Origin of the sequence: Massilia sp. CT11-137 (genome assembly GCF_047302885.1) — a bacterium.
Lineage (GTDB): Bacteria > Pseudomonadota > Gammaproteobacteria > Burkholderiales > Burkholderiaceae_D > Telluria > Telluria orientalis.
Genome location: NZ_JBKYMP010000001.1, coordinates 341,355 through 396,069 on the forward strand (window position 1 = coordinate 341,355; position 54,715 = coordinate 396,069).

The 54,715-nt window shown below is 67.7% G+C and carries 54 protein-coding genes (2 of these 54 only partly in view); 30 read left to right on the forward strand and 24 right to left on the reverse strand.

Features of this window, described 5'->3' with window-relative positions; translation table 11 throughout:
- On the reverse strand, positions 1–863 hold the 5' portion of the coding sequence (locus ACEN98_RS01575; RefSeq protein WP_413380875.1) for a formylglycine-generating enzyme family protein. Its footprint begins 304 nt before the window's first position; only the first 863 of its 1,167 coding nucleotides appear in the window; it begins with the start codon at positions 861–863; its stop codon lies off the left edge, out of view.
- A gap of 154 nt (positions 864–1,017) precedes the next feature.
- Between ACEN98_RS01575 and ACEN98_RS01580 the strand changes: the two genes are divergently transcribed.
- Genes ACEN98_RS01580 through ACEN98_RS01605 form a run of 6 tightly spaced genes read left to right on the forward strand, consistent with a single transcriptional unit; the run spans position 1,018 to position 8,214 of the window.
- A complete protein-coding gene (locus ACEN98_RS01580) occupies positions 1,018–1,437 on the forward strand; it encodes a DUF4399 domain-containing protein (RefSeq protein WP_413380877.1) in 420 nt (139 codons plus the stop codon).
- A gap of 13 nt (positions 1,438–1,450) precedes the next feature.
- A complete protein-coding gene (locus tag ACEN98_RS01585; protein ID WP_413380879.1) occupies positions 1,451–1,870 on the forward strand; it encodes a DUF4399 domain-containing protein in 420 nt (139 codons plus the stop codon).
- A gap of 54 nt (positions 1,871–1,924) precedes the next feature.
- Entirely contained in the window at positions 1,925–3,874 is a 1,950-nt protein-coding gene (locus tag ACEN98_RS01590; protein WP_413380881.1) for an HD domain-containing phosphohydrolase, read from the forward strand.
- Entirely contained in the window at positions 3,871–5,268 is a 1,398-nt protein-coding gene (locus ACEN98_RS01595; RefSeq protein ID WP_413380883.1) for an efflux transporter outer membrane subunit, read from the forward strand. The genes ACEN98_RS01590 and ACEN98_RS01595 overlap by 4 nt, the downstream gene beginning before the upstream one ends.
- A gap of 11 nt (positions 5,269–5,279) precedes the next feature.
- Complete coding sequence (locus ACEN98_RS01600) at positions 5,280–6,851, forward strand: FHA domain-containing protein (protein ID WP_413380885.1); 1,572 nt, start codon at positions 5,280–5,282, stop codon at positions 6,849–6,851.
- Positions 6,838–8,214 (forward strand): HlyD family efflux transporter periplasmic adaptor subunit, encoded by a 1,377-nt coding sequence (locus ACEN98_RS01605; protein ID WP_413380887.1) that lies wholly within the window; start codon positions 6,838–6,840, stop codon positions 8,212–8,214. The genes ACEN98_RS01600 and ACEN98_RS01605 overlap by 14 nt, the downstream gene beginning before the upstream one ends.
- A gap of 3 nt (positions 8,215–8,217) precedes the next feature.
- Here ACEN98_RS01605 and ACEN98_RS01610 read toward each other — a convergent pair whose 3' ends face one another.
- Both ACEN98_RS01610 and ACEN98_RS01615 read right to left on the reverse strand, forming a co-directional pair.
- Complete coding sequence (locus tag ACEN98_RS01610; RefSeq protein ID WP_413380889.1) at positions 8,218–8,838, reverse strand: hypothetical protein; 621 nt, start codon at positions 8,836–8,838, stop codon at positions 8,218–8,220.
- Position 8,839: 1 nt separating this feature from the next.
- Positions 8,840–9,427 carry a papain-like cysteine protease family protein gene (locus tag ACEN98_RS01615; protein ID WP_413380891.1) on the reverse strand — a complete coding sequence of 196 codons (588 nt, stop codon included), beginning with the start codon at positions 9,425–9,427 and terminating at the stop codon, positions 8,840–8,842.
- Between the two features lie 155 nt (positions 9,428–9,582).
- Between ACEN98_RS01615 and ACEN98_RS01620 the strand changes: the two genes are divergently transcribed.
- The 5 genes from ACEN98_RS01620 to ACEN98_RS01640 all read left to right on the forward strand — a co-directional run bounded on the left by ACEN98_RS01620 (position 9,583) and on the right by ACEN98_RS01640 (position 16,513).
- Entirely contained in the window at positions 9,583–9,945 is a 363-nt protein-coding gene (locus ACEN98_RS01620) for a hypothetical protein (RefSeq protein ID WP_413380893.1), read from the forward strand.
- 188 nt (positions 9,946–10,133) lie between these two features.
- Positions 10,134–11,366: a TolC family protein gene (locus ACEN98_RS01625; protein WP_413380895.1), complete on the forward strand. Its 1,233-nt coding sequence runs from the start codon at positions 10,134–10,136 to the stop codon at positions 11,364–11,366.
- 10 nt (positions 11,367–11,376) lie between these two features.
- Complete coding sequence (locus ACEN98_RS01630) at positions 11,377–12,567, forward strand: efflux RND transporter periplasmic adaptor subunit (RefSeq protein WP_413380897.1); 1,191 nt, start codon at positions 11,377–11,379, stop codon at positions 12,565–12,567.
- 10 nt (positions 12,568–12,577) lie between these two features.
- Positions 12,578–15,712, forward strand: coding sequence for an efflux RND transporter permease subunit (locus ACEN98_RS01635; protein WP_413380899.1), 3,135 nt, complete (start codon positions 12,578–12,580; stop codon positions 15,710–15,712).
- A gap of 93 nt (positions 15,713–15,805) precedes the next feature.
- Positions 15,806–16,513, forward strand: a complete 708-nt coding sequence (locus ACEN98_RS01640; protein WP_413380901.1) for an MOSC domain-containing protein — start codon at positions 15,806–15,808, stop codon at positions 16,511–16,513.
- A gap of 9 nt (positions 16,514–16,522) precedes the next feature.
- On the opposite strand, the gene tssG is transcribed toward ACEN98_RS01640, so the two are convergent.
- The 3 genes from tssG to tssE are packed head-to-tail and all read right to left on the reverse strand — an operon-like array spanning position 16,523 to position 19,943.
- Positions 16,523–17,617 carry a type VI secretion system baseplate subunit TssG gene (gene tssG, locus ACEN98_RS01645; protein WP_413380903.1) on the reverse strand — a complete coding sequence of 365 codons (1,095 nt, stop codon included), beginning with the start codon at positions 17,615–17,617 and terminating at the stop codon, positions 16,523–16,525.
- Positions 17,581–19,437: a type VI secretion system baseplate subunit TssF gene (gene tssF, locus ACEN98_RS01650; protein ID WP_413380905.1), complete on the reverse strand. Its 1,857-nt coding sequence runs from the start codon at positions 19,435–19,437 to the stop codon at positions 17,581–17,583. The genes tssG and tssF overlap by 37 nt, the downstream gene beginning before the upstream one ends.
- Positions 19,438–19,439: 2 nt before the next feature.
- Entirely contained in the window at positions 19,440–19,943 is a 504-nt protein-coding gene (gene tssE, locus ACEN98_RS01655) for a type VI secretion system baseplate subunit TssE (RefSeq protein ID WP_413380907.1), read from the reverse strand.
- Positions 19,944–20,153: 210 nt separating this feature from the next.
- Between tssE and tssK the strand changes: the two genes are divergently transcribed.
- Positions 20,154–21,494, forward strand: coding sequence for a type VI secretion system baseplate subunit TssK (tssK, locus tag ACEN98_RS01660; protein WP_413385935.1), 1,341 nt, complete (start codon positions 20,154–20,156; stop codon positions 21,492–21,494).
- 77 nt (positions 21,495–21,571) lie between these two features.
- Positions 21,572–22,963 carry a hypothetical protein gene (locus ACEN98_RS01665; RefSeq protein ID WP_413380909.1) on the forward strand — a complete coding sequence of 464 codons (1,392 nt, stop codon included), beginning with the start codon at positions 21,572–21,574 and terminating at the stop codon, positions 22,961–22,963.
- A gap of 4 nt (positions 22,964–22,967) precedes the next feature.
- Here ACEN98_RS01665 and ACEN98_RS01670 read toward each other — a convergent pair whose 3' ends face one another.
- Positions 22,968–23,336, reverse strand: a complete 369-nt coding sequence (locus tag ACEN98_RS01670) for a hypothetical protein (RefSeq protein ID WP_413380911.1) — start codon at positions 23,334–23,336, stop codon at positions 22,968–22,970.
- Between the two features lie 154 nt (positions 23,337–23,490).
- Here ACEN98_RS01670 and ACEN98_RS01675 point away from each other — a divergent pair, with 154 nt between their 5' ends.
- Complete coding sequence (locus ACEN98_RS01675; protein ID WP_413339002.1) at positions 23,491–23,838, forward strand: GFA family protein; 348 nt, start codon at positions 23,491–23,493, stop codon at positions 23,836–23,838.
- Positions 23,839–23,841: 3 nt separating this feature from the next.
- On the opposite strand, the gene ACEN98_RS01680 is transcribed toward ACEN98_RS01675, so the two are convergent.
- Both ACEN98_RS01680 and ACEN98_RS01685 read right to left on the reverse strand, forming a co-directional pair.
- Positions 23,842–25,686: a hypothetical protein gene (locus ACEN98_RS01680; RefSeq protein WP_413380913.1), complete on the reverse strand. Its 1,845-nt coding sequence runs from the start codon at positions 25,684–25,686 to the stop codon at positions 23,842–23,844.
- A gap of 47 nt (positions 25,687–25,733) precedes the next feature.
- Positions 25,734–26,546, reverse strand: a complete 813-nt coding sequence (locus ACEN98_RS01685) for a TOBE domain-containing protein (protein ID WP_413380915.1) — start codon at positions 26,544–26,546, stop codon at positions 25,734–25,736.
- 61 nt (positions 26,547–26,607) lie between these two features.
- Between ACEN98_RS01685 and modA the strand changes: the two genes are divergently transcribed.
- From modA to modC, 3 genes are read left to right on the forward strand one after another with little or no spacing between them, the layout of a single operon-like run.
- Positions 26,608–27,348 carry a molybdate ABC transporter substrate-binding protein gene (modA, locus tag ACEN98_RS01690; protein WP_413380917.1) on the forward strand — a complete coding sequence of 247 codons (741 nt, stop codon included), beginning with the start codon at positions 26,608–26,610 and terminating at the stop codon, positions 27,346–27,348.
- A complete protein-coding gene (modB, locus tag ACEN98_RS01695) occupies positions 27,345–28,031 on the forward strand; it encodes a molybdate ABC transporter permease subunit (RefSeq protein ID WP_413380919.1) in 687 nt (228 codons plus the stop codon). The genes modA and modB overlap by 4 nt, the downstream gene beginning before the upstream one ends.
- A complete protein-coding gene (modC, locus tag ACEN98_RS01700) occupies positions 28,028–29,107 on the forward strand; it encodes a molybdenum ABC transporter ATP-binding protein (RefSeq protein WP_413380921.1) in 1,080 nt (359 codons plus the stop codon). The genes modB and modC overlap by 4 nt, the downstream gene beginning before the upstream one ends.
- Positions 29,108–29,176: 69 nt before the next feature.
- Here modC and ACEN98_RS01705 read toward each other — a convergent pair whose 3' ends face one another.
- The 3 genes from ACEN98_RS01705 to ACEN98_RS01715 form a co-directional block, all read right to left on the reverse strand.
- Positions 29,177–29,842 (reverse strand): beta/gamma crystallin-related protein, encoded by a 666-nt coding sequence (locus ACEN98_RS01705; protein WP_413380923.1) that lies wholly within the window; start codon positions 29,840–29,842, stop codon positions 29,177–29,179.
- Positions 29,843–29,933: 91 nt separating this feature from the next.
- Positions 29,934–30,347 carry a hypothetical protein gene (locus ACEN98_RS01710; protein WP_413380925.1) on the reverse strand — a complete coding sequence of 138 codons (414 nt, stop codon included), beginning with the start codon at positions 30,345–30,347 and terminating at the stop codon, positions 29,934–29,936.
- 10 nt (positions 30,348–30,357) lie between these two features.
- Positions 30,358–30,735, reverse strand: coding sequence for a MerR family transcriptional regulator (locus tag ACEN98_RS01715; RefSeq protein ID WP_413380927.1), 378 nt, complete (start codon positions 30,733–30,735; stop codon positions 30,358–30,360).
- A gap of 79 nt (positions 30,736–30,814) precedes the next feature.
- Here ACEN98_RS01715 and ACEN98_RS01720 point away from each other — a divergent pair, with 79 nt between their 5' ends.
- Positions 30,815–31,279, forward strand: a complete 465-nt coding sequence (locus ACEN98_RS01720) for a hypothetical protein (protein WP_413380929.1) — start codon at positions 30,815–30,817, stop codon at positions 31,277–31,279.
- On the opposite strand, the gene ACEN98_RS01725 is transcribed toward ACEN98_RS01720, so the two are convergent.
- A complete protein-coding gene (locus ACEN98_RS01725) occupies positions 31,204–32,097 on the reverse strand; it encodes a LysR family transcriptional regulator ArgP (RefSeq protein ID WP_413380931.1) in 894 nt (297 codons plus the stop codon). The genes ACEN98_RS01720 and ACEN98_RS01725 overlap by 76 nt on opposite strands.
- A 98-nt stretch (positions 32,098–32,195) precedes the next feature.
- Between ACEN98_RS01725 and ACEN98_RS01730 the strand changes: the two genes are divergently transcribed.
- On the forward strand, positions 32,196–32,813 hold the full coding sequence (locus ACEN98_RS01730) for a LysE/ArgO family amino acid transporter (protein WP_413380933.1): 618 nt from the start codon (positions 32,196–32,198) through the stop codon (positions 32,811–32,813).
- On the opposite strand, the gene ACEN98_RS01735 is transcribed toward ACEN98_RS01730, so the two are convergent.
- A complete protein-coding gene (locus tag ACEN98_RS01735) occupies positions 32,810–33,799 on the reverse strand; it encodes an XdhC family protein (RefSeq protein ID WP_413380935.1) in 990 nt (329 codons plus the stop codon). The genes ACEN98_RS01730 and ACEN98_RS01735 overlap by 4 nt on opposite strands.
- Positions 33,800–33,981: 182 nt before the next feature.
- Here ACEN98_RS01735 and ACEN98_RS01740 point away from each other — a divergent pair, with 182 nt between their 5' ends.
- Entirely contained in the window at positions 33,982–35,046 is a 1,065-nt protein-coding gene (locus ACEN98_RS01740; RefSeq protein ID WP_413380937.1) for an NAD(P)H-dependent flavin oxidoreductase, read from the forward strand.
- Here the strand turns inward: ACEN98_RS01740 and ACEN98_RS01745 are convergent.
- Positions 35,031–35,462, reverse strand: a complete 432-nt coding sequence (locus ACEN98_RS01745) for a hypothetical protein (RefSeq protein WP_413380939.1) — start codon at positions 35,460–35,462, stop codon at positions 35,031–35,033. The two genes, ACEN98_RS01740 and ACEN98_RS01745, sit on opposite strands and share 16 nt — an antisense overlap.
- Positions 35,463–35,533: 71 nt before the next feature.
- Between ACEN98_RS01745 and ACEN98_RS01750 the strand changes: the two genes are divergently transcribed.
- On the forward strand, positions 35,534–36,304 hold the full coding sequence (locus ACEN98_RS01750; RefSeq protein WP_413380941.1) for a glutaminyl-peptide cyclotransferase: 771 nt from the start codon (positions 35,534–35,536) through the stop codon (positions 36,302–36,304).
- A 72-nt stretch (positions 36,305–36,376) separates the two neighbouring features.
- Here ACEN98_RS01750 and ACEN98_RS01755 read toward each other — a convergent pair whose 3' ends face one another.
- The 4 genes from ACEN98_RS01755 to ACEN98_RS01770 all read right to left on the reverse strand — a co-directional run bounded on the left by ACEN98_RS01755 (position 36,377) and on the right by ACEN98_RS01770 (position 41,055).
- Positions 36,377–37,393 carry a zinc-dependent alcohol dehydrogenase family protein gene (locus ACEN98_RS01755; RefSeq protein ID WP_413380943.1) on the reverse strand — a complete coding sequence of 339 codons (1,017 nt, stop codon included), beginning with the start codon at positions 37,391–37,393 and terminating at the stop codon, positions 36,377–36,379.
- Between the two features lie 104 nt (positions 37,394–37,497).
- On the reverse strand, positions 37,498–39,252 hold the full coding sequence (locus ACEN98_RS01760; protein ID WP_413380945.1) for a DUF885 domain-containing protein: 1,755 nt from the start codon (positions 39,250–39,252) through the stop codon (positions 37,498–37,500).
- A 37-nt stretch (positions 39,253–39,289) separates the two neighbouring features.
- Complete coding sequence (locus ACEN98_RS01765) at positions 39,290–39,754, reverse strand: DUF2269 family protein (RefSeq protein ID WP_413385936.1); 465 nt, start codon at positions 39,752–39,754, stop codon at positions 39,290–39,292.
- Entirely contained in the window at positions 39,754–41,055 is a 1,302-nt protein-coding gene (locus ACEN98_RS01770; protein ID WP_413380947.1) for an SDR family oxidoreductase, read from the reverse strand. Before ACEN98_RS01770 ends, ACEN98_RS01765 begins: the two co-directional genes overlap by 1 nt.
- A gap of 33 nt (positions 41,056–41,088) precedes the next feature.
- Here ACEN98_RS01770 and ACEN98_RS01775 point away from each other — a divergent pair, with 33 nt between their 5' ends.
- On the forward strand, positions 41,089–41,556 hold the full coding sequence (locus ACEN98_RS01775) for a hypothetical protein (protein WP_413380949.1): 468 nt from the start codon (positions 41,089–41,091) through the stop codon (positions 41,554–41,556).
- 38 nt (positions 41,557–41,594) lie between these two features.
- Here ACEN98_RS01775 and ACEN98_RS01780 read toward each other — a convergent pair whose 3' ends face one another.
- The 3 genes from ACEN98_RS01780 to ACEN98_RS01790 form a co-directional block, all read right to left on the reverse strand.
- Positions 41,595–42,233, reverse strand: a complete 639-nt coding sequence (locus ACEN98_RS01780) for a glutathione S-transferase family protein (RefSeq protein WP_413380951.1) — start codon at positions 42,231–42,233, stop codon at positions 41,595–41,597.
- A gap of 96 nt (positions 42,234–42,329) precedes the next feature.
- On the reverse strand, positions 42,330–44,810 hold the full coding sequence (locus ACEN98_RS01785) for a TonB-dependent receptor plug domain-containing protein (protein WP_413380953.1): 2,481 nt from the start codon (positions 44,808–44,810) through the stop codon (positions 42,330–42,332).
- 215 nt (positions 44,811–45,025) lie between these two features.
- On the reverse strand, positions 45,026–45,955 hold the full coding sequence (locus tag ACEN98_RS01790; RefSeq protein WP_413380955.1) for a DUF808 domain-containing protein: 930 nt from the start codon (positions 45,953–45,955) through the stop codon (positions 45,026–45,028).
- A gap of 200 nt (positions 45,956–46,155) precedes the next feature.
- On the opposite strand from ACEN98_RS01790, the gene ACEN98_RS01795 reads away from it, so the two are divergent.
- The 8 genes from ACEN98_RS01795 to ACEN98_RS01830 all read left to right on the forward strand — a co-directional run bounded on the left by ACEN98_RS01795 (position 46,156) and on the right by ACEN98_RS01830 (position 53,833).
- A complete protein-coding gene (locus ACEN98_RS01795) occupies positions 46,156–46,365 on the forward strand; it encodes a BrnA antitoxin family protein (protein ID WP_036239616.1) in 210 nt (69 codons plus the stop codon).
- Positions 46,366–46,472: 107 nt separating this feature from the next.
- Positions 46,473–46,757: an HU family DNA-binding protein gene (locus tag ACEN98_RS01800; RefSeq protein WP_036239618.1), complete on the forward strand. Its 285-nt coding sequence runs from the start codon at positions 46,473–46,475 to the stop codon at positions 46,755–46,757.
- 93 nt (positions 46,758–46,850) lie between these two features.
- Positions 46,851–47,486: a LysE family transporter gene (locus ACEN98_RS01805; RefSeq protein ID WP_413380957.1), complete on the forward strand. Its 636-nt coding sequence runs from the start codon at positions 46,851–46,853 to the stop codon at positions 47,484–47,486.
- A gap of 130 nt (positions 47,487–47,616) precedes the next feature.
- The gene (locus ACEN98_RS01810; protein WP_413380959.1) at positions 47,617–49,569 is read left to right on the forward strand and encodes a DUF6600 domain-containing protein; all 1,953 of its coding nucleotides are present in this window, start codon (positions 47,617–47,619) and stop codon (positions 49,567–49,569) included.
- A 55-nt stretch (positions 49,570–49,624) separates the two neighbouring features.
- On the forward strand, positions 49,625–49,891 hold the full coding sequence (locus ACEN98_RS01815) for a DUF493 family protein (protein WP_056125976.1): 267 nt from the start codon (positions 49,625–49,627) through the stop codon (positions 49,889–49,891).
- Positions 49,892–49,991: 100 nt separating this feature from the next.
- Positions 49,992–50,687, forward strand: coding sequence for a lipoyl(octanoyl) transferase LipB (gene lipB, locus ACEN98_RS01820; protein ID WP_413341350.1), 696 nt, complete (start codon positions 49,992–49,994; stop codon positions 50,685–50,687).
- Between the two features lie 8 nt (positions 50,688–50,695).
- Positions 50,696–51,700 carry a lipoyl synthase gene (gene lipA / locus ACEN98_RS01825; protein ID WP_036239623.1) on the forward strand — a complete coding sequence of 335 codons (1,005 nt, stop codon included), beginning with the start codon at positions 50,696–50,698 and terminating at the stop codon, positions 51,698–51,700.
- A 144-nt stretch (positions 51,701–51,844) separates the two neighbouring features.
- Entirely contained in the window at positions 51,845–53,833 is a 1,989-nt protein-coding gene (locus ACEN98_RS01830; RefSeq protein WP_413380962.1) for a helicase-related protein, read from the forward strand.
- A 9-nt stretch (positions 53,834–53,842) separates the two neighbouring features.
- Here ACEN98_RS01830 and ACEN98_RS01835 read toward each other — a convergent pair whose 3' ends face one another.
- A complete protein-coding gene (locus ACEN98_RS01835) occupies positions 53,843–54,049 on the reverse strand; it encodes a hypothetical protein (protein WP_413341355.1) in 207 nt (68 codons plus the stop codon).
- A 9-nt stretch (positions 54,050–54,058) separates the two neighbouring features.
- A protein-coding gene (locus ACEN98_RS01840; RefSeq protein ID WP_413380964.1) for an RNA-guided endonuclease InsQ/TnpB family protein crosses the window boundary here: on the reverse strand, positions 54,059–54,715 show its 3' portion. 696 nt of this gene lie beyond the right edge of the window; the window shows 657 of its 1,353 coding nt (coding positions 697–1,353); its start codon lies beyond the right edge, outside the window; the stop codon is at positions 54,059–54,061.

The following is a 54,715-nucleotide window of genomic DNA, read 5'->3' on the forward strand; positions in this document are numbered from 1 at the left end:
CCTTCGCAACTCGAATTCCCGCCTTTCATCTCTTGCCCCCACCAGTAGCGGGTCGTGGTGCCGCCGCGCGCCGCGTATTCCCACTCGGCCTCGGTCGGCAGGCGGTACGGCTTCCCGCTCACCGTGCCCAGCCATTTGAGGTACAGCTGCGCCTCGTCCCAGCTGACGTCGCGCATCGGCAGGTTCTCGGGCACGTTGCCCAGCGACGGCATCGCCGGACACACGCTGGCCCGGACGCACTGGTTCCACTGCCCCACCGTGACTTCGTACTTGCCGATCGCGAACGGCGTGTGCAGCGCCACCTTGTGCGCGGGACGCTCGGACGGGTCGCTGCTGTTGTTGCCCATCATGAACGGCCGCGGCGACAGCGCGACCATCACCGGGCAGACGTCGCAATCCTTCATCGTGGCAACGGAACCGGCCGGTCCCGCTGCGGGCGCCTCTTCACGGCCGCCGTCGACGGGTGCCGGCACCGGGCGTATCTTGTTGTCGGGCGGCCGGGTTGGCTGCGATTGCGGCGGCGGCTTCGGCGCGGTCTTCGTCTGCGTCTGGGTGCCTGCGGGCTTGCTCCCGGCCGGCTTCGCAGGCGCGGGCGCGGGCGCCTGCGGCGGGGCCGCCTTCAGCTGCTGGATGCGCGTGCGCGCCAGGCTGGCGAAGCGTCCCTTCGGATAGGCCTGCAGGTACGCCTCGTAGTCGCCCACCTGCTTGCTGTCCTTGACGGAATTCCAGAACGCCAGCTCGAACTGCTCGGCGCTGTTCTTGGGCAGGACGCCCGCCACCTGGAACGTCGTGGGCAACCCATGCGCGCGCACGGGCGCGGCGGCCGCCAGCGCCATCAGGCTGCACAGGATCAAGAGCCTCATCCACACAGGCCGCCTCCGCAAGTGTCAGGAAACCGCTTAGACCACTGGCCGCCGCGATTGTGCCGGCCGCACGTTTGTTCTGGCACAGGTGCCATGCATCCCGGTTGGCGGATGCTGCCGGAACAGCGGCCCGCACGGCGGGCGGGAGAGGACGATGCGCAAAACAATTGTCTTGATACTGAGTGCGGTGGTCTTGCAGGCCGTGCCCGTGCTCGCACGCACGCCGTCGCCCGAGAACGCGCTGGTGTATTTCATCTGGCCCGGCGACGGCACGGTCGTCCGCCACGCCTTCTGGGTGCGGATGGGCTTGCGCAACATGGGCGTCGCGCCCAAGGGCACGGATATCGCGAAGACGGGCCACCACCACCTGCTGATCGACACCGACCTGCCCGAGAACATGGACCAGGCCGTGCCGAACGACCGCAACCACCTGCACTTCGGCGCCGGCGAAACGGAGGCGAGAATAGAACTGCCGCCGGGTTCGCATACGCTGCAGCTGCTGTTGGCCGACAAGGATCATATTCCGCACGATCCGCCGGTCTACTCGAAAAAGATCACGGTCACGGTCAAGTGAAACAGGAGCCCCCATGCGCATACGACTGGCAGCCGCCCTTCTCGCCGCCGCCGTTTCAGTTCTTGCCGCCGAGCCGACGCCGGCGCCGCCCAACGCCTACCTGTACATCGGCTGGCCCAACGACGGCCAGGTGGTCGCATCCGGCAAGCCGATCCGCGTCTGGTTCGGCCTGCGCAACATGGGCGTGGCGCCGAAAGGCGTGAAATTTCCGAATACGGGGCACCACCACCTGCTGATCGACACGGACGCGCCGGCGCCGGGCGTCGAGATTCCGAACGACCGCAACCACCTGCACTTCGGCGCCGGAGAAACGGAGACGACGATCGAACTGCCGCCCGGCAGGCACACGCTGCAGCTCGTCATGGGCGACGACCAGCACGTCACGTTCGACCCTTCTGTCCAATCCAAAAAAATCACGATCACCGTCAAATGAGGCGCGAACTGTAGCGCGGCGTCACTGTCTTACAGGTCTCAAGGCGAGGACGACATGGCGATCGAACCGGCACCGGAACCCTATGCGGCACCGCCCGTGGAAGGCGGCGTCAGCGCATATCTCGAGCTGCTGGGCGGGCGCGACGTCCGGCCGCGGCTGTTTCCGCTGCACGACGAGGTCGTGATCGGACGCGATCGCCAGGACGCGCTCGCGTCCGACCAGTTCATCTGCATCCCGCTGCACACGATCAGCCGCCGCCACGCGCGCGTGCGGAGGCGCGGGGAGACCTGGTCGGTCGAGGACCTGCACTCGTCGAACGGCACGTTCGTCAATGGCCAGCGGCTGCAACCCGGGTCGTGGCACGTGCTGGGCGACGGCGACGAACTGGCGCTCGCCTCCACCCAGCTCGTGTTCCGCTCGCTGGTCGCACCCGGCGCGGCCAGCATGCCGACGGTGATCAGGAAGTCGGTCGACGCCACCCAGTACGTGCCGGCGGCCGGCCCGCGCGATGCGCCTCGCGGCGAGCTCGAGAAATCGGTGCTGAAACTGCATGCGATGGCCCAGGTCAGCATCGCGCTGGGCGCCGTCACCGACCGCGCGACCTTGACGGAAAAGATCATGAATTTCATCTTCGACCTGTTCCCGCTGGCCGAGCGCGCGTTCATCCTGCTGCGTCAGAACGAACGCGACCCGCCCGTGCCGGTGGCGGCGCGGCGGCGCAACGGCATGGTCGAGGATCCGGGGCAGGCGCGCCTGTCGCACACGATCGTCGACGAGGTGCTGGGCAGGAAGCGCGCGATCCTGTCCGTCGATACCCTGGCCGACCGCCACTTCGCCGCGCAGGATTCGATCGTCGCCCAGGCGATCCGCAGCGTCATGTGCGCGCCGCTGATCGTGGGCGAGGAAGTGCTGGGGCTGATCCAGGTCGACAGCTCGTCCGACCCGCGCGCGTTCCAGGAGGCCGATCTCGAACTGCTGACGGGCGTGTGCGCGGAAACGGCCGTCGCACTCAAGAATTTCCAGCTGTATTCCGACATCGAACGCCTGCTCGACGGCTTTGTGCGCGCGTCCGTGCAGGCGATCGAGGAGCGCGATCCCGTCACGGCCGGCCACTCGTTCCGCGTGGCGAGCTATGCCGAGCGCCTCGCCATGGCGCTCGACCGCGCGCAGGATCCGGACGTGCGCCGTATTGCCTTTACGCGCGAACAGTTGCGCGAGATCCGCTATGCCGCGCTGTTGCACGACTTCGGCAAGGTCGGCGTGCGCGAGCACGTGCTGCGCAAGGAGAAAAAGCTGCACCATGCCGACATGCGCCTGCTGGAGCAGCGCTTCCTGTACGCACGCGCCTGCCTGGAGCGCCAGGCCTATCACACGCTCGCGCAGCGCCACATCGACGAGGGCTGGAGCGCGGCGACGTTCCGGGCCGAAAAGGAGTCCGCCGATGCGCGCCTGGCCGAGGAAGCGGCCCGGCTCGACGGCTTCCTCGCCACGATCCGCAGCGCCAACGAGCCCGCCATCTCGCGCAGCAGCACCCTGCCCGATTTGCGCGACATCGTCCACTACGGCTGCCACGACCCGGACGGCCAGCCGCTCGCGCTGCTGGAAGACCACGAGGTGGCGGCGCTGAGCCTGGCGAAAGGCTGCCTGACGGCGGACGAGCGGCGCCAGATCGAGGAACACGTGGTGGATTCGTATTCGTTCCTCGTCCTGATCCCGTGGACGAGAGACCTGGCCGGCGTGCCCGCGATCGCGCACGGCCACCACGAGAAGCTGGACGGGTCCGGCTATCCGTCGGGCCTGCGCGGGCCGCAGATCAGCATCCAGACGCGCATCCTGACGATCTGCGACATCTACGATGCACTCACGGCCGGTGACCGGCCGTACAAGAAGGCCGTGCCCGTGGAACAGGCGCTGGACCTGATGCACGAGGAGTGCGACGCGGGGCATATCGATGCGCGCCTGTTCCAGGTGTTCGTCGACGCCCGAGCATGGATGGCGCCATGACCGGCCGTCTCCTTTGCCTGGCTGCCGCCCTGCTGCTTGCCGCCTGCGCGGACGTCGGCATGCGCCCGTACGCGCGGCCGTCCGTGCCGGCGAAGACGGCGTGGGCGAACTCGGCCAGCTTGCCGCTGTCCAAGACGGAGCTGATCGTGCCGGACTGGTGGCACGAATTCCGCGATCCCTACCTCGACCAGCTCGTCAGCCGCGCGCTCGCCGGCAATGTCGACCTGGCCGTGCTCGCCGCGCGCATCGGCGTGGCCAACGCGCAGATCGGAGAGGCGCGGGCCGGCGCGCTGCCCACGCTCGACGCGGGTGCGGGTGCGAGCTTCCAGAAGGTCACGGGTCAACCGTTCACGAAGCAGTTCAACCTGGCCACGCAGACCAACTGGGACATCGATATCTGGGGCAAGGTCGAAAAGGGCGTGCAGGCGCAGAAGGCCGAGTTTTCCGCCACCGAGGCCGACTGGCGCGCGGGTTATCTGAAGCTCGTGTCGGACGTGTCGACGACGTATTTCCAGATCCTGCAATTCGACGAACAGATCGACCAGCAGCGCCAGACGCAGGCCCGCAACCGCGACATCCTCGCCACGTACCAGGCGATGGAGCAGAACGGCCTCATCCCGCACACGCGTGTGCTGCAGCAATCGGCCGAGGTCAACCGCCTGAGTACGGAGCTGATCGAATTACAGCGCCTGCGCGCACTGGCCGGCAATGCGCTGGCGACCTTGATCGGCGTACCGGCCGGCGACTTCCAGATGCCTGCCGGCCGCCTGCAGGAGCGGGTGCGCGTGCCCGAGGTGCCGGGCGGCCTGCCGTCGCAATTATTGAAACGCCGGCCCGACGTCGTCGCGGCCGAATACCGCGTGCTGGAAGCGTACGACCTGACGGGGCAGGCCAAGCTGGCGCAACTGCCGTCGATCAGCCTGACGGGGCGGGGTGGCACGTCCAGCTTCGCGCTGTCGACCTTGCTGAAATCGTTCACGTTCGGGCTGCTGCCCAGCATTAATTTCCCGATTCTCGACCCGGGCGTGAAGGCGCGCGTGCGCACGAGCGAGGCGCAGACGAAGGTGGCGGAGCAGGCGTATCGCCAGACCGTCATGGCCGCGTTCGAAGACGTGGAAAATGCGCTCGTCAACCTGGAGGCGCACAAGAAGCAGCGGGGAGAACTGCAGCAGCAGGTCGACCAGTTGCGGCTCGTTGCCAGCACGACGGATGCGCAGCGCAAGGAGGGCGTGGCGTCGCAGCTGGAAGTGTTCGAGACCGAGCGCACCCTGCTCGGGGCCCAGCTGGCGCTGCTCGCCAACCGGCAGCAGATCCTGTCCGATACGGTGACGCTGTACAAGGCGCTGGGCGGCGGCTGGCCGCCCGTGGAGGTGGCCGATGCGGCGCAGCATTGAAAGACGCTCCGATGGTGCCTGACGAAGTCCTGGTCGGCAAGATGCAGGCACCGCCTATTCAAATCGTCGGCATCGTGCTCGAACCGCTGAACCATCCCGAGCTCGGTCCGCTCGCCATCGACGACGGCCTGTTCGCCATCGGCCGCACCGAGCCGCCGTTCGCCGCGTATCCGCCCGAGATCGTGGCCGATTTGTCGCGCCGCCATGCGCGCGTCTTCGTCGAGGGTGGCGACGCGTATATCGCCGACCTGGGCAGCAAGAACGGCACCACCGTCAACGGCGTGGCCGTGCGGCACGGCATCGTGCGGCTGCACGACGGCGACGAGGTCGGCCTGGCGCGCGTGCTCGCGTACCGGGTGCGGCTGCAGGCGTCTACGCCGGCAGCGGCGCCGGCCGACCGGCTCGCGAGCCTTACGCTGGAACCGGAGCGTGCCGACCTGGGACTGGAAGCCATCGTCATCACCAGTTTTCCCTTCCTGATCAGCAAGGTGGACGATACGTTCGCGCGCTACAAGGAGAAGGAGCCGCACCAGGTCGGCTATCTGTCGCGCCGTCACGCGCACATCTTCCTCAAGGCGGGCGTGCCGTACGTGGAAGACCTGGGCAGCACGAACGGTACCTTCATCGGCGCGGTGCGGCTCGACGAGCACGCCCATGCGCTGGAGGAGGGCGACGTGCTCGCGTTCGGCGGTCATCACTTCGTCTACCGCGTGCGCCTGCAATGGGAACAGGCCGGGCCCGAGCCGACGGTCACGCGGGTGTCGTTGCCGCCGGCGGCCTCCCCCGCAGCGATGGATGCGGACCACACGACGTTCGTCGCGTCGGCCGGCTCCTTCCTCGACATCTTTTGCGCCGACGAGCTGCCCGGCGCGCAGGAAGACGAGGTGAACCCCGCCGCCGTGGAACCGGCGCACGGCAAGAGCGACATGCGGCGCGGCAAGGCGGCCCTGATGACGGCCGCCCTGCTGGATGCAATGGGCGCCGCCGGCGACGCCGACGCCGCGCGCCTGCGCCGCTGGCTGATGACATTGAGCGCGCTGGTGATCGCTGTCCTCCTCCTGTTCCAGCTGGCCGGCGCGCCGGAGCGGGCGTTGCAGGGCCTCGTCGACCGCGGCGATTTCGCGACCGCGGCCCGCCTCGCCGACGACCGCCTCGCGCGCGACCCGGACAATGCGGACGTGAAGGCGCTGGGCACGGAAGCCCTGCTGAAAGCGGAACTGCCGCAGTGGATGGCGGACCTGAAGGCGCGCCGCTTCGACCGCGCCATCCAGGCCGAGGCACGCATGCGGCGCCTGAGTACCCATAACGCGGATGCGCGGCCGCTCGCGGCGGAAATCGCCTGGGTCGGCGACGTGGAACGGTTCGTCCATGCGCGCGGCGGCGCGGCGGCCCCCGTGCGCGACGCGGCCGACGGTGCGCGCCTCAGCCGGATGGTGCGCCAGTGGCAGGACGAGCAGCCGGCGCACCAGCGCGCGTTCGCGACGATCTCGGCGTACGTCCCGGCCTTCCGCGACACGTATGCGCAGGTGGCCAGCGACCTGCGCAAGCTGGCCCTGACAGGAGGCGGCGATGGCAACGAGTGACAAACCCCTGCGCCCGCTGATCGGCGCGCTGGAAGACCACAGCGACGAGGGCATCGGCATCCTGACGGCCACGCCGGCGCGCTTCACGCACCTGGCCATCTACGTGATGGTGGCGCTGGTGCTGGTCGGCCTGGCGTGGTCGTTCTTCGGCCGCGCGGATGTGCTCGTGATGGCGCCGGGCACGCTGGTACCGGCATCCGAGGTGCGCCGCCTGTATGCGCCCATCGACGGCGAACTGGCCAACATCTATATCGCCGAGGGACAGCCGGTGCTCAAGGGAGACGTGGTGGCGCGGCTGTACGCCCGCGGCGCCATCGAGGCGGCGCGCAACGCGCTGGAGGCGCGCCTGAAACTGGAAGACGCGGAACGCGAATGGAAGGAATTCCCGCAAAAGAAAGCTTTATTGGACGAGCGGGTGGCCGCGCTCAAGGAAGCGATGGACACGGAGGAACGCCAGCACGAGCGCCGCCAGGCCGAGGGCACGAGCCGCCTCGCCGCCGGCCAGCGCGCGCAGGCGCAGGAAGCGCGCACGAATCTGGAGGACGCGCGCCGTGCACGGGATGCGGCGCGCGACGAAGCGGCCAAGTACGAGCGCCTGTTCGCGCTGCCGGGCGGCGGCGGGGTCTCGCAACTGCAGGTGGAGGGCAAGAAGAATGCGCTGCAGGCGGCCGAGAACGCGGTGCGCGTGGCGGAATCGCGCGCGAGCGAGCTCTCGGCGCGCCAGAGCCTGGAAACCACCGAGGCCCGCTCGCAGCTGGAGACGAGCGGCCAGCAGCTCGCGAGCCTGCGCCTGCAGTACGAAGCGGCGACGCGCGAGGCGACCAACGTCGAGGAAAAGCTGCGGCTGCAGGTGCAGACGGCGCGCCTGGTGGCGGATGCGGCATCGCGCATCCAGTTCGAGAACATCGACAAGGACAATTTCCTGCGCATCCTTGCGCCCGTGGACGGCGTGATCACGGAGGTGACGTCCACGCAGCCCGGCGACAAGATCCAGGCGAACACCCCGCTGGGCGGCATCGTGCCGAAGAACACGCGGCCCCTGCTGAAGATCGAGATCCCCGAACAGGACCGCGCCTTCCTGCGCGAGGGCTTGCCGGTGCAGGTGAAATTCAACGCTTTTCCCTACCAGCGCTACGGCATCATCGACGGCACCTTGCAGACCATCGCGCCCGCGACCCGGGCCTCGCCGCAGACGCGGCTGCCCGTGTACGAAGGCCGCGTCGCCCTCGAGCGCGATCACTACACCGTGGGCGACACGTCGTACCCGCTGCGCTACGGCATGACGGCGAACGCGGAAATCGTCGTGCGCAAGCGCCGTCTCATCGACCTGGCCTTCGACCCGTTCCGCCAGCTCGGCGGGTGATGCCTATTGCGGCAAGCCGTTGTAGCCTTCGGAGGCCGCCTTGAGCTGCAGGAAGACGACGTCCGCCGGCACGGTTTCTCCCGCCCGGAGCTTGGTGCGCGGGTCGTCCATGACGGGTGTCAGCATGAGCTTGCCTTCGACCCGGTCGGCGACGAACCAGGACTTCATCGCCGCCACGTGCACGAGGAAATCGCCGGCGCCGTGACGATAGCGGCTGACGAGCCGTGCCACGGCCGCGTTGCCCAGTTCGGACGCCCGCCAGCCTTCGCGCGATCCGGTGACGAAGATCGATGTCGCCACGCGGTCGCCGACCTTGACGGGGTACAGGCTGCGGCGGACGTCGACGAGCAGCGTTTCCGGATCGGTGTTCCCGGTAAAGGCACGCAGGGCGTCGAGCTGGACCCGGTAGACCTGCAGCGGCTCGCCGAGCGTGGCCTGGCGTACCTCGGCCTCCGACTCGAAACCGAGCGACGCATAGTTGCCGGCATTGACGACCTGCCGGAGCGTGGCCAGGCCCTGCTGCGCGGCGGTGTCCTGGCTGTGGTTGGGGCGGGGTTGGCTCGTCTGGCAGCCGGCGAGGAAGAGGACGACCGCAACGACCAACGCGAAAGGAAGTTTGCGCATGTCAGTCACCTTTGTACGTGATGTTGTAATAGTCGTTCCAATGGGTGTGGTCGCCCGTGCGGCTGACGTAATCGGCATAGGTCATGATGGTTTCCGTGCCGCCGACCAGCGTGCTCAGATCCGTATAAGGCTCGGGATCGTTGACGTCCACGTATTGCACGCCATTCACCGTGAAATAGCCTTTTACGACCATCATGTGGCCACCGCCGCCGGGCCAGTGCCAGCTGAATGCGATGGGTTTCTTTTTACAGTAAATCTGCGATTTGATCTGGCTGAACGTGAGTGCCGTATCGGAGGTCTGGTCGGCCGTAAAACCGTATTTCCCGTATTCCGGCCAGCCGCCGTTATTACAGCTTCCGGAATTATTTTCGCAGCACGTCGCGAGGCCGAAACGGTTATTCGCTTCCACGCATTGGGCGACGTCATGGCCCAGGAAACGCATGGTCATCTGGCCGCTCGCCGCCCAGCACCAGTTCGACGCCTGCTGCGGTAATGTCGGGACGTCGATTGTGGATACCAACGGTGGATGACAACAGGCGGATAAAGTTCCCAATAAAAAAATTCCGCCAAGTATATTTGCGCTTTTCATTACGGCGACCCTCCAGCGAGTTCAATCGTTTATTTCCGGAATCATCCACGTATGGATAAACCCTCCCGATAAAGGTATATGCAGATCGGTTGCGAACCCAACCCGATTCCCGTGATTGGTTGAGGCCGCTCATTGATGAATAACGCCATCTTTTAATGCGGTATCATTGCGCCATGCGCCGCCTGATCCTCATCCTGCTGCTGGTCGTCTATCCATTCCAGGTCGCCCTGGCCATGGCGGACAAGTGCTGCGCGATGACGCCGGCCGGCGTGAGCCACCACAGCGTCGTCGCGCCAGGCGTAGACGGGACCGTGTTCGTGGCCGACGACGACGGCGCGTCCCTGGTCGACCCGCACTGCGCGGCCTGCACGTTCGGACATACGGCGTGCCTGCCCGCGGCGTTCGTCGTGATACCGGCCGAGCGCCGGCACGCTTCCAGCATCGCCTTCTTCCCGCCCTACCTCAAAGCGCCGCCCGCGAGCCGTCCCGAACGGCCGCAATGGCCTGCCGCCGCCTGACCCGCGCGCGGCTTGACACCCCACAAATCTCCGCGCGCCTGAATCGACCATCGGGAGCCTCGAAAAACCGTCGCGAGCGGCAGCAATGTCGTTCGAGAAGCACAGCTGTACGCTAGTACAGCGAGCATCGCAGGACGATAGGGCAACGCGCAGCAGGTTTTTCGACGCTCCCATTTTCAGGAGCACGCATGAACACATTCAGACAAAGACTGGCGGTGCTCGTCCTCGCATCCGCATTGGCATGGCGCTGCGGCGCCGAGCCCCTGCGCGTCGCGGCGGACACCGCCCCCATCGACTTATCCACAGCGATCCGGCTTGCCCTCGACCAGCCCGCCGCGCGCGCGGCCGCGCATGAGGTGGCGGCGAGCGACGCGCTGGTCGGCCAGGCCGGCCGGCTGCCGAATCCCGAGCTGTCCTGGCTGCGCGAAGGCCAGCAGGCCGGCACGCGCACGACCACCGTGCAGATCAACCAGCCGATCGAACTCGGCGGCAAACGCCAGGCCCGCGTCGCCCTCGCCCGGGGAGCGGCCGACGTGGCGCGCGGCGACCGGCTGGCGCAGCGGCTGGCCATCCGGGCCGACGTCATCGCCGCCTACCATGACGTCCTGATCGCCGGACACCGGCTCGCACTTGCCCAGGCCTTGACCGACCTCGCGCGCCGGACCGTCGACGTGGCCGGCAAGCGGGTCGCGGCCGGGAAGATATCCCCGATCGACGAGACACGGGCCCGCCTCGCGGCCGTCGATGCATCGACCGCGCTGACCCGGGCGGCGGCCGCGCTGGCCATCGCCCGCACGACGCTGGCCGCGCTGGTCGGCCGCCCTGCGGACACCCTGGCGCTGGCAGACGACAGCGACCGGCTGCCGGACCCCGCACCCATCGCGACCTTGCTGGCCCGCGAATCCGCCGCCGTCCGCCGCGCGCGCGGCCAGCTCGCGGCGCGGCAGGCGCAGGCGGATGTCGAGCGGGCGGCGCGCATGCCGGACGTCACGCTGTCCGTGGGCACGCAAAAGGATGACCAGGTGGGCCGGCGCCAGGCCGTCGTGGGCCTGTCCGTGCCGCTGCCCCTGTTCAACCGCAACGAGGATGCCCTGCACGCGGCCTTGCGCCGCACCGACGCGGCGAACGACGAACTGGCCGCCGCCCGGGTCGAGACGGCGGCCGCGCTGACGGCGGCCCACACGCGCTACGCAATGGCGAAACAGGAAGCCCGGCTGCTGCGCGACGACGTCGTGCCGGGCGCGAAGACCGCGTACGAGCAGACGCTGAAAGGATTCGAGTACGGGAAGTTTTCCTTCCTGGACGTGCTCGACGCGCAGCGCACGTGGTTCCAGGTGCAGACGCGCCACTGGGACAGCCTGGAAACCGCCTGGCGCGCCTGGGCCGACATCGAACGCCTCGCCGGCACCGATCAAGATTGAAGAGAACACCATGACGAAGAAACAGACCCTGGCGATCGCGCTGATGTGCGCGTTCGCCCTCCTCCTGGCCGGACTGATGCTGTTTACGCGCGAGGACTCGGCACCCACGAAAGATGCGCACGGCCACGACGACTGCGGCGCGCAAACAGGCGGCGCAGCGGAAGATGCAGGCGCACGCGGCATCGCGATGACGGCGGCGCAGATCAAGGCGAACGGCATCGCCCTCGACACGGCCGGTCCGGCCACCTTGCGGCAGCGGCTGCACCTGCCCGCGCAAGTCAAATCCGACGCGGAACGCACTGTCGCGCTGGCCGCGCCCGCGCCGGGCATCGTGCAGGCCGTGCTGGTGGCGCCGGGCGCCCTGGTGCGCAAGGGGCAGGCGCTCGTGACGATCCGGAGCCCGGCCGTCGCGCAGTGGCGCGCCGACGCCGCCGGCGCGCGCCAACGGCTGCAGCTCGCCCGCACGACGTACCGGCGCGAAAAGACGCTATGGGACGAGCGCATCTCGGCCCGCCAGGATCTGGAAGCCGCGGCGACGGCGATGCAGGAGGCGGAGATCGCCGCACAGGCGGCGGCACAGCGCCTGGCCGCCCTGGGCATCGAAGCGGGCGGCGGCGTGTCCAGCAGCGTGACGATGCGCGCACCGCTGAACGGCGTCGTCGTCGACAAGCCGGCCGTCGCGGGCCAGGCGGTCGACGAGACGAAGCCGTTGCTGACCATCGCCGACCTGTCGCACGTGTGGATCGAAGCGGCCGTACCCGCCGACAGCCTGGGCCAGGTCGGCGCGGGCATGGCGGCGAAGATCAGCGTGGGCACGCAACCGGGCGAGATCGACGGCACCGTCGCATTCGTCGGCCCCGTCCTCGGCGAGACGACGCGCATGGCGACGGCACGCATCGTCCTGCCGAACCGCGACGCGCGCCTGCGGCCGGGCATGCTGGCCAGCGTCGACCTGATGGGGCCGCAGGCGCAGGTGCCGGTGACCGTGTCCGGCGATGCCATCCAGACGATCCACGAGCACAGCGTCGTGTTCGTCCGCACGAAGGCCGGATTCACGCTGCGCGACGTCGTGCCCGGGCGCTCGGACGGCAAGCGGATCGAGATCGTGCGCGGGCTGGCGGCGGGGGATGTCGTCGCGGCCGGCGGCAGCTTCCTGCTGAAGGCGGACCTCGGCAAGAGCGAAGCCGAACACGACGACTGAGGAGGCGCCCATGTTCCAACAACTTATCGCATTCGCCATCGCGCGCCGCTGGCTGGTCGTGCTCGGGGTCCTCGCCCTCGCCGGCCTGGGCGTGGTCAACTACCAGCGCCTGCCGATCGACGCCGTGCCCGACATCACGAACGTGCAGGTGCAGATCAACACGGCCGCGCAGGGCTATTCTCCGCTGGAAGTCGAGCAGCGCATCACCTTCCCCATCGAGTCGGCGATGAGCGGCCTGCCCCGGCTCGAGCAGACGCGGTCGCTGTCGCGCTACGGCCTGTCGCAGGTCACCGTCGTCTTCAAGGAAGGCACCGACATCTATTTCGCCCGCCAGCTCGTGAGCGAGCGGCTGCAACAGGCGAAAAGCCGGCTGCCGGACCAGGCCGATCCCGCGCTGGGGCCGATCGCGACGGGCCTGGGCGAGATCTTTTACTGGACGGTCGAAGCGCGCCCGGACGCATTGAAACCGGACGGCACGCCCTATTCTCCGGCCGACCTGCGCGAGATCCAGGACTGGATCGTGGCGCCGCAACTGCGCGGCGTCGCGGGCGTGACGGAAGTGAACACCATCGGCGGCTACCTGAAGGAGTACCAGGTCGCGCCGGACATGGCGAAGCTGACCGCGCGCGGGCTGTCGCTGGCGACCCTGGTCAATGCCATCGACCGCAACAACGTCAACGCGGGCGCCGGCTACATCGAGCGCGGTGGCGAACAATTCGTCGTGCGCACGCCGGGACAGGTAAAAACGCTGGAGGAGATCCGCAACATCGTGCTGGACGTCGTCGACGGCGCACCCGTGCGCGTGCGCGACGTGGCCGACGTGGAGCCGGGCCGCGAACTGCGCACCGGCGCCGCCACGGAAAACGGTCGCGAAGTGGTGCTGGGCGCCGTCTTCATGCTGATCGGCCAGAACAGCCGCGCCGTCGCGGACAGCGCGCGCCGCAAGCTGGACGAGGTCAACCGCTCGCTGCCGCCGGGTGTGCAGGCTTTGCCGGTGTACGACCGCGCGGTGCTGGTGAACAAGGCGATTCGCACCGTCCGCAACAACCTCGTCGAAGGGGCGCTGCTCGTCATCGCGATCCTGTTCGCTTTTCTCGGCAATCTGCGCGCGGCGCTCGTCACGGCGCTCGTCATCCCGCTCACGATGCTGCTCGTGTTCACGGGCATGGTGCAGGCGGGCGTCAGCGCCAACCTGATGAGCCTCGGGGCGCTCGACTTCGGCATCATCATCGACGGCGCCGTCGTCATCGTCGAGAACTGCATCCGCCGGCTCGGGACCGCCCAGGCCGAGGTCGGACGGCCATTGACGGGTGAGGAACGCCGCACGGAGGTGGCGCTTGCCGCGGCGGAAGCGAGGCGGCCGCTGCTGTTTGGCCAGGTGATCATCATGACGGTCTATCTGCCCCTGCTCGCACTGTCCGGCATCGAAGGCAAGATGTTTCATCCGATGGCGCTCACGGTCGTGATGGCGCTCGTCGGCGCGATGATCCTGTCCGTGACGTTCGTGCCGGCTGCCGTCGCATTGTTCGTCAGCGGCAACGTGGCCGAACACGACAACCGCCTGATGCACAAGGCGCGCGACTGGTACCGGCCGCTGCTGGACTGGACCCTGCGCAACCGCCCGGTCGCCCTGACCTTCGCCGTGCTCTCCGTGCTGCTGACAGGCTTGCTGGCGACCCGCCTCGGCACCGAATTCGCGCCGAACCTGAACGAGGGCGACCTGGCCGTGATGACCTTGCGGATTCCCGGCACGAGCCTGCAGCAATCGGTGGCGATGCAGCAGCAGTTGGAGACCGCCCTGCTGCGCGAATTCCCCGAGATCGAACGCGTGTTCGCGCGCATCGGCACGGCCGAGGTGGCGACGGACCCGATGCCGCCGAATGCGGCCGACAGCTATTTGATCCTGCGTCCGGAAAACCAGTGGCCGAAGCCGAGACGGACGCATGCCGAGCTCGTGGCCGCGATCGCGGAAGCGGCCAACCGCATCCCCGGCAACAACTACGAGTTCTCGCAACCGATCCAGCTGCGCTTCAATGAGCTGATCTCGGGCGTGCGCAGCGACGTGGCCGTCAAAGTGTTCGGCGACGACACGGCGACCATGCTCGCGACGGCCCAGCGCATCGCCCAAGTGCTCGATCGGCTGCCGGGCGCCGTCGAAGTGAAAATCGAGCAGACGGAAGGTTTGCCGGCGCTGACCCTGGCCGTCGACCGCATCAAGGCCGCGCGCTACGGCCTGAACGTGGCGGACGTGCAGGAAGCGTTCGGCACGCTCGTCGGCGGCCGCGACGTGGGCACCGTGTTCGAAGGCGACCGCCGCTTCGCGATCACGGTGCGCCTGCCGGAAGGGGCGCGCAACGATGTCGACACGCTGCGGCGCCTGCCGATCTCGCTGCCGGCGCGCGATGGGCGGGCCGCCAGCATTCCCCTGTCCGAGATCGCCACGTTGGACTTCGTGCCGGAAGCGAACCAGATCAGCCGCGAGAACGGCAAGCGCCGCATCGTCGTCACGGCCAACGTGCGCGGGCGCGATCTCGGGTCGTTCGTCGCCGCGCTGCAAGCCGACCTGGCCAGGCTGAAACTGCCGGCGGGCGTGTGGCTGAGCCTCGGCGGGCAATTCGAGAACCTGCAGGCCGCGGGGCAGCGCCTGGCGCTCGTCGTGCCCGCCGCGCTGGCGCTCGTGTTCGCGCTGTTGTACCTGATGTTCGGCAGCGTCAAGGATGGCCTGCTCGTGTTCAGCGGCATCCCGTTCGCCATGACGGGCGGCGTGCTGGCGCTGTGGCTGCGCGGATTGCCGCTGTCGATTTCGGCGGCGGTCGGCTTCATCGCGCTGTCCGGCGTGGCCGTGCTGAACGGGCTCGTGATGCTGGCGTTCGTGCGTTCGCTGCGCGACCAGGGGCACTCCGCGCAAGATGCCATGCGCGAAGGGGCGCAGGTACGTTTGCGCGCAGTGCTGATGACGGCGCTCGTCGCCTCGCTGGGCTTTTTGCCGATGGCGCTGGCGACGAGCACGGGTGCGGAGGTGCAGCGGCCGCTGGCGACGGTCGTCATCGGCGGCATCCTGTCGTCGACGGCGCTGACCCTCTTGATCCTGCCCGCCTTGTACACGTGGGCGCATGAAAGTTCCCGCGACCCGGCCTATCGTTGAGCGTCATGGTGCGACCGTCCGGTACGCCATCCGGACCGGCCGCACCTGTGGCAGACTTTGTCATCGCTGACTGACACGGACATGGACACGCACATGGACATCGGACGGATCGAAGCCCTGGCCCTGCGCCCCAGCCTGGCCGCGCCACCCGTGCGCGTGGACGGCGTGAGGGCCATCGCCTACCAGGGACTGGAAGGCGACGTGTACGCCGACCCGCTGTCGCCGCGCCAGTTGCTGCTGGCCGGCACGGATGCTTACGGCGCCTTCGCGCTGCCGCCGCACACGCTGCGCGAGAACCTGCTCGTGGACGTCGACACGTCGCGGCTCGTCTCCGGCACCGTGCTGCAGGTCGGCGACGGCGCCCTGCTGCGGCTGATGTTCCAGTGCGAAGCCTGCGGGCACCTGGACGCGCACCAACCCGGCCTGTCGACGCGCATCGGCACACGGCGCGGCATGCTGGCGCGCGTGCTGCACGGCGGCGAGATCCGGCCGGGCGACCGGATCCGCGTGGCGGGCGCGCCGCTGCAGGCGTGGTCGGACGACTGGCGCGAGCGCATCGTCCACGTGCTCGATACGCTGCCGCCCGCCAGCGTGATCACGTATAAGCGGCTGGCCCAGCTGGCCGGCGTCGCGTCCAGCTATTGCCGCGCTTTCCCGGGCATGATCGCCCGGCTGGGGCCGCGCTACGCGGGCAAGGCCGTGCCCTCGCAATCGGATATCGACCTGCCGCGCTGGGATGGGCGCGGGCTGTTCGATCCCGCGCCGGTGGAACGGTTGTTTTCCGCCGAGGTGGTGCCGTAGGCTTGCCCGTCAGGCCAGCTGTTCGATCGGCTGCAGGGCGTAGCGGACGTCATCGCGGTCATCCGCCTCTGGTCCGGTGACGAGATAGGCATCCCAACCCAGTCTCCCGCTCGGCGCGGGGCCGAGGACGGTGCTGCGGACCGCTTCTCCGCGCAGGATCAGTTCGACCTCGTATTCGAGCGTGATGCCGGCCAGCAGGCCCAGCAGGCTTTTGAGGGCGCGCGCCGCGAGGCCACCCGGCAGGAACGACGAGAAACCGGCGTGGTCCAGCGGACCCACCACGACGCGCAGGCGCAGGTCGCGCTGCCACACGCGGTCGCCGGCCATCGCGCTCGTGCCCAGCACCGCGGTGGGGTGGCCGAGGACGGTCTGCTGGGCGGACGGCACGTCGTACCAGGCCCCGACGAATTGCTCGATGCGCACCGGGTGGTCGAAATACTCGGACAGCACGCGCCCCATCTGCACGGCCGAGGGCGGGCGCTGGCGGATCGACGCGGCGAAGTAGCCGATCGATTCGTCCAGCAGGGCGCCGTCCCTGGGGTGCGTCAGGCGCCGGCGCAGCGCATTGTGGCCGAGCCCTGCCAGTGCCAGCAGCAGCGGCAGGAAGGTGTCCTGGCCGTCGAGCTGGTATTTGAAGTGCAGCCGGTATTTGCGCCAGGCTGCGTAGAACAGGGCCAGCGAGCGGTTCGAGAACGTGTCCAGCAGCGCGCGTGGACCTTCGTCGGAATGGCGCTGCTGGTGGTCGGCGATGCGCTCCGTGTAATGGGCCGGCAGCACGCCGGTGGCGCTCAACAGGCCCATGAAGGAGGGGGTGACGCGGATGTAGGTGAGTCGTGCTTCCCGCAATGCCTTGCCGAGCGCGTGCGCGCCGCGGTCGAGGTCGCGCGGCTCGGGCTGGATGGCTTCCAGCTGGCTGGCCGGAAATCCCAGCGACGTCGAGTTCTGGAAGCGCACGTAATGTGCGATGGCGTCGTGCTGGGGGCTGCCGTGCCGCTTGAGCCAGAGCTCGAGCATGCGCACGGCCTGGAAGTACTCGAAACGATAGGGTTCCCTGAACAGGCGCTCGATTACAGCAGGCTCAAATCGCCGCTTCTCGGTAGGCATTTCAATAATTCCTCTCCGGTTTTATTGGACACCACCACCAGTTGCGTGAAGCTGTTGGCGTGCACGTACAGGGCGAGAAACCGTTCGATGATGTGGGCGAATGCGTAGATGCCGCTGCCGACGAAGGCTTCCTCGTCGATGAGGATGCGCACTTCCACGCCGCGCACGAGGCAGGTGAACGGATTGCCCGCCATCCACGCGCTGGCGGTACGTTGTTCGATGCCGGCAATGCCGCCGATCTGGCGCTGCGACGATGGCGAACGGGGCAGGTCGTACAGGGCGAGCATCTCGCGGAAGGCATCGACGCCGCCGTTTGCCAGTGACAAATGGTTCAGCGTCAGGTGCGAGATCAGGCGCCAATGGGCGCTGCGGGCGCTCTCGAAGCGGTAGGTGATGGTGGGCTTGCGCAGGAAGTGGATCGTCTTCATGCTCGAGCCGCCTTCGAGGAACAAATCGCCGCCGAGCTGGCCATAGGAGAGTGAGGCCGGCAGGTCGCGGTTGCTGCAGATGAGTTCGATGTTCAGCGTTTGCGTCTCGACGGCGGCCGGATCGAAGTCGATGTCGACGATGGCGATCTGCGTCTCGTAGCCGGGGCTGCGCTCGGCCAGCGTCTCGTCGCGCCGCAGCACCCAGTAATGCCCGTTCCGCTCGGGCGTCTGGGCGTGCTTGAGCGAGTAAAACGGGTGGAATTCGACGACGGTTTCTCCCTGCGGCGTCTGGCGCACGAGGTTGACGGATTCGATGGATTGCACTTCGTAGGCGAAGGCGCGGCGCGCGTCGGCCAGCACGGGGTAGCTGGCGCTCGCGTGGGTCAGGCGGATCGGCTCGCCGCGCTGCGGGAACAGGTTGATGACGGGCGTGCAGCCGAGCAGCAGGTTGTTGGTCGACAGCATGCCGAGCATGCGCGCCGTGTTCGAATCCGCGCGCAGGCCCGCCAGCGCCAGGTGCAGCGTCACCGTCGTCGCGCCGGCCGCCAGCGTGGTCGGCAGCGCGGCGATGAGTGCGGCCAGGTCGATGTCGAAGAAGTTGAACTTGTCGGGGAAGCAGAAGTACTCCGTCAGCAGGCGGTAAGCGGCATGCGAGCGCGCGGGAAAATCGATCAGGGCTTCGTCGTCGGCGAAGCCGGCGGGCTCGATCGGGATCGCGCCCAGGGGAAACCAGCGGCCATTGCGGTCCGCCTCGACGTATGCGCCCACGGCCCGCATGAACAACGTGTCGCGCAACGCCGCGCAGAACGACGGTTCGCCGTCGATGAACACGCGCAGGCGCGGCAGGGCCAGCCGGCCGAGGCGCAACTGGTCGGCCGTGGCGGTGAGCGTCAGGCTCAGGCCGGAGCCGGCGCCTTCCGGCAGGCGTACGGCTTCCGGATGGTCGATGATGGCGGAGAACGCGGCCCCGGTGAGCGCAAGCGGCGCGGCGGTGACGGGATAGACGGTGCGGAACGTGCAGGCCGCGCCGCGCACGGGCCGCGTACTCAGCGCGGTGCCGCGCGGGAGGACGCCGATGCCCGTCTGCTGGTTGGCGGTCCCGCCGAAATCCATCTGGGCGATCGAACAGGAGGGAAACGGACGCAGGTAATGGGGGTACAGGACGTCGAACAGCGCTTCCGTGAATTCGGGATAGTCGTCATCGAGCCGCTTCGCGATACGCGCGTTCAGCAGCGCGAACGATTCGATCATGCGTTCGGTGTGCGGGTCTTCGCACACTTCGCCGCTGATGAGCAGGCGGCCCGCGATCTTCGGATAGCGCTCGGCGAATTCGCGCAGGTGACGGCGCAAGTGGCCGAGCTCGCGCTCGTAATACGGTAGCAATTGTTCCAAGCTTAGCCTCGCGCGGACGCGGCCGGCGACGCCCTGCCCGCCTTGTTGATGCTGTATTGCAGGGTCGACGGCTGCAGCAGCGCGTCGAAATTGACCGGTTCTTCCGATGCGCTGGCGACGAGCACCGCCGTGATCGAAAACTTCAGGCGGTTCACCGCACTCTCGTCGCGCACTTCGAGTACCGCCTTCACGTTGCGCAGGCGCGGTTCATGGCGGGCGATGGTTTTTTCGAGGCAGTCGCAGATGTAAGCGCGGTCGCTCGGGCTCGACAGCGAGCGGTCGGCGAAATCCGTCAAGCCGTAGGTCACGAGCGACTCGCTGCACTCGGGGAAACCCTGCAGTGAATTTTCGGGAATGACGGAGCGCGTGTTCAACAACGCCTCGAGGTCGCGCGCGACGGCATCCTTGAAATCCTCGGCGGTGATGCGCGAGGCGGTGGCGTTACCGGCGCCGCGCACCGATGTGCCCAGCAGACGGTCGAAAAAACCAGGCGTGAATCCTTCCATCGAACTCCTCCATGCCGGCAGCGCAAGCCGGCATCTTCACACAGTCGGGCGCGAAAAAATAGTTCAGTTGGGAAAGACCCACGGTAACTTTGAGCAGTAGCAAAACTGCAGGTCATAGCAGAAAAAAAACCGTCACGAAGGACTAAGGTGATCGACTTGGGACAAGTCAATGACTGGAGGACATGCATGACGAGCACGATGATCGGCAACATGGCCAGCAAAGTATTGTGGGGAGAGGGGCTGCTCCTGCGTCCGCAGCATTTCCAGCGCCAGGACCAGTACCATGAACACCGCCTGTACAAGAGCATCCGGGCCGTACACCCGTATGCCTGGGGCATCGAAACACTGCAGATCGACCGCGAGGCGCTGTCCAGCAACGTGTTGCGCATCCTCGAACTCGCGCTGCGCTTCCAGGACGGCGAACTGGTCGATGCGCCGGGTGCCGACGAACTGCCCGACACCGTCGACCTCAGCCAGTTGCCGCAATCCCAGCAAACCGTCACGTATTACGCCGCCCTGCCCGGCCTCAAACCCTTCAGCGGCAATTTCGCCCAGCCGGGCCAGCCGACCAAGACGGTCCGCTTCGTGCAAACCAATGAGGAAACGCCCGACCTCTACACGCAAGCGGCGCCGGCGTCCGTGTCCTACCTCAGGAAAACCGTGCGTCTCGTCCCGGAATTCGAGCCGCGCGACGCCTACCTCAGCTTTCCGGTGCTGCGCCTGCGGCGCGCCCCGTCCGGCGGCTTCGAGATGGACCCGTCCTTCCTGCCGCCCAGCCTGTCGGTGGGTGCCGCACCCGCCCTGTTCCAGCAGGTGCGCCGCCTGCTCGAGGCGCTGCAGGCCAAGGTGAGTTCGCTGTATGGCCACCACCGCGAGCCGAGCCGCAACGTGATCGAATTCCGTTCCGGTGACATGTCGTCGTTCTGGCTATTGCACACCGCCAGTTCCGCGTGCGCATCGCTATCCCACTACGTGCACCATCCGGACCTGCACCCGGAGCGCCTGCACGAACAATTGCTGGGCGTGGGCGGCGCGCTGATGACGTTTTCGAAAAGCTGGACGCTGACCGACCTGCCGGTGTACCAGCACGCCGATCCCGGTCCCGGCTTTGCCAAGCTGTTCCAGATCATCCGTGAACTGCTCGACACCGTGATCTCGTCGAAGTACTTCGCCATTGTCCTGAACGAAGTGCGGCCGTCGTACCACCACGGCATGCTCGACTCCGGCAAGATCGACGACAAGACGACCTTCTACATCGCCGTCTCGGCCGATATCCCGACGCTGGAGCTCGTCGACACCGTGCCGCTGCGTTTCAAGGTCGGCGCGCCGGACGACGTCGAGAAATGCGTGCTGTCGGCCCTGCCCGGCGTGCGCCTGCAATACGCGCCACAACTGCCCGCCGCCGTGCCAGTGCGCCCCGACACGTGCTATTTCATCCTCGATGCCAAGGGACAAATGTACGAGCGCATGCTGCAGGCGCAATCGATGGCGATCTACGTGCCGTCGGGGATGAAGGGGTTGAAGCTGGAACTGCTGGCGGTCGCTGCGTGAGCCCGCGGTGCATGTTCCTCGTTGAACTCATCGCAGGCCAGCAGGCCACTATCGACAAACTTTGACGCCACACCATCATGTCGACACCTCTTGCCGCCAAACCGCTCCCCGCTTCCCATACCGTCCCCGGCTGGATCAGGCAGACCCTCATCGCCGCCACCGTCTTCGTCGCCTGCTGGGGCGGCGCGATCGTCTGGTGGCGCGCGAGCGGGAGCGTGCCCGCCACGTCGGAATGGATGCTGGTGCTGTTGGGTCTGCCTGTAGCCCTGCTGCTGGCGGGTTTCATCGGATGCAAATGGATCGCGCAACGCAGCACCACCGTCCAGGCCGACGCGCTGCCCGCCGCACCCGCACGACCGGCCAGCGCCGCCACGCGTCCGGCGCACGCGCGGCACCTGGCGATCCTCGCGACGGCACTGCGCGCTCCGCAGGGTATGTCCGCCGAAGAACTGGCGGCCGCCATCGCGGACAACAAGGCACGCCCGGGTCTGGACCGGGAACTCGTCGACGACGACGGCTTCCCCGTGATGTGCGCCCGCTGCGGGGAAGCGCTAGACGAGGCGCTGCGGGAAGACATCATCGACTGGCAGGCGGCGCACGGAGCCAGTGAGGCAAACTTCAGCGACGAGCAGTGGCGCGCGCTGACGCTGGCAAGCGGCGTGGTCGCGGAGCTCGCGGGACGCGCGGCGATCGAGTGGGCCGCGCGCGACGATGCCATGCCCGGGCTCCAGGTGCTGCCGCTGCTGCCTGCGGATTGGTCCGAGGGACAGTGCGATGCCGCTGCGGCGTGGCTGCGGCATGCGGCGGCGCAGGCCGGATGGCGTGGCGAGATCGGTGCGGCCATGTGCGGCACCGATCCCGTGACCGGCATTACTGCGGCCGGCGCAGCGCCCGGTGTCACGCTCGTGGTGGCGGCAGCGTCCCATGTGGGCGAGGCAACGGTCGCACGCTGGGCGTCGGAACAGGTCTTGTTCACGGCCGCGCAGCCGCAGGGGTTGATGCCGGGCGAGGGCGCCGCCGGCCTGTTGCTGGGCGGCGCGGCGCTGGCCGGGGCATCCGATGGCCAGGCGGTGGCGCTGCTCGCGCCGCTCGCGGAAGTGCGGGTCGCGGAGCCGGCCGACACACGCAGGCGCGGTACCGACCGCGTGCTCGCGGGACTCGTCGAGCGCACGCTCGCCGATGCGGGTGCCGGTGCGGATGGCGTGGCGATGATCGTCGCCGATACCGGCCACCGCTCGCGCCCGGTGTACGAGCTGATGGAATACGCGGCCACGACGATGCGGCAGCTCGACGGCAGCGCGGACATCGTACGTGTCGGGGCGTCGAGCGGCGCATGCGGCGTCGTCCCGTTCGTGACGGCGCTCGCGCTGGGCGCGCACTACGCGGGTGCGCGCCACGCGCCGGTGCTGTGCCTCGCCAACGAGACGCCGGGCCGCCGCATCGTCACGCTCGTGCAACCCGTGGATTGAATTCTCAGCGGGCCGGCGCGCGCCATGCCCGTGTGCGGCCCAGCACGTGGCTGTCGATGGATCCCTTCCTGGCCAGCTGGCCGCCGATGCCGAAGTTCAACAGGCAGACATCGTCGTCTTCGTTTTCCCGTCCCTGGAAGCGGCGTGCCCACGGATCGCGCGTCGTGTCGTCCCGCGCGGGGCGGCCTGCCACTGCAGCCGTCCGCGCGGCGCGGCGTGGTTGCGCCGGATCGTCGAGCACGGCGGCATGCTGGCCGCTGGCGCCGCAGGAGACGAGTGAGCAGACGTTCACGCCCTGCGCAAATGCGGGGAGCGGTATGAGAAGCGCGGCGGCGGCCAGCGGGAGGAGTTTCCTGATCAAACCGGATGTCATGGTCTGCACCTTGTCGATGACGATGCGGCCACTCTAGCGGGTTGCGCGCGCAGGTCGATGTCCGATTGTGTCGGACGCGCGTCCCGACACATGCGCTTGCAAAAATCCTGCGCTACCATGAGTCCCGTAACTCAACGCACGGAGGAGACGACACATGATTTATCAAGGCAGCTGCCACTGCGGCCAGGTCGCGTATGAAGTGGAGGGCGAGATCCAGGGCGCCCTCGCCTGCAATTGTTCGATGTGCCAGCGCAAGGGATCGCTGCTCTGGTTCGTGCCGCGTGCGCAGTTTCGCCTGCGCACGCCCGAGGACGCGGCCGCCACCTACACGTTCAACAAGCACGTCATCCAGCACCGCTTCTGTCCCACGTGCGGCATCCATCCGTATGCGGAAGGGGTCGATCCGAAGGGGAATCCGATGGCGGCCATCAACCTGCGCTGCATCGAGGGTATCGATCTCGACGCGATTCCCGTGCAGCACTACGACGGCCGCGACGCCTGACCTTCAGTTCAGGCGCGGCGCGATCACGAGTTCCGGCTGCGGCCGCGGTGCGTGGGCGGACAGCTCCGCCGGCGCCACTTCCTGCGGCAGCGCGACGATGCGTTCCCACAGCGCGAAGCCGGCCGTGCGGTTGGCCTTGCTGAGCTGGTAGGCGGGCAAGGCGTCCATGCCGTGGGCCATCCACAGCGCTTCGTACGAGGGTTTCAGGCGCGCGTCGTGCCAGGCTTCGGAGAGGGGCGCGAAGGTTTCCTGCAGGACGGCCGCCGTGCTGCGCATGCGCACCCAGCGGTGGTTCAGCCAGCCGTTTTCTTTTTCGACGGGGTTCAGGAAACGCTCGATCACCTGGCGCGCCGCCTCTTCTCCGCTGCGGCTCATCACGTCGATGGCGGCGCGCGTCATGTTCAGGTTCAGGCCACCCTCTTTTTTCGTATGGCGGATCTGCACCACGCGGTCGCGGTAGCCCGGGGTGCGCTTCAGGGCTTCGTCGCGCCACGTGCGGATCGTGCGCAGGATGGCGCCCGCGAAGCGCGGCAGCGACGGGCGGCCGTCGGTGTCGTCGACCGGCATGTACGCGGCCGTCACCCCGGTGTTGTTGTTCGTCGGGAGAGACACGCGCGCGTCGAACGGGTCGTCGTCGGCGAGGTCGTCCTGCAGGGTGACGCCGAAGGTCGGACGGGTCGGGAGGATGTTGTCGAAAAAGTGAATGGGGAAGTTGCTGGTCAGGCCGCCGTCCGAGAACCAGACGCGCAGCAGGTCGACGCCTTCCCCATGCACCGGCAGCGCGCGCAGGCGGTACAGGGGCACGGCCTGCAGCAGCACGGGAAAACTGAGGCTCATGCGCGCGGCCACCACGAGCGGCAGGTCGTCCGGATCGGGCATGAAGTAGTAATCCTCGCCACCGGCGTTCATGCGTTCCAGGACGGTCACCGTGCGTGCGCCGTGGCGCGTATGGCGCGAGTGCGCCGTCATCCAGTCGACGATCGCGGGCGGGAACAGGGCGGCCATTTCCGAGGCGCGGAACACGAGGTCGGCGCCCGAATGCGGCAGGCGGTGCGCGCGCAGTTCCGAGAGGCCCGTCGTCATCAGCGCCAGTTCGATCGGCGGCTCGGACGTGCGCAGCAGCCCGAACGTCAATGGGGTGTCGAGCGGGAGACCGGCGATGTCCTGCACGAGGCCATGCAGCCATTCCGTCAGCGCGGGCGGATTGTCCGCGGACGTGCGCAGGCCGGAGCAGATGCCGCAGCGGTTGGCGCGCAGCCCGCGCCACGCCGACCACGTGGCCTGCAGCAGCGCCCCGGCCAGCGCGCCCACGAACATGCACAAGCCGAACCACAGGACGCTGGCGAGGCCGACGAGGGGCACGCCTGGCCAGTGTCCGCCGAGCAGGCTGCTGCTGATCAGAAAGCCCAGCAGCCACATGCCTCCGCCCACCACGGCACCGAGCGGGAAATTCCACAGCATGGCGAGGGATAGATAGCCGCAGGCTTTCGACTTGCTCGTTTCGTTGAGCGCCGCCGCGATCACGCGGAAGTGCGGACGCAGCGCGGCACAGGGCTGGAACAGCGAGAACAGCCGGGTATGCGCGCCGACGGCTTCCTGCAGGCTGCCGGGTAGCCGGGCGAGGAGATGGAAACCGTCGTCCTCACCCTGCCCGTCCTTGCGCACGCGGTTGCGCTTGAACTGGGCCGCCGCCGCCGCGATGGCCGCCACGGCGCCGACGCTCGTCCCGCCGATCGAGCGCAAGGTGAACTTTTCGGCCAGCCGCGCCACGAACGCGGGGTAGACCACGCCGGAGGTCACCCCGCCCTCCATCACGATATCGCATTCTTTCGGCAAAAAATCGTTCATCGTTCTCGACGCTCGTGCTTGATGCGTCGATTATGCGCTAACACAGCCTAGCCCGGCACGCCCACGATCACGCTGGACGCCTTGAACATCGCCGTGGCCGTCCTGCCCTCGGCCAGCTCGAGCGCCCGCGCGCTCTCGTTGGTGATGATGGCGGCGATGCTGCCGCCACCCGTCAGGTCGAGGACGACCTCCGTGTTGACGGCGCCCGGCGTCAGGCGGGACACGGTGCCGGCGAGCTGGTTGCGGGCCGAGAAGCGCGCGCCCTCGCCTTCCGTCATGAGGATGATCGAAGACGCCTTGACCAGCGCGAACGCCTGGGCGCCCGCTGCCAGGCCGAGGCTGGCAGCGCTCTCGTGCGTGACGATGGCGACGATTCTGTGGCCGCCGGCGATGTCGAGTTCGATCTCGTCGTTGACGGCGCCGGGCTGGATTCCGGAGACGGTGCCGAAGAACTGGTTGCGTGCGCTCGTTTTCATGTTCAGCCTGCTGATCAGGGTCAGGTCGGCGGACAGGTTGCCGGCCTGTCCGTTGAGTTGTTCCACGAATTGCTGGTGGAGTTGCTCGAGCGCCCGGAAGTTCCTGACGAGTTGTTCGCCGCGCGCCGTCAGCCGCGTGCCGCCGCCGCCCTTGCCGCCGGCGACGCGTTCCACCAGCGCCTCGCCGGCCAGGTTGTTCATCGCGTCGATCGCGTCCCACGCCCCCTTGTAGCTCATCCCGACCGCTTTCGCGGCCTGGCTGATCGATCCCGCCTGGCCGATCGCGGCCAGCAGCTCGACCCGTCCCTGGCCGCCGAATTTTTCGCCGCCGACCGTCATCCAGACGGCGCCCTGCAGCGCGAAGCCTGTGTTGTCGCTTTCCACTTTGCCCTGTTCCGTTTCGTTATATACTCTACTATATAGCGATAAAGAACTGGAGTCGACCATGAAGCAACTTGCCGGCCTTCTGGCCCTGATCGCGTGCCACGCCGCCCAGGCGGACGAGGTGCAAGTGGCGGTCGCCGCCAACTTCACTGCGCCGATGCAAAAGATCGCTGCGGCATTCGAACAGGACACGGGCCACAAGGCCGTCCTTGCGTTCGGCGCCACCGGCAAGTTCTACGCCCAGATCGTCAACGGCGCGCCGTTCGAGGTGCTGCTCGCGGCCGACGACGAGACCCCGGCCAGGCTTGAAGCGGAGCGCCGCACCGTGCCGGGTACCCGCTTCACCTATGCGACCGGCAAGCTGGCGCTGTGGTCCGCGCAGGACGGCTATGTCGACGGCCAGGGCCAAGTCCTCAAGACGGGGAACTATGCCCATCTCGCCATCGCCAATCCGAAGACGGCTCCGTACGGCGCGGCCGCCATCGAGACGCTGAACAAACTGGGCGTCTACGACCGCGTGCAGGGCAAGCTCGTGCAGGGCGAGAACATCGCGCAAACGCACCAGTTCGTCAGCACGGGCAATGCGCCGCTCGGCTTCGTCGCGCTGTCGCAGGTCTATCGCGACGGCAGATTCGCGTCCGGCTCCGGCTGGATCGTGCCCGACAACCTGCACGGTCCGATCCGCCAGGACGCCGTCATCCTCGCCAGGGGCGGCGCCAATCCGGCCGCGAAGGCTTTGGCAAGCTATCTGAAATCGAACAAGGCCAGAGAGATCATCCGCTCGTACGGCTACGCATTGTGACCCTGGACGCCGCCGACTTCGCGGCCGTCCGCCTGACGCTGGAGCTGGCGACCGTCGTGACCCTGCTGTTGCTGGCGATCGGCACACCGATCGCGTGGTGGCTCGCGCGCACGCGCTCGCGCCTGCGGCACGCGGTCGGGGCTGTCGTCGCGCTGCCCCTCGTGCTGCCGCCCACCGTGATCGGCTTTTATCTGTTGCTGTTGCTGGGACCGAACGGCCCGGTCGGCAAGCTGACGGAGGCGCTCGGCATTGGGTTATTGCCGTTCTCGTTCGGCGGCCTCGTGCTGGCCTCCGTGTGCTATTCCCTGCCCTTCGTCGTGCAGCCGCTGCAGAATGCGTTCGAGGCGATCGGCACGCGGCCGCTGGAAGTGGCGGCCACCTTGCGCGCGAGTCCGTGGGACACCTTCTGGTCGGTGGCGGTGCCGCTGGCGCGTCCCGGTTTCCTGTCCGGCGCCGTGCTCGGGTTCGCGCACACGGTAGGCGAATTCGGCGTCGTGCTCATGATCGGCGGGAATATCCCGGACAAGACGCGCGTCGTCTCCGTGCAGATCTACGATCATGTCGAGGCGCTCGAATATGCGCAGGCGCACTGGCTCGCGGGCGGCATGCTGGCATTCAGCTTCATCGTGCTGCTGGCGCTGTACACCTTCTACCCGCAAGCGATGAAAGGACGGCGCCGATGACGGACGGATTGCGCGTACGCCTGCGCATGGACCGCGGCGCGTTCCAGCTGGACGTCGACCTCGACTTGCCGCTGCACGGCATCAGCGCCCTGTTCGGCCATTCCGGCTCGGGCAAGACGACGGTCCTGCGCGCCATCGCCGGCCTGGAACGCGCGCCCGGCGGTGTCGTCGCGCGCGGCGACGAGGTGTGGCAGGACGATGCGCGCGGCGTGTTCGTCCCCGTGCACCAGCGGGCCGTCGGCTATGTATTCCAGGAAGCGAGCCTGTTCCCGCACCTGTCCGTGCGCGCCAACCTGGAGTTCGGCCGCAAGCGCGTGCCCGTGCACGAGCGCCGCTTCGCGCTGGAGCCCGTGACGGCCCTGCTGGGCATCGAAAACCTGCTCGAGCGCCGGCCGGACGGTCTGTCGGGCGGCGAGCGCCAGCGCGTGGCGATCGCGCGCGCCCTGCTCGCGTCGCCGCGGCTGCTGCTGATGGACGAACCGCTGGCCGCGCTCGACCTGCGCCGCAAGCTGGAAATCCTGCCCTACCTGGAACGGATGCATGGGGAACTGGCGATCCCGATCGTCTATGTGAGCCATGCGCCGGACGAGGTCGCGCGGCTTGCGGACCACCTCGTGCTGCTGGACGCCGGCAAGGCGGTCGCCAGCGGGCCGCTGTCGGAGACGCTGGCGCGCGTGGACCTGCCGCCCAGTTTCGCCGACGATGCCGGCGTCGTGCTGGACTCGATCCTGGCCGGCCACGAGGAAGACGCGTTATCCCGCCTGGAATTCGCGGGCGGCGCGCTGTTCGTCGGGCGGCGCCGCGAAGCCATCGGCACGCACCTGCGCTGCCGCATCCACGCGCGCGACGTCAGCCTTGCACTGGACCGCCCGCAAGGCACGAGCATCGTCAACCGCCTGCCGGCCGTGGTGACGGCGGTGGCGGCCACCGACACGCCGGGCCACGTGCTCGTGCAATTGCGGATGGGAGAATCGCCGCTGCTGGCCCGCATCACCGAACGCTCGCGCCGCGAGCTGGGTATCGCGCCCGGGCTGCCGCTGTGGGTCCAGATCAAAGGCGTGGCGTTGTTAAATTGAAATTACCTAGAACCGGGGTCAGAGCCCGGTTTTGGGAAATTTCCAAAATTCGGGCTCTGACCCCGGTGGTCAGCGCACCCGGCGCATCGACGAGATGCGGTTGTTCATGCGGTCGAGCACGTCGTAGCGGCCCGGCCCCAGGACGACGCATTCGCCACGGAAGTCGGCGTGTTCGCAGAATTCCCAGCGGCCTTCGCGGATGATGAGCGAGGTGGCGCGGTCGTTGAAGCCGACGTCGCTCAGCGCACGCACGTCCTGCGACAGTTCCACTTGCTGGCCTTCGAAGCGCTGGCCGGCGAACATCACGACGTCGGGGCCGCCGCGGTCGCCGCGCCAGCCGCCGCGGTCGCCGCGGTCGCCGCGGTCGTCACCGCGCGAGCCGCCACGGTCGTCGTCACGGTCGTGATCGCGCCAGCGGCCACGGCCGCCGCGGTCGAGCTGGCGTGCGGACGAGACGGCGTCATTGAAACCCGGAAGCTCGCGGTATTCGCCCGGCCCGAATTCCTGGCAGCGGCCGCCGAAGTTGGCGTGCTCGCACAGCAGCCACGTGCCCGAGCGGATGACGGCGCTCGACGCGCGGTCGTTGAAATTGACATCGCCCAGGCTGGCGGCGTCGCGGTCGATGGTCACGCGTTGGCCGCGGAAATTGCTGTCTGAGAACAGCGTCAGTTCTCCGGCAAAGGCGGCGTGGGTGAAGGTGGCCAGCACGGCGGCGGCGGCAAGCAGGCGTTTCATGATTTCTCCATGGGTGTGCGCCATCCGTCGGCGCCTGTGCTGTTAACGCGGGCGCCGTACGGACGGCTGACAGTTTCCTTGTAACAAAATTTTACGCGATCGGCGGCACGTGGATGGCGTCGATGTGTTCGGCCCTCAGCAGGTCGACGATGTGCCGGCCCAGGTTTTCCAGCGCCGTATGGTTCGACAGGTTGTGCAGGCGCTGATCGAGGCTGCGCTGTTCGCGGATCGACACCGCCCAGCCGATCGGCCGCCCGTCATAGCCCGCGTCGGCCTTGCACAGGCTGGCGCAGGCGATCGTCAGCCGCAGGTCGTCCGTCGGCGCGTAGTCGAAGCACCACCCCCAGTCTTCCGCGCTCGGGTAGCCGGTGACGACGCCCTGGCGGTTCAGCGCCTGCGCCAGCCACAGGGCCAGTTCGAAGCCGTAGACGCCCGGGTTGGCCTGGCAGTCTTCCGGCAAGGTCGGCAGGAATCGGGCGGATGAAAATTCGATACACCAGGCCATCGGGACCTCCTCACGCGGCCGCTTGTTCCTCCAGCACGGGGCAGCCGAACCCCGGCCGCGCCAGTTCGCGCGTCAGATCGGCACGCAGGGCGGACAGGCCGGCGATGCGCGCATCGATGTCTTCCAGCTTGCGCATCAACGCGTCGCGCAGCAGGGGCGCGGCGGCGGCGGCCGGATCGTCCAGCAGCGGCAGTCCGGTCTCGATCTCGGCCAGCGTAAAACCGAGCGCCTGGGCGGCGCGCAGGTAGCACAGCCATTGCACGGCTTCGGGCGGATAGTCGCGGTAGCCGTTGGCGAGACGGCGCGACAGCAGTAGCCCGCGTTTCTCGTAGAAGCGCAGGGTGTCCCGGGTGAGGCCGGTGGCGGCAGCGAGTTCTCCGATCTGCATGGCGATAGCGATAAATACCTTGACCTTGGAGTGTACTCCAGGGTCCATGATCCCGGAACCTTCATCCCGGGAGATTTCCATGCAACTCAGCCGATCCGCCTTTCTCACCGTCGTGCGTGCCAGCGCCGTGTACGACCTGCTGCTCACGGCGCCGTTCGCCACGCCGTGGACGTTCGCCCTCGCGCACGCGCAGCTCTCAAGCCTCAACCGCAGCCTGGGCGGCGATGCGTTGCCTGACTTCGGCCCGTTCCACGTGCTGTTCGCCTGCCTGATGGGCAGCATCGTGCTCGTGTGGTCCGTGCTGCGCCTGCGCGCCGCCAGCGTCACCCTGGGCCGCTACGATGGCGTGGGCCGATTCCTGTTCTCGACGTGGATGGCATGGACACTCGCCACCAGCGGCGCGCCCTTGCTGTGGCTGTTCCTGGTGCCGGAATTCTGCTGGGGCGTCGCGCAATGGCTGCCGGTTGCTCAGGGAGACGGCAGCAGCGCCGCCCGCGCACCTTTTACGAGCGCCGCACCCATGCGTTCCAGCCGCGGCGGCTGAATGCGCCAGGCGTGCCAGTACAGCGCCACGTCGACGAACAGGTGCGGCGTCAGGTCGACGAGGGCGCCGCTGGCGAGCATGTCCGCACATTGTTCCAGCGGCAGCAGGCCATAGCCCAGGCCGAGCCGGATCGCCTGCACGTACGGATCGCTGGACGGCACGTAATGAAACGGGTACGCGCCTTCCGGCAGGCCGAAGTGCTGCAGCAGGAACGCGGTCTGCAGGCGGTCGTTGCGGTCGAAGACCATCACCGGCGCCCGCCGCGCGGCCTCTCGCGTGATCCCGCCGGGGAACCAGCGCGCGGCGAAGGCCGGCGCCGCCACCATCCGGTAGCGCATCACGCCGAGCGGACTTACCGTGCAGCCGCGCATCGGCTCCGTTTCGCCCGACACGCAGGCGAGCGCGAGCCCCTGTTCCAGCAGCGCGAACGTGTGTCTCTGGTCGCCCGTGACGAATTCGACGAGCAGCCCTTCCTCGATCAGCACCGGCGCCAGCACGGGCAGCAGCCACGTCGCCAGGGTGTCGTTGTTGACGGCCAGCGCCACGCGCACCGGACCCGGATCGGCCTGCTGCTCGGCGAAGAATTCGTCTTCCAGCAGCGCGCGGCGACGCAGGAATTGCAGCAACCGCATGCCGGGCGCCGTCGGCCGGCAGGGACGGGCGCGCACGAGCAACGGCGTGCCCAGGTCGTGTTCCAGCGCGGCGATGCGCTGGGAGATGGCGGACGGCGTCACGTTGAGGAGCGCCGCTGCCTGCTCCAGGCTGCCGCTGTCGACGGCGGCGACGAACGCCTCGCTGCGGCGCGGATCGATGGTCATTGGATTAGCCCAGCTTAATGAACTTTAGAATTCATTAATATAATTGATGTGGCTGCACATACAAGGCATGCTGCTCCGCAATAACAACAGGAGGTAGCATGTTTTCACAACCGATTTTCTGGCAAGGCCTCGGCATGGGCGCGAGCCTGATCATGCCGATCGGCGCCCAGAACGCGCATGTGATCCGCACGGGCGTCGCCGGCCGCCACGTCGTGCTGACGGTGCTCACGTGCGTGCTGATCGACGTCACCCTCATCGCGCTGGGCATGTCCGGCTTCGGCGCGCTGATCGAGCATTCCCCGGCGCTGCTGCTGGCGGCCCGCTGGGGCGGCGCCGCGTTCCTGCTGTGGTACGGACTGCGGTGCCTGAGAAGCTGCTGGCAGGGCGCGGCGGCCCCGCATGCGGGTGAAGGGCAGGCGGCGGCGACGGCTTCGCGCGCGCTGGGCATCGTATTGGCGATGTCGCTGCTGAATCCGCACGTGTACCTGGATACCGTCGTGCTGCTGGGCGCCGTCGGCAGCAGCCTCGCGGCGGATCACCGCGTGTCGTTCGCGGCCGGCGCGATGACGGCGTCGCTGCTGTGGTTTTCCGCGCTGGGCCTGGGCGCGCGCCGCTGCGCGTTCGTGCTGGCGCGGCCCGCCGTCTGGCGCAGCATCGAAGGTGTTACGGGGACGACGATGCTCGTGCTGGCCGCCTTCCTGCTGCTCGAGAACTAGGCCGCGAGCGCCTTGCCGTGCTCGACCGACATCTGCGCCGGCAGTGCGACACCGTTCTTCACCGCGGTCAGTTCGGCGAGGATGGAGACGGCGATCTCGTACGGCGTCTTGCTGCCGATGTACAGGCCGATGGGGCCGTGCAGCTTCGCGATCTGGTCCTCGGTGAGGTCGAATTCGCGCAGGCGCTCGCGCCGCCGCGCATTGTTGGCGCGCGAGCCGATGGCGCCGACGTAGAAGGCGTCCGTCCTGAGCGCCTCCATCAGCGCGAGGTCGTCCAGCTTCGGGTCGTGGGTGAGGGCGATGACGGCGCTGCGGCTGTCCAGCTTCATCTCCAGCACGAGGTCGTCCGGCATCGCATGCACGACGTCGACGCCCGGCAGGCTCCAGCTGGCGCGGTATTCTTCCCGCGGGTCGCACACGGTCACCTGGTATTCCAGGCCGACGGCGATCTGCGCCAGAAACTGCGACAGCTGGCCGGCGCCGATGATCAGCATGCGCAGGCGCGGACCGTGGATCGTGACGAGCGCCTGGCCGTCCATGCGCAGCTGTTCGTCGGCCTTGCCCTGCGCCAGTTCGACCGCGCCCGTCGTCAGGTCCAGCGTGCGCCGGGTCAGCATGCGGCGCTGGGCCAGCGCGAGCAGTTCGTCCATGCGGCTGTGCGCACCGAGCGGCTCGACGACCAGCTGGATCGTGCCGCCGCAGGGCAAGCCAAAACGGTGCGCCTCGTCGGCCGAGATGCCGTACGTGATGACTTCGGGCGCCGTACGTACGATGCCTTTTTCGCGCACGGCGGCGATCAAATCATCCTCGATGCAGCCGCCCGACACCGAGCCGACGACGACGCCGTCGGCGCGGATCGCCATCGTGGCGCCTTCCGGCCGCGGGCTCGATCCCCACGTCCGGACGACGGTCACGTACTCGCAGCGCCAGCCGGCGCGCAGCCACTGGTCGCAGGCGTGCAGCACTTCGAGGTCGATACTGTCCATTGCCTTCCTTTGTTGCCAATCGATAATTCTTAAGCCCACGGGGCAGCGTGAATCGTAACGCAAAAACACGAACCGCGACGGGCTGCAGCACCCGGCAAGAGTGCAGGGGAAAAAATGGTATAAATCGTTTTCGCGCCGGCGGCGCTATACTCGTCGGATCGCGACCCGTGTTGGAGACCATCATGAAGCCAGACCTGCTGTCCCTGCTGCGCATCGATCTTCCCATCATCCAGGCCCCGATGGCCGGCGTCTCGACGGCGGCGCTGGCGGCGGCCGTGTCGCAGGCGGGCGCGCTCGGCTCGATCTCCGTCGGCGCCGGCGACGCCGCGCAGGGCCGCGCCGCCATCGCCGACGTGCGCCGCCTGACCGACCGGCCGTTCAACGTCAACGTGTTCTGCCACCGTCCCGCGCAGGCCGACGCCGCGCGCGAAGCGGCCTGGCTCGACTACCTGTCTCCGCATTTCGCCGCCAGCGGCGCGCAGCCGCCGGCGTCCTTACGCGAAATCTACAAAAGCTTCCTCGACGACGATCCGATGCTGGACGTGCTGCTGGAGACGCGTCCCGCCGTCGTCAGTTTCCACTTCGGCCTGCCGGACGCGCGCCGCATCCAGGCGCTGAAGGACGCGGGCATCGTGCTGCTGGCCAGCGCGACGTCGGTCGATGAAGCGCGCCAGGTGGAGGCGGCCGGCATCGACGCCGTTGTCGCCCAGGGCTACGAGGCGGGCGGCCACCGCGGGCTGTTCGATCCGGAGCGGGGCGATCCCGCCATCGGCACGTTCGCGCTCACGCAAGGGGTGGCGCACGCCGTCCGCATTCCGGTGATCGCGGCCGGCGGCATCATGGACGGGAACGGCATCGCCGCCGCGCTGCGTCTCGGCGCCAGTGCCGCCCAGATGGGCACCGCGTTCATCCTGTGCCCGGAGTCGTCCGCGACACCGCACCACCGCGCGCTGATGCAGGCCGGGGAGGGCGTCATCACGGCCGTGACGGACGTCGTCTCCGGCCGGCCCGCGCGCGGGCTCGTGAACCGGCTGTTCAGCGAGATCGGCGCGCCCGGCCACCCGCCGCTGCCGGATTATCCGATCGCCTACGATGCCGTGAAGGCGCTGAACGCGGCGGCCACGAAGGCGGGCAACAACGATTTCACGGTCAACTGGGCAGGGCAGGGGTTTGCGCTCGCACGGGCGCTGCCGGCGGGAGAATTGGTGCGCCTGCTCGGCGGGGAACTGGCTCAGGCGTCGGCGTAAGCCGTCTCGATGGCTTCCCTGCGCGGCCTGGACGCGATGTGCACGACCAGCACCGCGTCGAGCGGCAGGGCAGGGTGCGCGGCGCGGTGCTTCGTGAACCAGAACACCTCGTCCACGTCCTCGTCGCCGGCATCGTGCGCGGTCGCGAGCACGTGCTGGTCCTCGGGCGCGTCCTCGTAGTCGACGGCTTCCAGCGCCGCGTCGTCCACGGCTTCGATCCAGGCCTCGGCATCCTTGCCCCAGGCCTGCACATAGCGCGCGCCGGACGCGACGAGCCAGCGCGCGACGTCCCACAGCCACATTTCCGCGACCTCGTCTTCGGCCAGCACGATGGCGAGGAAGGGCGGGCGCGCGCCCAGGTCGGGCAGGTCGGCGTCGGGCGGCAGGTGCAGATATGTAAGAGTCTTTCGTTGCATGGCGCTAGCTTACCATCCTGCGTTACTATCTTGCTCGCGCCGGGACGGTCCGGCCCGATCCGTGGAGTCCCATGAAAATCCTTGCTTCCCTCGCGCTCGCCGCCGTTTCAGTCACGTCCGCCCACGCCGCCATTCCCGTGTACGGCTTCTTCGTCAAGAACACCTATCCGCACGACCCGCAAGCCTTCACGCAGGGGCTGTTCTTCAGGGACGGCCAGCTGTACGAATCCACGGGCCAGAAAGGGCACTCGTCGCTGCGCAAGGTCGACCTGAAAACCGGCAAGGTGCTGCAGAAGAAGGACCTGGCGGACGAATACTTCGGCGAAGGCTCCACGGCCGTCGGCGACACCATCGTCGGCCTGACGTGGCAGTCGAACGTGGGCTTCCTGTTCGACGCGAAGACGTTCGCGCTGAAGGGCCGCTTCAACTACAAGGGCGAGGGGTGGGGCCTGGCCAGCGACGCGAAGCACGTCTACATGAGCGACGGCACCAGCGAGATCCGCATCCTCGACCCGAAGACGCTGGACGAGCAGCGCCGCATCCGCGTGACGGCCGAGGGCAAGCCGATCACCCAGCTCAACGAACTCGAAATCGTCGACGGCCAGATCTTCGCCAACGTGTGGGGGACCGATGTCATCGCCCGCATCGATCCGGAGACCGGCAACGTCGTCGGCTGGATCGACTGCACGGGCCTGCTGCCGCCGGACCAGCGCGGGACGACGAATCCCGACGCGGTCCTGAACGGCATCGCGTACGAGCCGAAGCAGCACCGCCTGTACGTGACGGGCAAGCTGTGGCCGAAGCTGTTCGAGATCGAACTTATCCCTATTCGGAAGCCGTAGGGTGGGCTCCCCGAGCCCACGCGTGACGTCTGCGTATCGCCGGCGTTGCGCGTGGGCGGAGGGCCGCCCACCCTACTGCACCGCGATCACGACCTTGCCGAAGTGCGAGCCGGATTCCATGTGCCGGTACGCCTCGCGCGCCTGGTCGAACGTGAACACGCGGTCGACGACGGGCTGCAGCCCGGTCGCCTCGGCGAAGCGCACGACCTTTTCCAGCATCGCGCGGCTGCCGACGTAGACGCCCACGAGCCGCTTGGCGGTCGCCAGCAGGGTGGCCGGGTTGACTTCGCCGCCGAAGCCGCTGACGCCGCCGATGATGGCGATGCTGCCGCCCATCGCGGTGGACGCGATCGAGCGGTTCACGGTGCCCTGGCCGCCCACTTCCAGCACCACCTGTGCGCCCGCGCCGCCTGTCGCCTGCAGCACCTCTTCCTGCCATTCCGGCGTCGTGCGGTAGTTGATGACGTGGCGCGCGCCGAGCTCCTTCGCCCGCTGCAGCTTGGTGTCGCTGGACGACGTGATGATCGCGTTCAGCCCGGCCGCCCGGGCCAGTTGCAGGCCGAGGATGCTGACGCCGCCCGTCCCCAGCAGCAGTACGGTGTCGCCCGGGCGGACGGCGTTGCTGGATTCGAAGATGGCATTCCACGCCGTCACGCCCGCGCAGGGCAGGGTGGCCGCGTCGACGAAGCTCATCCCGTCCGGGATTTTCACCAGCGCGTCCTCGTCCAGCACCACTTCCTCCGCGAGCATGCCGTCGACGTCGCCGCCGAGCGCGTGACGGACTTTCTCGGGGCTGGTCGGACCGTCCTGCCAGTACGGGAAGAACGAGGCCGCGACGCGGTCGCCGGGCTGCACGCGCGTGACGCCGGGACCGGTGGCGACGACTTCGCCGGCGCCGTCCGAGCAGGGGATGATGGGGTCGTCGACGGTGACGAGGTAGTTGCCGCTGGCGACCATCAGGTCGCGGTAGTTCAGCGAGACGGCGTGCACGCGGATGCGCACTTCGCCATTGCCCAGTTCACGGTGAGGAAAATCCACGCATTGCAGCCCGTCGATGCCATCGCCGGGTAAGATCTGGTAAGCCCGCATCGCTGTCCTCCATCGGTTGGTCGGCCGCCCACACTGGGCGGGACGATATTGTCGCCGCAAGCCCGGCGCTCGTGGCGCACGCTTATTTGGCGCTTATTTGGCGCTTATCTGGCCGCCGCCTTGCCCCGCTGGCTCGGGATGAACTCGTCGAGCACCGCCTGTTTCATCAGCGCCGGCGGCAGGATGCCCTGGGCGATGATGAAGTCATTGAAGGCCTTCAGGCTGAAGCGGTCGCCCAGCGCGATCTCGGCCTGCGTCTTCAGCGCGCGCAGTTTGACGTAGCCGTAGTAGTACGCGGTGGCCTGGCCCGGCATGCGGTACGAATAACGGTCGACTTCCGACTGCGCGAACGGCTCGGACAGCACGACTTCGCGCATCAGGAACTGCTTCGCCTGTTCCGGCGTCATGCGGCCCAGGTTGATCTGCGGGTCGAGCAGTGCGCGCGCCATGCGCAGCAAACGGGCCTGCAGCGAGACGAGCTGGCCTTCCGGCGGCATGTACGGCAGGATCATCGCTTCCGAATACAGCCCCCAGCCTTCGACGTTCGTGCTGTTGAAGGCGAAGCGGGCGCGCGCCACCGACATGCCTTGCTCCACCATCGACGCGAACTGCAGCTCGTGGCCCGGGCGCGCCTCGTGTGCCGTCAGCGTCCAGGCCATTGCGGTAAAGTCGAAGTCGTTCATCTTCTCCTTCGACTTCGCGTTCGGGTTCGCCAGCGGGATCACGAACTCGCCATACTCTCCCGTGTTGCCGATCATGCGCGGTGGGCTCATGAACGGCGCCGGCGAGCGGGCCGCCTCGGCAGGCGTCGCGGTGCGGATGTTCGCCTCGCGCGACGGCAGGGTCACGAGATCGTGGGCGCGCACCATGCCTTCGATATCTTTTAAACGCTCGCGGTAGTACGGCATCAGCTGGTCGGGGGCGATCGAGGATTTTTTGAGCTCGCGGATCACGTCGCGGTAGTCGGACGAAGGCAGCTGGTTGCGCGCGGCGATGATGCCCGCCACGACCTGCATCTCGTCGCGCACTTCCTGGAAGTCGAAGCCGGCGCGCTCGATCATCTGCTCCGGCGCGATGTCGACGCCGACGTTGGCGAGACGGTTCACGTAGATCGCTTCCGGCAGGCGCACTTCCTTGCGCGTGCGCGGCATCAGGCGATTGCGCACCCAGTCGTCGTAGTCCTTCACCTGGGCCTTCAGCGCCGCGAAGTCGCTTTCCCAGCCGGTGATGTTCGCTTTCTTGAACAACTCCTCGATGCCGTCCATGTAGGTCGCGTTGTTGTTCAGGCCTTCCTCGACCTCGCCCACGTACGGGCCGATCAGCGTCTTGCTGGCAAGGCGTTCCTCGCCGCGGGCGCGCGCCAGCGTGGCGATCGGCGCGTAGCCGGCTTCCTTGCCGGCGTAGCGCTTCAGGCGTACCAGCGCGAGCTTCTGGCGTTCCGGCTTGTTGCGCGGGTCGAGCAGGGCGCGCAGGCCGCCGTACACGACTTCGCCCACGTTCACGTACTCGAGCAGGTACTTGTGCTCCAGCTTCATCGTCGCGATCTTCTTCTCGCGCGAGTCGATCAGGATGTCGAGGTCCTGGCGCACCTTCACGTCCTTTTCCTGGGCGCGCTGGCGGCGCAGTTCCGCGAGGCGTTTTTCGGTGTCGGCCAGTTCGCGCTCGTACACGCGCGGTTTCAGGTCGGCGACCTGGGTGTCGTAGCTTTCGTCGCCCAGTTCCGTGGATTCCTCGGGCACGTATTTACCGGTGTCCTGCAGGACCGGCTGGGTGTAGGCGTCGCTGCGCGCGACCCATGCGGGTGCGGCTGCGCACGCGGCGCCGGATGCGAACAGGAGGGCGAGGCCGAGACGGATCATGATGCTGCCTTGTCGTGGTAAAGCAGGCATTCTAGAGCTAGATCGGCTTCGCCACCATGAACCAGAAGATGAAGACGAACGCGATGAACGCCGGCACGCCGAGCGCCACCCACGTGCGGAAGTATTTCCAGTACAGGGCGGGAAGCGGCGTGCCGTCGCGCGCGGCGTCCGCCGCCATGTCGCGCAGGCGCATCTGCAGCCACACGACGGGCAGCCAGCAGGCGCCCGCCAGCACGTACAGCATCAGCGACCACATGATCCAGCGGCTGCTCATCGGATAGCCGGCCAGGTGCACCATGGCGAACCCCGTGGCCGGCTGGACGACGGCCGTCGTGGCCGTGAACAGCCAGTCCGCGATCACGACGTATTTGCTGACGACGGCGATCGCGCGCACGTCGCGGCTCAAATTCGCGAACAGCATGTACCAGGCCGACCCAATGCCCGTGCCGAACAGGAAGGTCGACGACAGGATGTGCAGCCATTTCACGACGACGTAGTCCATCATGTGTCCTCTTTCTCGAGTTCGTAGAGCAGCCAGATCGCGGCCAGCATCGGCAGGTTCTTCGTCAGCGGGCCGTAGGGGTGGATCAGGAATTCCGGCAGCCGGACCGCGATCACGACCGAATAAAAGCCGATCAGCGCCAGTTGCATGAGCCACAGCCAGCGGCGCCGGCGCAAGAACAGCGTGCCGGCGCCCAGCACCAGGTCGAACACGGACGCGCCGTACAGCATCAGCGGGCGCAGGGCCTCGGGGATGCCCGCGCGCGCCAGCAGTTCGTAGCTGGCGGCCGCCGGGTAGAGGAATGCCGAGACGATGGCGGTGGCGATCCAGACGATGGCGATGGCGAGCCGCAGCACGGGCAGCAGCCAGTCCAGCTTCGCGCGCGCCCGCTCGGCGCCGGGGTCGACGACGAACGACGCGATGTCGCGCGGCGGGCGTCCCAGCAGGCGCAGCGTGGGGCCGGGGTCGGCCGCGTTGCCGCGGTCGAGCATGCGCAGCGCGTCCGGGTCGAGCAGCGCGCCGGGCAACCAGGCGCCCACGCGCGCAAGCAGCCGCGCGACACCCCCCGGCAGCGGCAGCACGCGCAGCCTGCCCATCCCCATCGCGCGGCGCAACGTGGCCAGGTAATCGACGAACGGCAGCGCCCGCGGTCCGACGAGGGCGATGCGGCGCACAGGGCCACTCTCGGCCTTGTCCGCATACAGCCGCTGGCGCAGCAGCGTCACGATGGCGGCGACGACGTCGTCCACGTGGATCGGCTGCACGAGTTGCGGGGAATCTCCCAGGCGCACGGCGCACGGCAGCGATGCCATCGCCTTGAACACGCGCGCGCTGGCACCGTCCGCGCCGTAGACGAGCGACGGCTGCACGATGGCGGCGCGGATCGGGAGCGTGGCGAGATAGTCGTCGGCGGCCTTCTTCGACAGGTGGTACGCGGTGTCGGCCTGCTCGTCGGCACCCAGCGCGGACAGTTGCACGACCATGTGCACGGCGTCGGACTCCGCGCAGGCGGCGAACAGGGCGCGCGGCGTTGTCGTGTGCAGGTTCGCGAACGTCTGCGTGCCGCGCTCGCGGAAAATGCCCACGGTGTTGATGACGGCTTCCACCTCGGAAAGGCGCGCCAGCCACGTGGATTTGTCGGTATCGTTGGCGAAGTCGGCGCGGATCGCGGACAGGTGCGGGTGGCTCGGCAATATGCCGGGATGGCGCACCGCGCACACGACGTCATGGCCCTCCGCCAGCAGCGCGCGCAACAGGTGCTGTCCGATGAATCCCGTTGCCCCCGTGAGCAGGATCCGCATGCTTTTCCTTTCTCTACTCTCCAAGAGGACTTCATGGAATCATGGAACACGGCATTCAGGCGCGGCCTTGTCGGCGGCGCCACGTCCAGCCTGCTGTCGACCGCGGCGCTGGCCCTGCTCGGCCGGCGCGAAGCCGGCAGCGCCTACGCACCGACCAATGCGGTCAGCCACTGGATTTATGGCGACGAGGCATTGCATGAACACACGCCCACGCTGCGCCACACCGTCCCCGGCTACCTGATCCACCACGGCAGCGCGATGTTCTGGTCGGTGCTGCTCGAGCGCGTGTGCGGCCGCGTGTTCGACCGCAAGAAACCCGCCCTGACGCTCGGCGTGGCGACCGCCGCCTCGGCCGTGGCCTGCTTTGCCGACTACCAGCTGACGCCCAGGCGTTTCCAGCCGGGCTACGAGGCCCACTTGTCGAAGCCGTCGCTGGCCGTCGTCTACGGCGTGTTCGGCGTCGGGCTGGCGCTCGGTGCGATGCTCAGCCGCCGTTCCTGATTTCCTTCGAGTGTAAGCGAGGCGGCGATATCGTGGCGTCAGGGTGCATTGACGGCCAGCTGCGCCGCGAACGCACGCTGGTACGCGGGCCGCGCTTCGCCGCGCGCGACGTAGGCGGCCAGCACGGGGAATTCGTCGAGGATGCCGGACGGCCGCAGCCGGAGCAGCACCGACACCATCATGAGGTCGCCCGCGCTGAAGTCGCCGTCGAGCCAGTCGGCATCGCCCAGGCGCGCCGACAGCTGCTTCATGCGGTCGCGCACACGCTCCTCGACGAGCGGGATGCGTTCCTTGCTCCAGGGCTTGTCGCCTTCGAAGATGCGGGCCGTGACCAGTTCCAGGATGGGCGGTTCCATGGTGTTGAGCGCGGCAAACAGCCACGTGATGGCGCGGGCCCGCGCATGGTCGCCGGCCGGCAGCAGGGCGCCGTGGTGCGTGGCGATATGAAAGACGATGGCGCCCGTCTCGAACAGCACGAGGCCGTCCTCTTCATACGTCGGGATCTGGCCGAACGGGTGCAGGGCGAGGTGCGCCGGTTCTTTCATGGCGCGGAACGACACGAGGCGGACGTCGTACGGCAGGCCCGCTTCTTCCAGCGCCCAGCGCACGCGCGTGTCGCGCGCGAGGCCCTTGCCGCCGTCGGGCGAACGTTCGAAGGCGGTGATCGTGATCGTCATGGCGCGGCTCCTGGCAGGGTGGGCAACCCCGTGCCCACGCGTAACGCCAACATACCACGAACGTCACGCGTGGGCACAGGGTGCCCACCCGACGCATCAGAAGCTGTAGTTCGCGCGCGCATACACGTAGCGGCCATTGTTGCCGAACGGCGTGTAGTTCGAGAACGGCGTGTTGCTGGTCGTGTTCAGGGCCGGCGGCAGGGTTTCCGAGTACTGGTCGAACAGGTTGTCCGCGCCGACCGCCAGGCTGAACTGGCGAGTGAAGGCGTAGCGGGCTTCCAGGTCGACGATCGTCTTCGCCTTCAGCGTGAAGTCGAACGCTTCCGTCGTGCCCGGCGACAGCACTTCGCCGTAGCGCGTGGCGCGGGCCGTCACGCCCCACTGGTTCAGCTTCCAGTTGGCGCTCGCCGTGATCTTGTTCTTCGGCTGGCCCTTTTCCAGCGTCAGCACGTTCACGCGGTCGAACAGCACGGGCGCCGGATCCAGCGCGGCCAGCTGTGCGGTGGTCGGGACCCTGGTCACGTCCGTGTGGTTGAAGTTGCCGGCCAGCGTGAAGTCGAAGCGGCCGGCGGCGCCCGCGTTCCACGGCATGCTCGCGACGATGTCGACGCCTTCCGTCTTCGTGTCGACGCCGTTGATGAAGAAGCGGCCGCCGCCGACGCCGATGAAGCCTTGCGACACGATGTAGTTGCGCACGGCCGTCGACAGCAGGTTCTCCGACAGCACGATGCGGTCGCGCACGTTGATGCGGTAGGCGTCCACCGTCAGGCTGACGGGGGCGAAGCGCATGACGGCGCCCAGCGAGAAGTTGGTCGACTTCTCGGCCTTCAGCGGCTTGGCGCCCAGCGCGACGGCGACCGGATCGTTCGGCGTGAACGTCGTGATCTCGTACGGGATGCCGTTGACGAAGTTGGTCGACGTCGACGTGAAGCTCTGCTGCTGCAGCGACGGCGCGCGGAAGCCGTTCTGCACGGCGCCGCGCAGCGCGAAGTTCTTCGTGAAGTCGTAGCGGCCCGCCAGCTTGCCGGACAGGTTGTTGCCGAAGTCGTTGTAGTGCTCTTCGCGGATGGCGGCGGAGGCGAGCAGCTTGTCGGTGACGTTCGCTTCGACGTCGACGAACACGCCGATCGCGGTGCGCGACTTGTGCGACGCATTGGCCGGACGGAAGCCCGGGAATACCTGCGCGCCCGATGCGGCCGGGATGCCGCTCGGCAGGATCACGCCGCCGTTGCGCCAGGAATCCGGCTCGCCCGCGTGCAGCTCGTAGCCTTCGCGGCGCGCCTCGGTGCCGACCGCCACGTTCAGCGGCGACGCGAGACCGCCCACGTCGAACTTGCGCACGCCGGTGAGGTTGTACACGAGCTGGTTGTACGAGAAGCCGCCCGCATCGAAGTTCGTCTTGCTGGTCGGGCCGATCGACGCGTTCAGCGTGTTCTGCACGTCGTAGTTCATGCCGTTCTGGCCGTACACGAGCGACGTGTCCAGGTCCCAGTCACCGAGGGCCCAGGTCATGCCGGCGGCGGCGCTGAAGTCTTCGACGGTCGGGGCGATGATCGGCAGGAAGCCGTCCGGGTAGATCGATTGCACGTTGCGGCTGTCTTGCGGCATGCGGAAGTAGCCGGCCGAGCGCGCGTCGCGCAGCTGGTAGCTGCTCCAGCCGTAGACCTTCACGTCCGGGGACAGGTTGTTGCCCACGTTGACGAACACGGTCTTCTGCTGCATCTCCGGGTCGCCGTACCAGGCGTCGAAGCGGTTGATGGTCAGCTCGCGCGGATCGTAGGCGCCGTTCACTTTCGCGTACAGCTGGCGCATGTCGTAGCCGCTGCGCTCCGTGTGGTTCTGGTCCTTGTATTCGGCCGCGATGGTGATGTAGCCCGTCTCGCCCAGCGGCAGGCCTTTCCAGGCGCTGACGGTCGTGGTCTGGCCGTCCGTGCGCTTGCGCGAATTGGGTCCGGTCCACGTGGCGCCGGCCGGCGCCGCGGCGTTCAAGAGGTCGTATTCCGAAATGTGGGCACCGTACGTGATCGTGCCTTCGCCGCCCGTGCGGTCCGTGCGCAGGCGGACGTTGACGACGCCCGAGATTGCGTCGGAACCGTATTGCGCGGCCGCGCCGTCGCGCAGCACCTCGATGCTTTTCACGATGGCGGACGGCACCGTGTTCAGGTCGACGGCGGCCGAGCCGCGGCCGATGGAACCGTTCAGGTTCACGAGCGACGACGTGTGGCGGCGCTTGGAGTTCACCAGCACGAGGCTCTGGTCCGGCGCCATGCCGCGCAGGGTGGCGGGGCGGACGGTGTCCGTGCCGTCCGTCAGCGTGGGACGCGGGAAGTTCAGCGACGGCAGCGCCACCGACAGGGCCTGGTTCAGTTCGGTCGAACCCGTCGTCTTGAGGGTGTCGGCCGAGATGATGTCGACGGGAGAGGCCGTGTCGAGCGCCGTGCGGTTGGCGACGCGGGTACCGGTCACGACGACGGTGGCGGTGCTGTCCTGGGACTGGGCCAGCAGCGGCGTGCCGGCGAACAGCGTTGCGATGGAGAGGGCGAGTACGGATTTTTGCGGCACAAATCGTTGTTGCATTCTCTTGTCCTTATTCTTGATCTACGTGGATACAACGGCAAGCTCGACTTGATAGTGGAGCTTGATTGTTATCGTTGTCAATTGTGCTAACCCGCAATAGATGTAAGGACGCAACAGATGTGCATGCACGGTGCATGGATGCACCGTGCTGGACCGGGTTTGCTTCGGGGAGGGGCGATTCGTCGCCCCCGCGGAGGCGGGGAACGACGGTAGATTTATTTCCCGCGGATTTTCTGCACCAGCGTCACCACCGCCAGCACGACCGCGCCGACGACGACACCCGCCGCGGCATCGACGACGGCCGGTGCCACGGCCGCCAGCAGCCTGCCCACGACCGGGACGCCGGCCACCGCCGCGGCGGCGCTCTCGGCCAGATGGTGCAGCGGCTCGAACGCGTGGCCGATGATGCCGCCGCCGACCATGAACATGGCCACCGTGCCGATCACGGACAGCGACTTCATCAGGCGCGGCGCGGCCGCCAGCAGCAGGTTGCCGATGGCGCGCGCGGCGCTGCTGGCGCGCCGGCTCAGGTACAACCCGAGGTCGTCGATCTTGACGATGCCCGCGACGATGCCGTAGACGCCGATCGTCATCGCGACCGCCACCGCGACGAGGGCCGCCACCTGCGCGCCGAACGACGCGCCCTGTTCGTTGACGACACCCAGCGAGATCACGATGATTTCCGCCGACAAAATAAAATCGGTGCGGATCGCGCCCTTGATCTTGTCCTTCTCGACCGCGCGCAGGTCGGCATTGGCCGCCAGCGCCGTCGCCAGTTCTTCTTCGTGCGCCGCATCCTCGGCGGCGCTGTGCAGCAGTTTATGGGCGACTTTTTCGAAGCCCTCGAAGCACAGGTAGGCGCCGCCCACCATCAGCATCGGCGTGATCGCCTGCGGCAGGAAGGCGGAGATGGCGAGCGCGGCCGGAACGAGGATCGCCTTGTTGCGCAGCGAGCCCATCGCCACCGCCCACACGACGGGCAGCTCGCGGTCGGCGGTCACGCCCGTCACCTGCTGGGCGTTGAGGGCGAGATCGTCGCCCAGCACGCCCGCCGTCTTCTTGGCGGCGACCTTGCTCATCAGGGCCACGTCGTCGAGCACGGTGGCAATGTCGTCGATAAGTGCCAATAAACTTCCTGCAGCCATGTACCGCTCCCCAATATCAATATGCTCACATCTTAACCGACGCAGCCAGTCGGTCCGGTACACGGTTCAGGCGCGTTTTCTGCGTTTCAAACCCGAAAATCTGCATCTCGTCGCTTTCCCGTGCAGCTTATCGCGGGCGATACGTATAGTGACAACATTGGCTGCGGTGCAGCAGCCTTTCCGACCTGAAGGAGATGTCCATGAACCAGAACCTCGACCTGCCGTCCGTTCCGCGCCGCCGTGCCCGTCCTCCGAAGCGCAAGACCCGTATCACCATCTACCTCGACGACGAGGTCCTGGACGAATTCCGCTCGCGCGCCGAGCGCACCGGCACCGGTTACCAGACGCTGATCAACGCGGCGCTGCGCCTGCGCCTGGCCAGCGGCGACGCGAATCCGGCCGCCGCCTGAGCAAAAAATCGCAGAAACCCCGCCAATACAGGGTGTATGACGTGTAAGAAGATTACGCGTAGCAATTAATTATGCTAATCTTCCGGCTCTTTCAACCCGGAGGATTTATGAAAAAAGGCGAACTGATCGCTGAATTTGCGAAGCGTACCGAGATGTCGGGCGCCGCTGCGAACGACGCAGTGAACACCATCATCGACATCATCACCGAGCGTCTGAAAAAAGGCGACACGGTGGGTATCACCGGCTTCGGCACGTTCTCGGTCACCAAGCGCGCTGCCCGCAAGGGCCGCAACCCGGCAACCGGCGAAGTGATCAAGATCGCTGCGTCGAAGACGCCGCGCTTCGCTGCCGGCGCGACCCTGAAGGCCGCCGTCAACCCGAAGAAGAAGTAAGCAGTACCCCGCGGCTGGCCGCGGCCGTCCGGCAATCGCCGGCGCCGTGCGCCATGCCCGCGTATCCTTTCTCTCCCCTTCCGCTTCCCTCCCATGAGCTTCGCCACCTGGATCACCTTCGTCATCGCAGGTTCGCTGATCGCCATTTCGCCCGGCTCCGGCGCCATCCTGTCGATGTCGCACGGCCTCGCCTACGGCGTGAAAAAGGCCAGCGCCACCGTACTGGGCCTGCAACTGGGCCTCGTGCTCGTGCTGGTGATCGCCGGTGCCGGCGTCGGCTCGCTGCTGGTCGCGTCGGAGACAGCGTTCACCATCGTGAAGATTGTCGGCGCGCTGTACCTGATCTGGCTCGGCATCGCCCAGTGGCGCGCGAAGGCGGAAGCGTCGCACGTCTCGACGGCCGGCCTCGCGGCGCACCCGTCGTTCGGCCGCCGCGTATTGACCGGCTTCCTCACCAACGCGACGAATCCGAAGGGCATCATCTTCATGGTCGCCGTGCTGCCGCAATTCATCTCGAACGCGGCGCCCGTGCTGCCGCAACTGGCGATCCTGGGCGTCACGATGGTCACCATCGATACCACGGTGATGCACGGCTACGCCCTGCTGGCATCGACGATGCAGCGCTGGTTCCGCGACCCGCGCGCCGTCAAGGTCCAGAACCGCTTCTTCGGCGCCGTGCTGATGGCGGTCGGTGCGCTGATGTTCTTCGTCAAGCCTGCCCACGCCTGAACGCGGAAACATTTCGCAACCATTTGTAATTCGTGTCGTCGTTTCGTACGCTCGTGCGTTGTAATGCAGGAGACGCAATCCGTCGCGTCTACCAACAAGAATACGAGTTTATTCCCGCCCTGGAGACATCATGCCGAACCGCGTCGCGCAAACCGCCGTCCTCCTTGCTTTCTCCACCCTGGCGGCGCTCGCCGTGGCGGCCGATCCGCCCGCGCGCGTGGGCCGCGTCGCGCTGGCCCAGGGCCAGGTCACCATCGGCAGCGACGTCGGCGCGGAAATGATGGCCGCGCAGGTCAACTGGCCCGTCACGTCGGGTAACACGATCAGCACGGCGGCCGGCAGCCGCACGGAGCTGCGCGTCGGTTCGACGTCGATCCGCCTGGACGGCGATTCGTCGCTGGAAGTGCTGCAGATGGACGACAACGGCCTGCGCCTGCGCCTGCACTACGGCAGCGCCAGCGTGCGGGTGCTGAATGCGGACGTGCTGGCCGGCTTCGAACTCGAGACCCCGCAGGCGCGCGTGCGCCTGCAGCAGCCCGGCCGCATGCGCGTGGACGCGGAGCGCGTGCGCGACACCAGCTTCGTCACCGTGTTCGACGGCACGGCGCTCGTCGAGGACGGCGATTCGCAGCTGACCCTGCGCGCCGGCCGCCGCGCCGAGGTGGGCGATGCCGACGTCCGCACCATGGCCGCCGTGCGCGACGATTTCGACGAATGGGCCCTCGTGCGCGACCGCTACGAGGACAATGCTGCGTCGTCCCGCTACGTGACGACCGAGATGACGGGCTACGAAGACCTCGACCGCTACGGCAGCTGGCGCGAGGATCCCGAATACGGCCCGCTGTGGACCCCGACCGTGGCCTCCACCTGGGTGCCGTACCGCGACGGCAGCTGGACCTGGCTCGATCCATGGGGCTGGACCTGGGTCGACAACGCGCCGTGGGGCTATGCGCCGTTCCACTACGGCCGCTGGGTGCACGTGCACAACCGCTGGGCCTGGGCGCCGGGCCGCCGTCACGAGCACCTGGTCTGGGCACCGGCGCTCGTCGGCTGGGTCGGCGGCGCCGGCTGGAACCTCACGTTCCGTGACCGCAACCGGCCGCTGCCGGCCGCCGGCTGGTATCCGCTGACGCCGCACGACCGCTACGTGCCCACGTGGCGCGCGCCGGACCACCACCTGCGCTGGCTGAACGAACACGTGCGCGACAACCCGCGCCGTCCGCGCGACTACCGCCCGCAAGGCCTTACGGTCCTCCCGCAGGACCGCTTCGGCCGGCCGGGCCGGGTGAACGTCCCGCGCACGCCCATCACGACCGTGCCGCCCGTGCTGGTGCATAACGTCCCGACCGGCGCGCCGCCGGCCGCCCCGGTGATGCCGAACCGGCCGAACCGCCCGGACCGTCCGGATCGTCCGGATCGTCCGGATCGCGACGGGGACGGCATCCGCGGCCCGGTCGCCATCGGCCGCATGGAGGGCCGCCACGCGGACCCGGGCCGCGAGCGCCGCATCGAGACGGCACGCGCCGGGCGCGACGGTTTTATCGCCCAGCGCCCGCAAGGCCAGGTCATCACGGCGCCGCCGGTCAATTCGGCACCAGCACAGGGTTTGCCCGTCACGAGTCCGACGCCACACCTGCCGCCGCAACCGCTGAGCACCGTGACGAGCCCGACGCCGCACTTGCCGCCGCAACCGCTGTCGACGTCCAGCCCGACGATCCAGCAGCCGCAGGCGATGCCGCCGGCGGGCGTCCCCCCCGCCTGGCAGCGCGACCGCGTCGACCGCGAGCGCGACCGGATGGAGCGCGACGCGCGCCGTGACGAACGCCGCGAACAACTGGAAGAATGGCGCCGCAGCCGCCAGCCGGTGCAGCAGGCCCAGCCGCAGCCGCAGCCGCAGCCGCAGCCACGCATCGAGCGTCCGGCCCCGCCGCCTGTGCAGATGGCGCCGCGTCCGGCACCCGCCGCGCCGCCTGTGCAGATGGCGCCGCGTCCGGCACCCGCCGCCGCGCCTACCCCTGCGCCGGCCAGGTCCGAGGAACGGCGCCACGTCGACCAGCGCGGCCGGGACCAGAAAGAGCGTTGATCCGGGCGGAAATGGGGCGGTTTGGCTACAATGCTGTTTTACAAAAGGAGTGGCCATGGACCCGAAAGATTCCCTCATCGAATACCCGAGCGATTTCCCGATCAAGGTCATGGGCCCGACGCACGACGAGTTCGCCAACACGATCGTCGAAGTGGTCACCATCCACGATCCGACTTTCCATGCCGGCAAGATGGAAGTGCGGCCGTCGGCCAAGGGCGCCTACACGGGCCTGACCGTGATCGTGCGTGCCACCAGCCGCGAAATGCTCGACAACCTGTACCGCGAACTGTCGTCGCACCCGATGGTCAAGATCGTTCTGTAAACCTGGTGTTGCTTCCGGCCCGTCGGCCGGAAGGGGTTTATAACGCCAGCCATCAGGCTGGCTTATAATGACGGGTACTCTCTCTTCACAGACCCTATCCATGCAAGCGAACCAGCCGGCTATCCGTGAGCTTGGCCGCGCCGACTACGAACCCGTTTTTGCCGCGATGCGCGCCTTCACGGATGCGCGCACGCCCGACACGCCCGACGAGTTGTGGATCGTCGAGCATCCGCCCGTGTTCACGCTCGGGCTGGGCGCCGACCGCGGCCACCTGCTGAGCGTCACGGCCCACGACGTCCCCGTCGTGCAGACCGACCGCGGCGGCGAAGTCACGTACCACGGCCCCGGCCAGGTCGTGATCTACCTGCTGATGGACCTGCGCCGCAACAAGCCCGGCGGCAAATTGTATGCGCGGCAATTTGTCCACAAGATCGAGCAGGCCGTGATCGATGTGCTGGCGGCGTATAATCTTGCCGGTGAACGCGTCGAAGGCGCGCCCGGCATCTATATCGCCGACGGTCCGCGCAAGGGCGCCAAGATCGCCGCGCTGGGCCTGAAGGTGCGCGGCAACGGCTGCACCTACCACGGCGTCTCGCTGAACGTGGCGATGGACCTGGCGCCGTTCACCTGGATCAACCCGTGCGGCTATTCCGGCCTGGCCACGGTGGACATGAAAACGATGGGCGTCGACGCGCCGCTGGCCGACGTACAGCAAGCCCTCGCCGCCGCGCTGATCGACCATCTGTCCACGGCACCCTCTTCAACCGCAGCGGTCGCGCAGGCCGCAACCAACTGACTACGCACATGACTTCTCCAATCGACACCGGCACCGCAGCAGCAGAATCCGCAGCAAATGCGTATAACGCGAGCGAAAAGCAGAAAGGCGCGAGCAAGACGTCGCGCATCCCGATCAAGATCGTGCCGCTCGAACAACACGAGCGCCTCAAGAAGCCGGACTGGATCCGTGTAAAAGCCGCGAGCCCGTCGTCGCGCTTCTACGAGATCAAGGACATCCTGCGCGCCAACAACCTCGTCACCGTGTGCGAGGAAGCCAGCTGCCCGAACATCGGCGAATGCTTCGGCAAGGGCACCGCGACCTTCATGATCATGGGCGACAAGTGCACGCGCCGCTGCCCGTTCTGCGACGTCGGCCACGGCCGTCCGGACCCGCTCGACGTCAACGAGCCGGGGAATCTCGCCAAGACGATCGCCGACCTGCGCCTGTCGTACGTCGTGATCACGTCGGTCGACCGCGACGACCTGCGTGACGGTGGCGCCGGCCACTTCGTCGAGTGCATCCAGAAGACGCGCGCGCTGTCGCCGAACACGAAGATCGAAGTGCTCGTGCCGGACTTCCGCGGCCGCCTGGAAAAAGCGCTGAACATCTTCGCCGACGGCCTGCCGGACGTGATGAACCACAACCTGGAAACCGTGCCGCGCCTGTACAAGGAAGCGCGTCCGGGCGCCGACTACCAGCATTCGCTGGTGCTGCTGCGCGACTTCAAGAAAATGTACCCGAACGCCGTCACGAAATCCGGCCTGATGGTCGGCCTGGGCGAGACCGACGAGGAAATCCTGGAAGTCATGCGCGACATGCGCGCGCACGACATCGACATGCTGACCATCGGCCAGTACCTGGCCCCGTCGAACTCGCACCTGCCGGTGCGCCGCTACGTGCACCCCGACACTTTTAAAATGTTCGAAGAGAAGGCGTACGAGATGGGCTTCGTGCACGCGGCCGTCGGCGCGATGGTGCGCTCGTCGTATCACGCGGACCAGCAGGCGCACGAAGCGGGCGTCGCTGCGTAAGTAACGTCAACAATCCGGATACATCACGCGTGGGCGGAGGGCCGCCCACCCTACGGGAACGATACGTAGGGTGGGCGGCCTCCGCCCACCTTGTTTGTCACCTGCCGCACGGTGCGCCCGCTGCGCCCGCGCTATATTGAAAACATGAGCGAACACCAACCCCGTCTCCCCTCCGCCGCCGACGACACCCAGGACGACGACGCGTTCCTCGAACGCGAGCTCGGGCTGCACGCTCGCGACGTCGAACTGGTCCGCATGGAAGGCCGTGTCTTCCTGCGCTTCGCCGGCGCCGTGCGCGTGGACGGCCTGCACGTCGAGTACCGCCTCGTGCCGTCGCGCGGCGTGCTGGCCAAGCCCAGCAAATGGCGCAAGATGGATCTGCTCGCGCGGCGCGGGCTCGTCGAGGAGCGGGCCACGCGCGACGCCGTCGACGACCTGAACCAGGAGGTCGAAGAATTCGTGCGCGACATTGCCGACCAGGCCGACGAGTTCGGCTTCGACCCGATGCTGTTCCTGCACGTGCTGGAAGAGCTGGAGACGTCCGAGCCGGCCGAGTTCGTGTTCGACCGGATCCGCCAGCGCCTGCTGCACGCCGGCGAGCGCGAGCAGGAAGAGCGCCACGCCGCGCGCACCAAGGAAAGCATCAACCTCGCCGAGTATCCGGCGTCGTTCGAGGTCGCGAGCAAGATGGCGCGCCGCTTCATCGCGCTGCTGGGCCCGACCAACTCCGGCAAGACGCACCGCGCGATGGAGCACCTGGCGCAAGCCGACAGCGGTGTCTACCTCGCGCCGCTGCGTCTGCTGGCGCTGGAAAACTACGAGCGCCTGCAGAACGCCGTCGGTCCCGATGGCGAACCCATCAAGGTCAGCCTGATCACGGGCGAGGAACGCCGCCTGGCCGAAGGCGCGACGCACGTCGCCAGCACCGTCGAGATGCTCGACACGAAGACGCCTGTGCAGGTCGCCGTCATCGACGAGATCCAGATGCTGGCCGACCGCGACCGCGGCGCCGCGTGGACGGCCGCCGTATGCGGTGCGCCGGCGTCGACTGTGTACCTCGTCGGCGCGCCGGAAGCGCGGCGCGCGATCGAGGCGCTGGCCGAGCGCCTGGAGTGTCCGCTCGAAGTCCACGTGCTGAAACGCAAGGCACCGCTGTCGATGGAACCCGGCGCCGTGCGCAAGCTGAGGAACCTGAAGCGGGGCGACGCCGTCATCGCGTTCTCGCGGCGCGAGGTCCTGATGTGGCGCGACATGATCACGGAAATGGGCCTGTCCGTCGCGACCGTCTACGGCAATTTATCTCCGGAAGTCCGGCGCGCGCAGGCCGAGCGGTTCCGCGAAGGGCAGGCCGACATCGTCGTCGGCACGGACGCCCTCGCGATGGGCTTGAACATGCCGATCCAGCGCATCGTGATGACGACGGCCGTCAAGTACAACGGCGTCGAGGAAGAAGAAATCTCGGCCGCGCTCGCCAAGCAGATCGCCGGCCGCGCGGGCCGCTACGGCGTGCACGAGGAAGGATTCGTGGCCGGCTACGACGACGACACGCACGAGGTCATGCGCTCGTTGATGAAGGAAAAGGTCCCGCCCGTGCCGGCCAGCGGTTTCGCGGTCGCCCCGTCGCTGGAGCAATTGCACCGCATCTCGTCGGTGACGGGCGAGACGTCGCTGGTGAAATTGCTGAAACGCTTCGTGCACAACATCGACGTGCCGGACGGCTTTTTCTATCCGCGCATCACGGAAGAACAGAACGAGCGCGCGGAATGGCTCGATACGCTGGACCTGAGCGTGGCGGAGAAATTCACGATGTCGCTCGTGCCCATTTCGACCAGGGTGCCGACACTGGAAAGCGCATGGTCGCACTGGGCGCAATCGCTCGCGAAACGGAAAGTCTGCAAGCTCCAGCCCCATCCGCAGGAATTGTTTTGGCAAAACCTGCAGGAAGTCGAGGACACGTGCCGCATGTACTCGGCCTATGCCTGGCTCGGCTACCGCATGCCGGAATTCTTCCCCAGCATCGAGGAAGCGCAGACCTTGGCGCGCGAAGCGTCCGAGCGCGTCGATGCGCTGTTGCAGCAGCAGAATGCGGCGACGCGCAAGCGGCAGGCCAAAAAGGAACGGGGGCGCTGGTAAGCAGCCGCTTCACGGCAGCTGCCGGGCCCGCCCGACGGCTTCCAGCCACTCTTCCCACACGGCTGGATCGCTCGTCCGGCCGTCTTCATCCAGCCGGTAGCCGGCCAGCAGGTCGGCCAGGTCGCTCGATTCCGTCAGGTCGACTTCGCGTTCGAGAAAGGCGAGCATGGCGCGGTAGGCCTGCTCGACCGTCAAGGGTTGATTGCTCGCATCCATGATCGCCTGCTATCGATTACGTGTGCAAATGTGCACAGCATACTCTTCCTGCCCCGAGCCATCTCGCTGACCGTGCTCGTACCTGACAGGCGTGACTTCCCCGCCTCCCGCCGGCATCAGGCCGGCGGGAGTGCCACGCGTTACCGCCTGGCTCGCCTCGGGTAGCGCCGTGCGCGCCGCGAAGGCGCCGGTGGCGAGCCGTTGCAGGTTGATGGCCGCGTTCACGTCGCGGTCGTGCCGCGCGCCGCAACCGGCGCAGGTCCACGCCCGGTCGCCCAGCGCCAGCATCCCGTTGTGGGCACCACATTCCGAGCACAGTTTGCTGGACGGGTACCAGCGGTCGGCCAGCACGATTTGCGTACCGTATCGCTCAGACTTGTACGTCAGCTGGCGTCGGAATTCGTAAAAGCCGACATCGGCGATCGCGCGTGCCAGTCGCGCGTTGGCCAGCATGCCGCGCACGTTCAGGTCTTCGATCGCCAGCGCCTGGTTCTCGCGGCACAGCCGGGTCGTGAGCTTATGGGTGAAATCCCTGCGCACGCGCGCGATGCGCGCCTGCAGCCGCGCCAGCGCCAGCGCGCCCTTGGTCCGGTTCTTCGACGCCGACAGGCGCGTGTCCATGCCGATACGGCCGACGATCCCGGCCGCGGCCTTGGCCGCCTCGAG

Excerpts from the sequence above, each read along its gene's own strand:
- ACEN98_RS01580 (WP_413380877.1), top strand. The coding sequence starts at position 1,018 with ATGCGCAAAACAATTGTCTTGATACTGAGTGCGGTGGTCTTGCAGGCC.
- ACEN98_RS01585 (WP_413380879.1), top strand. The coding sequence starts at position 1,451 with ATGCGCATACGACTGGCAGCCGCCCTTCTCGCCGCCGCCGTTTCAGTT.
- ACEN98_RS01590 (WP_413380881.1), top strand. The coding sequence starts at position 1,925 with ATGGCGATCGAACCGGCACCGGAACCCTATGCGGCACCGCCCGTGGAA.
- ACEN98_RS01595 (WP_413380883.1), top strand. The coding sequence starts at position 3,871 with ATGACCGGCCGTCTCCTTTGCCTGGCTGCCGCCCTGCTGCTTGCCGCC.
- ACEN98_RS01600 (WP_413380885.1), top strand. The coding sequence starts at position 5,280 with ATGGTGCCTGACGAAGTCCTGGTCGGCAAGATGCAGGCACCGCCTATT.
- ACEN98_RS01605 (WP_413380887.1), top strand. The coding sequence starts at position 6,838 with ATGGCAACGAGTGACAAACCCCTGCGCCCGCTGATCGGCGCGCTGGAA.
- ACEN98_RS01610 (WP_413380889.1), bottom strand. The coding sequence starts at position 8,838 with ATGCGCAAACTTCCTTTCGCGTTGGTCGTTGCGGTCGTCCTCTTCCTC.
- ACEN98_RS01615 (WP_413380891.1), bottom strand. The coding sequence starts at position 9,427 with ATGAAAAGCGCAAATATACTTGGCGGAATTTTTTTATTGGGAACTTTA.
- ACEN98_RS01620 (WP_413380893.1), top strand. The coding sequence starts at position 9,583 with ATGCGGTATCATTGCGCCATGCGCCGCCTGATCCTCATCCTGCTGCTG.
- ACEN98_RS01625 (WP_413380895.1), top strand. The coding sequence starts at position 10,134 with ATGAACACATTCAGACAAAGACTGGCGGTGCTCGTCCTCGCATCCGCA.
- ACEN98_RS01630 (WP_413380897.1), top strand. The coding sequence starts at position 11,377 with ATGACGAAGAAACAGACCCTGGCGATCGCGCTGATGTGCGCGTTCGCC.
- ACEN98_RS01635 (WP_413380899.1), top strand. The coding sequence starts at position 12,578 with ATGTTCCAACAACTTATCGCATTCGCCATCGCGCGCCGCTGGCTGGTC.
- ACEN98_RS01640 (WP_413380901.1), top strand. The coding sequence starts at position 15,806 with ATGGACATCGGACGGATCGAAGCCCTGGCCCTGCGCCCCAGCCTGGCC.
- tssG (WP_413380903.1), bottom strand. The coding sequence starts at position 17,617 with ATGCCTACCGAGAAGCGGCGATTTGAGCCTGCTGTAATCGAGCGCCTG.
- tssE (WP_413380907.1), bottom strand. The coding sequence starts at position 19,943 with ATGGAAGGATTCACGCCTGGTTTTTTCGACCGTCTGCTGGGCACATCG.
- tssK (WP_413385935.1), top strand. The coding sequence starts at position 20,154 with ATGGCCAGCAAAGTATTGTGGGGAGAGGGGCTGCTCCTGCGTCCGCAG.
- ACEN98_RS01665 (WP_413380909.1), top strand. The coding sequence starts at position 21,572 with ATGTCGACACCTCTTGCCGCCAAACCGCTCCCCGCTTCCCATACCGTC.
- ACEN98_RS01670 (WP_413380911.1), bottom strand. The coding sequence starts at position 23,336 with ATGACATCCGGTTTGATCAGGAAACTCCTCCCGCTGGCCGCCGCCGCG.
- ACEN98_RS01675 (WP_413339002.1), top strand. The coding sequence starts at position 23,491 with ATGATTTATCAAGGCAGCTGCCACTGCGGCCAGGTCGCGTATGAAGTG.
- ACEN98_RS01680 (WP_413380913.1), bottom strand. The coding sequence starts at position 25,686 with ATGAACGATTTTTTGCCGAAAGAATGCGATATCGTGATGGAGGGCGGG.
- modA (WP_413380917.1), top strand. The coding sequence starts at position 26,608 with ATGAAGCAACTTGCCGGCCTTCTGGCCCTGATCGCGTGCCACGCCGCC.
- modC (WP_413380921.1), top strand. The coding sequence starts at position 28,028 with ATGACGGACGGATTGCGCGTACGCCTGCGCATGGACCGCGGCGCGTTC.
- ACEN98_RS01705 (WP_413380923.1), bottom strand. The coding sequence starts at position 29,842 with ATGAAACGCCTGCTTGCCGCCGCCGCCGTGCTGGCCACCTTCACCCAC.
- ACEN98_RS01710 (WP_413380925.1), bottom strand. The coding sequence starts at position 30,347 with ATGGCCTGGTGTATCGAATTTTCATCCGCCCGATTCCTGCCGACCTTG.
- ACEN98_RS01715 (WP_413380927.1), bottom strand. The coding sequence starts at position 30,735 with ATGCAGATCGGAGAACTCGCTGCCGCCACCGGCCTCACCCGGGACACC.
- ACEN98_RS01720 (WP_413380929.1), top strand. The coding sequence starts at position 30,815 with ATGCAACTCAGCCGATCCGCCTTTCTCACCGTCGTGCGTGCCAGCGCC.
- ACEN98_RS01725 (WP_413380931.1), bottom strand. The coding sequence starts at position 32,097 with ATGACCATCGATCCGCGCCGCAGCGAGGCGTTCGTCGCCGCCGTCGAC.
- ACEN98_RS01730 (WP_413380933.1), top strand. The coding sequence starts at position 32,196 with ATGTTTTCACAACCGATTTTCTGGCAAGGCCTCGGCATGGGCGCGAGC.
- ACEN98_RS01735 (WP_413380935.1), bottom strand. The coding sequence starts at position 33,799 with ATGGACAGTATCGACCTCGAAGTGCTGCACGCCTGCGACCAGTGGCTG.
- ACEN98_RS01740 (WP_413380937.1), top strand. The coding sequence starts at position 33,982 with ATGAAGCCAGACCTGCTGTCCCTGCTGCGCATCGATCTTCCCATCATC.
- ACEN98_RS01745 (WP_413380939.1), bottom strand. The coding sequence starts at position 35,462 with ATGCAACGAAAGACTCTTACATATCTGCACCTGCCGCCCGACGCCGAC.
- ACEN98_RS01750 (WP_413380941.1), top strand. The coding sequence starts at position 35,534 with ATGAAAATCCTTGCTTCCCTCGCGCTCGCCGCCGTTTCAGTCACGTCC.
- ACEN98_RS01755 (WP_413380943.1), bottom strand. The coding sequence starts at position 37,393 with ATGCGGGCTTACCAGATCTTACCCGGCGATGGCATCGACGGGCTGCAA.
- ACEN98_RS01760 (WP_413380945.1), bottom strand. The coding sequence starts at position 39,252 with ATGATCCGTCTCGGCCTCGCCCTCCTGTTCGCATCCGGCGCCGCGTGC.
- ACEN98_RS01765 (WP_413385936.1), bottom strand. The coding sequence starts at position 39,754 with ATGGACTACGTCGTCGTGAAATGGCTGCACATCCTGTCGTCGACCTTC.
- ACEN98_RS01770 (WP_413380947.1), bottom strand. The coding sequence starts at position 41,055 with ATGCGGATCCTGCTCACGGGGGCAACGGGATTCATCGGACAGCACCTG.
- ACEN98_RS01775 (WP_413380949.1), top strand. The coding sequence starts at position 41,089 with ATGGAATCATGGAACACGGCATTCAGGCGCGGCCTTGTCGGCGGCGCC.
- ACEN98_RS01780 (WP_413380951.1), bottom strand. The coding sequence starts at position 42,233 with ATGACGATCACGATCACCGCCTTCGAACGTTCGCCCGACGGCGGCAAG.
- ACEN98_RS01785 (WP_413380953.1), bottom strand. The coding sequence starts at position 44,810 with ATGCAACAACGATTTGTGCCGCAAAAATCCGTACTCGCCCTCTCCATC.
- ACEN98_RS01790 (WP_413380955.1), bottom strand. The coding sequence starts at position 45,955 with ATGGCTGCAGGAAGTTTATTGGCACTTATCGACGACATTGCCACCGTG.
- ACEN98_RS01795 (WP_036239616.1), top strand. The coding sequence starts at position 46,156 with ATGAACCAGAACCTCGACCTGCCGTCCGTTCCGCGCCGCCGTGCCCGT.
- ACEN98_RS01800 (WP_036239618.1), top strand. The coding sequence starts at position 46,473 with ATGAAAAAAGGCGAACTGATCGCTGAATTTGCGAAGCGTACCGAGATG.
- ACEN98_RS01805 (WP_413380957.1), top strand. The coding sequence starts at position 46,851 with ATGAGCTTCGCCACCTGGATCACCTTCGTCATCGCAGGTTCGCTGATC.
- ACEN98_RS01810 (WP_413380959.1), top strand. The coding sequence starts at position 47,617 with ATGCCGAACCGCGTCGCGCAAACCGCCGTCCTCCTTGCTTTCTCCACC.
- ACEN98_RS01815 (WP_056125976.1), top strand. The coding sequence starts at position 49,625 with ATGGACCCGAAAGATTCCCTCATCGAATACCCGAGCGATTTCCCGATC.
- lipB (WP_413341350.1), top strand. The coding sequence starts at position 49,992 with ATGCAAGCGAACCAGCCGGCTATCCGTGAGCTTGGCCGCGCCGACTAC.
- lipA (WP_036239623.1), top strand. The coding sequence starts at position 50,696 with ATGACTTCTCCAATCGACACCGGCACCGCAGCAGCAGAATCCGCAGCA.
- ACEN98_RS01830 (WP_413380962.1), top strand. The coding sequence starts at position 51,845 with ATGAGCGAACACCAACCCCGTCTCCCCTCCGCCGCCGACGACACCCAG.
- ACEN98_RS01835 (WP_413341355.1), bottom strand. The coding sequence starts at position 54,049 with ATGGATGCGAGCAATCAACCCTTGACGGTCGAGCAGGCCTACCGCGCC.